50 protein-coding genes and 1 tRNA gene (1 of these 51 cut by a window edge) are annotated in these 57,671 nt (G+C 40.0%); 18 read left to right on the top strand and 33 right to left on the bottom strand.

Annotation, left to right across the window (positions count from 1 at the left end; all coding sequences use genetic code 11):
- From SJ312_RS12380 to glnA, 19 genes are all read right to left on the bottom strand, one after another.
- Nucleotides 1–272: the 5' portion of a fimbrial protein gene (locus tag SJ312_RS12380; protein ID WP_319867839.1), read on the bottom strand. 715 nt of this gene lie to the left of the window's left edge; only the first 272 of its 987 coding nucleotides appear in the window; it begins with the start codon at nucleotides 270–272; its stop codon lies off the left edge, out of view.
- A 9-nt stretch (nucleotides 273–281) separates the two neighbouring features.
- Nucleotides 282–566, bottom strand: a complete 285-nt coding sequence (locus SJ312_RS12385; protein WP_319867841.1) for a helix-turn-helix transcriptional regulator — start codon at nucleotides 564–566, stop codon at nucleotides 282–284.
- A gap of 44 nt (nucleotides 567–610) precedes the next feature.
- A complete protein-coding gene (locus SJ312_RS12390; protein WP_036958601.1) occupies nucleotides 611–1,108 on the bottom strand; it encodes a fimbrial protein in 498 nt (165 codons plus the stop codon).
- Nucleotides 1,109–1,121: 13 nt separating this feature from the next.
- A complete protein-coding gene (locus SJ312_RS12395; protein WP_004262778.1) occupies nucleotides 1,122–1,637 on the bottom strand; it encodes a fimbrial protein in 516 nt (171 codons plus the stop codon).
- Between the two features lie 9 nt (nucleotides 1,638–1,646).
- On the bottom strand, nucleotides 1,647–2,630 hold the full coding sequence (locus SJ312_RS12400) for a fimbrial protein (RefSeq protein WP_110592683.1): 984 nt from the start codon (nucleotides 2,628–2,630) through the stop codon (nucleotides 1,647–1,649).
- 12 nt (nucleotides 2,631–2,642) lie between these two features.
- Nucleotides 2,643–5,153 carry a fimbria/pilus outer membrane usher protein gene (locus SJ312_RS12405; protein ID WP_319867842.1) on the bottom strand — a complete coding sequence of 837 codons (2,511 nt, stop codon included), beginning with the start codon at nucleotides 5,151–5,153 and terminating at the stop codon, nucleotides 2,643–2,645.
- Between the two features lie 26 nt (nucleotides 5,154–5,179).
- Nucleotides 5,180–5,848 (bottom strand): molecular chaperone, encoded by a 669-nt coding sequence (locus SJ312_RS12410; protein WP_110592681.1) that lies wholly within the window; start codon nucleotides 5,846–5,848, stop codon nucleotides 5,180–5,182.
- 59 nt (nucleotides 5,849–5,907) lie between these two features.
- Nucleotides 5,908–6,432, bottom strand: a complete 525-nt coding sequence (locus tag SJ312_RS12415; RefSeq protein WP_094960816.1) for a fimbrial protein — start codon at nucleotides 6,430–6,432, stop codon at nucleotides 5,908–5,910.
- 673 nt (nucleotides 6,433–7,105) lie between these two features.
- Nucleotides 7,106–7,426, bottom strand: coding sequence for a helix-turn-helix domain-containing protein (locus SJ312_RS12420; protein ID WP_181488877.1), 321 nt, complete (start codon nucleotides 7,424–7,426; stop codon nucleotides 7,106–7,108).
- Between the two features lie 30 nt (nucleotides 7,427–7,456).
- Nucleotides 7,457–7,735, bottom strand: a complete 279-nt coding sequence (locus SJ312_RS12425) for a helix-turn-helix domain-containing protein (RefSeq protein ID WP_181488875.1) — start codon at nucleotides 7,733–7,735, stop codon at nucleotides 7,457–7,459.
- Between the two features lie 223 nt (nucleotides 7,736–7,958).
- Nucleotides 7,959–8,456, bottom strand: a complete 498-nt coding sequence (locus SJ312_RS12430; protein WP_004262753.1) for a fimbrial protein — start codon at nucleotides 8,454–8,456, stop codon at nucleotides 7,959–7,961.
- 15 nt (nucleotides 8,457–8,471) lie between these two features.
- Nucleotides 8,472–8,987 carry a fimbrial protein gene (locus SJ312_RS12435; RefSeq protein WP_181488873.1) on the bottom strand — a complete coding sequence of 172 codons (516 nt, stop codon included), beginning with the start codon at nucleotides 8,985–8,987 and terminating at the stop codon, nucleotides 8,472–8,474.
- 8 nt (nucleotides 8,988–8,995) lie between these two features.
- Nucleotides 8,996–9,991, bottom strand: a complete 996-nt coding sequence (locus tag SJ312_RS12440; protein WP_181488871.1) for a fimbrial protein — start codon at nucleotides 9,989–9,991, stop codon at nucleotides 8,996–8,998.
- A 14-nt stretch (nucleotides 9,992–10,005) separates the two neighbouring features.
- The gene (locus tag SJ312_RS12445) at nucleotides 10,006–12,528 is read right to left on the bottom strand and encodes a fimbria/pilus outer membrane usher protein (RefSeq protein WP_181488869.1); all 2,523 of its coding nucleotides are present in this window, start codon (nucleotides 12,526–12,528) and stop codon (nucleotides 10,006–10,008) included.
- Between the two features lie 25 nt (nucleotides 12,529–12,553).
- Entirely contained in the window at nucleotides 12,554–13,222 is a 669-nt protein-coding gene (locus SJ312_RS12450) for a molecular chaperone (RefSeq protein WP_181488867.1), read from the bottom strand.
- A 57-nt stretch (nucleotides 13,223–13,279) separates the two neighbouring features.
- On the bottom strand, nucleotides 13,280–13,810 hold the full coding sequence (locus tag SJ312_RS12455; RefSeq protein WP_272514853.1) for a fimbrial protein: 531 nt from the start codon (nucleotides 13,808–13,810) through the stop codon (nucleotides 13,280–13,282).
- 553 nt (nucleotides 13,811–14,363) lie between these two features.
- On the bottom strand, nucleotides 14,364–15,836 hold the full coding sequence (gene glnG / locus SJ312_RS12460) for a nitrogen regulation protein NR(I) (protein ID WP_272514854.1): 1,473 nt from the start codon (nucleotides 15,834–15,836) through the stop codon (nucleotides 14,364–14,366).
- 9 nt (nucleotides 15,837–15,845) lie between these two features.
- Nucleotides 15,846–16,895 (bottom strand): nitrogen regulation protein NR(II), encoded by a 1,050-nt coding sequence (gene glnL / locus SJ312_RS12465; RefSeq protein ID WP_004262719.1) that lies wholly within the window; start codon nucleotides 16,893–16,895, stop codon nucleotides 15,846–15,848.
- 156 nt (nucleotides 16,896–17,051) lie between these two features.
- Nucleotides 17,052–18,461: a glutamate--ammonia ligase gene (glnA, locus tag SJ312_RS12470; protein WP_004262716.1), complete on the bottom strand. Its 1,410-nt coding sequence runs from the start codon at nucleotides 18,459–18,461 to the stop codon at nucleotides 17,052–17,054.
- Nucleotides 18,462–18,903: 442 nt separating this feature from the next.
- Here glnA and SJ312_RS12475 point away from each other — a divergent pair, with 442 nt between their 5' ends.
- Entirely contained in the window at nucleotides 18,904–19,146 is a 243-nt protein-coding gene (locus SJ312_RS12475) for a colicin Z C-terminal domain-related protein (protein WP_319867897.1), read from the top strand.
- Nucleotides 19,147–19,211: 65 nt separating this feature from the next.
- On the opposite strand, the gene SJ312_RS12480 is transcribed toward SJ312_RS12475, so the two are convergent.
- The gene (locus SJ312_RS12480; protein ID WP_036958599.1) at nucleotides 19,212–19,610 is read right to left on the bottom strand and encodes a hypothetical protein; all 399 of its coding nucleotides are present in this window, start codon (nucleotides 19,608–19,610) and stop codon (nucleotides 19,212–19,214) included.
- 146 nt (nucleotides 19,611–19,756) lie between these two features.
- Nucleotides 19,757–20,566: a PadR family transcriptional regulator gene (locus SJ312_RS12485; RefSeq protein WP_232062758.1), complete on the bottom strand. Its 810-nt coding sequence runs from the start codon at nucleotides 20,564–20,566 to the stop codon at nucleotides 19,757–19,759.
- Nucleotides 20,567–20,999: 433 nt separating this feature from the next.
- On the opposite strand from SJ312_RS12485, the gene typA reads away from it, so the two are divergent.
- Entirely contained in the window at nucleotides 21,000–22,823 is a 1,824-nt protein-coding gene (gene typA, locus SJ312_RS12490) for a ribosome-dependent GTPase TypA (protein ID WP_004262702.1), read from the top strand.
- Between the two features lie 81 nt (nucleotides 22,824–22,904).
- Here the strand turns inward: typA and SJ312_RS12495 are convergent, their stop codons facing one another.
- The gene (locus SJ312_RS12495) at nucleotides 22,905–23,507 is read right to left on the bottom strand and encodes a hypothetical protein (protein ID WP_094960807.1); all 603 of its coding nucleotides are present in this window, start codon (nucleotides 23,505–23,507) and stop codon (nucleotides 22,905–22,907) included.
- A 351-nt stretch (nucleotides 23,508–23,858) separates the two neighbouring features.
- On the opposite strand from SJ312_RS12495, the gene yihX reads away from it, so the two are divergent.
- From yihX to fabY, 3 genes are all read left to right on the top strand, one after another.
- Entirely contained in the window at nucleotides 23,859–24,473 is a 615-nt protein-coding gene (yihX, locus tag SJ312_RS12500; RefSeq protein WP_094960806.1) for a glucose-1-phosphatase, read from the top strand.
- Between the two features lie 61 nt (nucleotides 24,474–24,534).
- A complete protein-coding gene (gene dtd / locus SJ312_RS12505; protein ID WP_004262693.1) occupies nucleotides 24,535–24,972 on the top strand; it encodes a D-aminoacyl-tRNA deacylase in 438 nt (145 codons plus the stop codon).
- Between the two features lie 23 nt (nucleotides 24,973–24,995).
- On the top strand, nucleotides 24,996–25,910 hold the full coding sequence (gene fabY, locus SJ312_RS12510; RefSeq protein WP_036958598.1) for a fatty acid biosynthesis protein FabY: 915 nt from the start codon (nucleotides 24,996–24,998) through the stop codon (nucleotides 25,908–25,910).
- 76 nt (nucleotides 25,911–25,986) lie between these two features.
- Here fabY and SJ312_RS12515 read toward each other — a convergent pair whose 3' ends face one another.
- Nucleotides 25,987–27,744: an AsmA family protein gene (locus tag SJ312_RS12515; protein WP_319867852.1), complete on the bottom strand. Its 1,758-nt coding sequence runs from the start codon at nucleotides 27,742–27,744 to the stop codon at nucleotides 25,987–25,989.
- Nucleotides 27,745–27,870: 126 nt separating this feature from the next.
- Nucleotides 27,871–29,259 carry a uracil-xanthine permease family protein gene (locus SJ312_RS12520; RefSeq protein ID WP_036958597.1) on the bottom strand — a complete coding sequence of 463 codons (1,389 nt, stop codon included), beginning with the start codon at nucleotides 29,257–29,259 and terminating at the stop codon, nucleotides 27,871–27,873.
- Nucleotides 29,260–29,494: 235 nt separating this feature from the next.
- On the opposite strand from SJ312_RS12520, the gene gltS reads away from it, so the two are divergent.
- The gene (gene gltS / locus SJ312_RS12525) at nucleotides 29,495–30,709 is read left to right on the top strand and encodes a sodium/glutamate symporter (RefSeq protein ID WP_004262677.1); all 1,215 of its coding nucleotides are present in this window, start codon (nucleotides 29,495–29,497) and stop codon (nucleotides 30,707–30,709) included.
- 97 nt (nucleotides 30,710–30,806) lie between these two features.
- On the opposite strand, the gene recG is transcribed toward gltS, so the two are convergent.
- The 5 genes from recG to gmk are packed head-to-tail and all read right to left on the bottom strand — an operon-like array spanning nucleotide 30,807 to nucleotide 36,732.
- Nucleotides 30,807–32,888 (bottom strand): ATP-dependent DNA helicase RecG, encoded by a 2,082-nt coding sequence (recG, locus tag SJ312_RS12530; protein WP_319867853.1) that lies wholly within the window; start codon nucleotides 32,886–32,888, stop codon nucleotides 30,807–30,809.
- A 15-nt stretch (nucleotides 32,889–32,903) separates the two neighbouring features.
- Nucleotides 32,904–33,617, bottom strand: a complete 714-nt coding sequence (trmH, locus tag SJ312_RS12535) for a tRNA (guanosine(18)-2'-O)-methyltransferase TrmH (protein WP_096863551.1) — start codon at nucleotides 33,615–33,617, stop codon at nucleotides 32,904–32,906.
- Nucleotides 33,618–33,639: 22 nt separating this feature from the next.
- The gene (gene spoT, locus SJ312_RS12540) at nucleotides 33,640–35,757 is read right to left on the bottom strand and encodes a bifunctional GTP diphosphokinase/guanosine-3',5'-bis pyrophosphate 3'-pyrophosphohydrolase (RefSeq protein WP_004262666.1); all 2,118 of its coding nucleotides are present in this window, start codon (nucleotides 35,755–35,757) and stop codon (nucleotides 33,640–33,642) included.
- Nucleotides 35,758–35,776: 19 nt separating this feature from the next.
- On the bottom strand, nucleotides 35,777–36,052 hold the full coding sequence (gene rpoZ / locus SJ312_RS12545; protein WP_004262665.1) for a DNA-directed RNA polymerase subunit omega: 276 nt from the start codon (nucleotides 36,050–36,052) through the stop codon (nucleotides 35,777–35,779).
- Between the two features lie 56 nt (nucleotides 36,053–36,108).
- Nucleotides 36,109–36,732 (bottom strand): guanylate kinase, encoded by a 624-nt coding sequence (gene gmk, locus SJ312_RS12550; protein ID WP_110592673.1) that lies wholly within the window; start codon nucleotides 36,730–36,732, stop codon nucleotides 36,109–36,111.
- Between the two features lie 320 nt (nucleotides 36,733–37,052).
- On the opposite strand from gmk, the gene ligB reads away from it, so the two are divergent.
- Nucleotides 37,053–38,780 (top strand): NAD-dependent DNA ligase LigB, encoded by a 1,728-nt coding sequence (gene ligB / locus SJ312_RS12555; RefSeq protein ID WP_319867857.1) that lies wholly within the window; start codon nucleotides 37,053–37,055, stop codon nucleotides 38,778–38,780.
- A 37-nt stretch (nucleotides 38,781–38,817) separates the two neighbouring features.
- Here ligB and SJ312_RS12560 read toward each other — a convergent pair whose 3' ends face one another.
- Nucleotides 38,818–39,432: a trimeric intracellular cation channel family protein gene (locus SJ312_RS12560; protein ID WP_004262660.1), complete on the bottom strand. Its 615-nt coding sequence runs from the start codon at nucleotides 39,430–39,432 to the stop codon at nucleotides 38,818–38,820.
- A gap of 122 nt (nucleotides 39,433–39,554) precedes the next feature.
- Between SJ312_RS12560 and SJ312_RS12565 the strand changes: the two genes are divergently transcribed.
- Entirely contained in the window at nucleotides 39,555–40,886 is a 1,332-nt protein-coding gene (locus SJ312_RS12565) for a DUF3748 domain-containing protein (RefSeq protein ID WP_319867859.1), read from the top strand.
- Between the two features lie 307 nt (nucleotides 40,887–41,193).
- Here SJ312_RS12565 and SJ312_RS12570 read toward each other — a convergent pair whose 3' ends face one another.
- Nucleotides 41,194–41,514 carry a YceK/YidQ family lipoprotein gene (locus tag SJ312_RS12570; RefSeq protein ID WP_232058937.1) on the bottom strand — a complete coding sequence of 107 codons (321 nt, stop codon included), beginning with the start codon at nucleotides 41,512–41,514 and terminating at the stop codon, nucleotides 41,194–41,196.
- 385 nt (nucleotides 41,515–41,899) lie between these two features.
- Here SJ312_RS12570 and SJ312_RS12575 point away from each other — a divergent pair, with 385 nt between their 5' ends.
- Complete coding sequence (locus SJ312_RS12575) at nucleotides 41,900–43,558, top strand: putative transporter (RefSeq protein ID WP_004262657.1); 1,659 nt, start codon at nucleotides 41,900–41,902, stop codon at nucleotides 43,556–43,558.
- Nucleotides 43,559–43,889: 331 nt separating this feature from the next.
- Here SJ312_RS12575 and SJ312_RS12580 read toward each other — a convergent pair whose 3' ends face one another.
- Both SJ312_RS12580 and SJ312_RS12585 read right to left on the bottom strand, forming a co-directional pair.
- Nucleotides 43,890–45,146 carry a valine--pyruvate transaminase gene (locus tag SJ312_RS12580; RefSeq protein ID WP_094960801.1) on the bottom strand — a complete coding sequence of 419 codons (1,257 nt, stop codon included), beginning with the start codon at nucleotides 45,144–45,146 and terminating at the stop codon, nucleotides 43,890–43,892.
- A gap of 205 nt (nucleotides 45,147–45,351) precedes the next feature.
- The gene (locus tag SJ312_RS12585; RefSeq protein WP_004262650.1) at nucleotides 45,352–45,915 is read right to left on the bottom strand and encodes a DNA-3-methyladenine glycosylase I; all 564 of its coding nucleotides are present in this window, start codon (nucleotides 45,913–45,915) and stop codon (nucleotides 45,352–45,354) included.
- A 201-nt stretch (nucleotides 45,916–46,116) separates the two neighbouring features.
- On the opposite strand from SJ312_RS12585, the gene glyQ reads away from it, so the two are divergent.
- The 9 genes from glyQ to dppF all read left to right on the top strand — a co-directional run bounded on the left by glyQ (nucleotide 46,117) and on the right by dppF (nucleotide 57,487).
- On the top strand, nucleotides 46,117–47,025 hold the full coding sequence (gene glyQ / locus SJ312_RS12590; RefSeq protein ID WP_004262647.1) for a glycine--tRNA ligase subunit alpha: 909 nt from the start codon (nucleotides 46,117–46,119) through the stop codon (nucleotides 47,023–47,025).
- A 9-nt stretch (nucleotides 47,026–47,034) separates the two neighbouring features.
- Nucleotides 47,035–49,104: a glycine--tRNA ligase subunit beta gene (glyS, locus tag SJ312_RS12595; protein ID WP_004262644.1), complete on the top strand. Its 2,070-nt coding sequence runs from the start codon at nucleotides 47,035–47,037 to the stop codon at nucleotides 49,102–49,104.
- A gap of 220 nt (nucleotides 49,105–49,324) precedes the next feature.
- A tRNA-Pro gene (locus SJ312_RS12600) sits at nucleotides 49,325–49,401 on the top strand.
- Between the two features lie 177 nt (nucleotides 49,402–49,578).
- Nucleotides 49,579–51,165, top strand: coding sequence for a ShlB/FhaC/HecB family hemolysin secretion/activation protein (locus SJ312_RS12605; RefSeq protein WP_319867861.1), 1,587 nt, complete (start codon nucleotides 49,579–49,581; stop codon nucleotides 51,163–51,165).
- 619 nt (nucleotides 51,166–51,784) lie between these two features.
- Nucleotides 51,785–53,392 (top strand): dipeptide ABC transporter periplasmic-binding protein DppA, encoded by a 1,608-nt coding sequence (gene dppA / locus SJ312_RS12610; RefSeq protein ID WP_165879090.1) that lies wholly within the window; start codon nucleotides 51,785–51,787, stop codon nucleotides 53,390–53,392.
- 168 nt (nucleotides 53,393–53,560) lie between these two features.
- The gene (dppB, locus tag SJ312_RS12615) at nucleotides 53,561–54,580 is read left to right on the top strand and encodes a dipeptide ABC transporter permease DppB (protein WP_004262635.1); all 1,020 of its coding nucleotides are present in this window, start codon (nucleotides 53,561–53,563) and stop codon (nucleotides 54,578–54,580) included.
- A gap of 10 nt (nucleotides 54,581–54,590) precedes the next feature.
- Nucleotides 54,591–55,493 (top strand): dipeptide ABC transporter permease DppC, encoded by a 903-nt coding sequence (gene dppC, locus SJ312_RS12620; RefSeq protein ID WP_004262633.1) that lies wholly within the window; start codon nucleotides 54,591–54,593, stop codon nucleotides 55,491–55,493.
- Nucleotides 55,494–55,505: 12 nt separating this feature from the next.
- Nucleotides 55,506–56,486: a dipeptide ABC transporter ATP-binding protein gene (gene dppD, locus SJ312_RS12625; RefSeq protein WP_110592669.1), complete on the top strand. Its 981-nt coding sequence runs from the start codon at nucleotides 55,506–55,508 to the stop codon at nucleotides 56,484–56,486.
- Entirely contained in the window at nucleotides 56,483–57,487 is a 1,005-nt protein-coding gene (gene dppF / locus SJ312_RS12630; protein WP_004262626.1) for a dipeptide ABC transporter ATP-binding subunit DppF, read from the top strand. The genes dppD and dppF overlap by 4 nt, the downstream gene beginning before the upstream one ends.
- The last annotated feature ends 184 nt before the right edge of the window (nucleotides 57,488–57,671 follow it).

Here is a 57,671-nt window from a genome sequence, read left to right on the forward strand (position 1 = left end):
CCATTGACATAGTCAGCGTGTAAGTAGGCATCACCACATTGACCATTACTTTTTGGGCCTGAAAATGTATTGACTTGTGAGCCTTTAAAATTGACCTGAATAGTGGCTAAATCGCGAGCCCCTGTATCATCATATTGCAGCGAATAGGTTCTTGCTGGTACATTCACCACAACATTCCGTAAATTAGGATTTTGAATACAGGCCGCTTGTGTATATGCAGAATAAGCAAAAACCGAGCCTATTATTACCAGTAAAATTTTCTTTTTAGTCATAAAATATCCTTAACATTTACTTTTTTTATTTAAATATTTTTCTTCTGCATGCTCAATCTCATTGATCTCTCTAGAATTGAAAATAAAAAAAGCCATAATATCAATTTCAAATATCTTAGAGTAATGATAAAGCTTATCAATATTAATTCGATTAATACCACGCTCATAGCGTGACTGTTGTTGTTCACTCACACCCACGATATTAGATAAATTTTCTAATGTCATGCCTTTCATTTTTCGGTAATAGGTGATTTTATTGCCAATTATTTTTGATATAAGATAGTAATTAGGCATACCGCTTTCCCCTATTAAAACTGATATAATTAAAACAAACTTACTTACTGATATGTAAATGTAAATTCTAAATGGCTTTTAAATGAACCTGCAACCATACCACTTCCATAACCCGAGACTCTTGCCGATAATGGGATTTCAACATTTCGCGTTTGAGTATTAACATTCGCGGTAATGGTATCGCCATTTTTTATTGTTGTTTTATTGCCGGTATTGGCTAAATTTAATGCCACATTTTTCGCCGTACCATTATTAATAAAATGTTCAGTTATTGTTGAGTCTGGCGTACCTGATATTTTCATTACAGCTTTGGTGGTGCCTACAGGGCAATTTTTTAGCTTCACGGAAAAATCAACCCACGGAGATTTTTGCGTATCTTTGATATTCCAAATATTAATTTTTTTCAAATCGATTAAATAATTATTTTTTTCAACCTCACAAGGAGCAGCAATAACGACGCCATGCACTTTAATATTTGCTGTTAGCCCAAATGCAGTTAAAGAACAGCTCATTAGTGATAGTAATAGGATAAAATGTCTCATATTATTTTCTCTTTTATAAATAGGTAATTGTTGCCGTAATATTGGCGGAAATAGTTCCCGGAGTGGCATTACCTAATGAGCTAAAGGCGCGTGTGCGTAATGGAATATTAATATTCGCTTGCCCATTTGTCGGAACTTGTAATACTTTTTGGTTACCTAAAGCGGTTGTTCCATTACCATTTTGTAGTTGAACGGCTAGGTTTTTAGCCGTACCTTGATTTTTGTATAAGCTTGCTGCATCCGCAGTATCTGCGGTTCCTGTAAACGTCAGTTTTACTTGGTTAATAAAAGATGAACAGTTATTTAGGCTAATATTAAATGTGTTCCAGTTAGAACCTGAACTCGCATTACGAAATACATCAGCAGAAATATTTTTCAGGTCAATATCAATATTATTCCCACCGGTAATATTGCAAGTTGCGGCTCTAATATTTCCGGTAAAGTTCAATGTCACTGTGCTAGCAGCAAATAAATTCCCACTGAATATTAAGCTACTAAGTAAAAGTAAATTTTTAGATATTTTTTTCATTTTTTATTCCTACTCATAGCGAATATTTACAGTAGCAGAGGCATTCGCTGTACCTGGCGTGATATTATCTGCCGTTTTGATATAGCGAGCTTTCCAATCAAACATATAATCACCAGCCGGCACATTATTTTGCAGGCTATTTGTGGTGTTCAATTTGATTGGATTATTATTTTTATCCAACAATTGTATTGCGACACCAGTGGCGCTATCAGGTCCCGTTAGAGCTAATTTTCCTGTAGCGGTATCTTCATATTTAGAACTTGTGACCGTCGCTTTAATATTGGTACCCGCTGCACATGTTAAGGTAATTGGAATATCTACAGGCGCACTGGTTGAGCCTATATTAGGGAATTGTGTATCATACCAATCTTGCATATCAATATTGTAGGTTGACTGGTTGTTCTTTAATGAACAGCTAAGTACATTGATACGAATCGCATTTGCAGGCATGTTTAAGGTTGTTAGATACCAAGTGCTAATGGGCGTCTGATTTTTTTGAGTTAATTGAGCTACTGGGCCAGAGCGCAGGGTATTTGACGAGGTTACCTGCCCTATTTTTTTTATTTTAATATACCAAACGGTATCTGATATTTCCCATGGTTGCTTGCCACTTGAGGAAGGGCCAAACCAACGATTGAAATCTCCACCTATTGATGCAGTTTGAACTGAAATACCGATACCAGGAATATTTGATGTTGCAACACCATTATTGGGAACCCAGTTATTAATAAAATCACCATATAAGTAAGATATACCACAGCTCCCATTTCCTTCAGAATAGGTAGTTGTCATCGAACCAGATAAATAACGGACACTTAGTGCCCCTAATTCTCTGGTAGTTATATCATCATACTGAATGTTATAAGTTGCTGTAGGAATATTCACTTGTATATTATTAAATCTTGGATTCTGGATACAGGCTGCATTTGTATAGCTTGAATATAAAAATAGACTTATAAATATAAAAGTAGACTTATAGAATAAATTTTTCATTTATATCACCGATTATTTACAAATTGCAGCTGTTTTATATAACCCCATATAATTCGATATACCTGCTAAGTTATAATTTACTTGGCATTGTTGTTTATCGTTATATTGAATAATAAAATTGCCATTTTCAGCTAAACCAGATAAATAAATTTCGCCATCATTGCCCACTATATTATTTAGCTGAGGATTATCTTTAAATATCGCCTGAGCACCAAAAGGTACGGGATTACCATCAGCAAAGGTTAATATCATGATGGCTCGGTAGCCGACATTCGCCGCAAAGCTAGCTTTCACCAAAGCGCCACGGCTTGGTGCAACACTTTGGCTGGTTAACTCCATTTCCGTATTTTCAGGTAGTTCAGAAGTGTCAATATCAATCACATTTTTACGATAAGCCGTGACATAAGGCACGAGTGCATAACCTTGGTTATTAGTGACAACCCCTGCTTGGTTTAATACTGGTACATCACCCGCATCTGGGATTTCAACAATAGCCGCGGTTTCGCCTAATTGTTGACCGAGTACAAGACCGCCAGAGTGAGCCACTAAGCTACCATTAACACCGTAATAGAGGTTATAGTTGTCTTTGCTATAGCCTGTTCCACCTGAAATTTCACCATATTGGCCTTTATAAGAAGCGTTCATATTACCGCTAGTACCTTGTTCTTGAGTGGTGAAACCCTGCTGCATGCTCCAATTTAAGCGGTTATTAAGTTGTGAAGCGGAAAGCCCAATACTGCCTGTGCTTGGGCCGTTGCTGCTACTATTACTGTTAAAGTTGTAATAGAAGGTGTTATCAAACACGGTAAATGGCACACTGACAGAGAAGGCAAGCTGATGATCATCTTCACTTTTCGTACGGCTACCGGAAGTATATGAGTAGCTATTAGTATTTTTATTATAGGTATAATTCAAACTATAACTGATGCCTTGCCAACTATTGTTATAACCCACGGTGGCAGACTGAGTTTTACGGTCACTATTCCAGTAGTCTTCATTGATATAGCCTACAGAGATTGAACCAAAGTTATCCCCTAAGTTTTGGCTGAGGGTGATCTCACCACGATTACGGCGGCGTTCAATTTCAGGGATATAGTTTGTATTTCTATAGCCGTCAAAGACTTCCGCTAAACTGTAAAAACCTTTAGTGGAATAACGATAACCAGCCAATGCGATATTAGTACCAATATCGTTGATATTTTTGTTATAGCGGAAACGGTATGATTGGCCTTTTTCCTTAACGTCATTACTTAGCGTTGAATTTGCATGGGTAACGTCAATGGATAACGCACCAAATCGCCCAAGGTTTTGGCCTGCGCCGATGGAGTAAGATTGGTAATGCTCACTCACTTGGCTACCACCATAAGCGGTAATACCATACGGTAGACCATAGATTAAGGTAAATTGGCCAAATTTTGTTTTATCAATGCTACTGTCATAAGCGCGGTATTCCCCGCCCGTTACGCTATAAGAAAAATATCCTTCACGTTGCAATACAGGTAATGAGGCAAAAGGAACGATTTGATATTGCTCGCTACCGTTGGATTCTTTGATGGTGACATGCAAATCACCGCTTCCCCCCGTTGGGTATAAGTCATTGATTTCAAAAGGGCCCGCAGCCACCTCGGTTTGGTAGATAATGTAACCATTTTGGCGGATCGTCACCTGTGCGTTGCTACGAGCAATCCCACGTACAACGGGCGCATAGCCGCGTAAACTCTCAGGGGACATATCATCATCTGTCGCAAGCTGAGCACCACGAAATGGCACGCTATCAAAAACCATCGAAGGTGAGACACTATCTCCCAAGGTCAACTGACTTTTGATGCTATTAATACCGCGTGATGCGTAGGTATAGATGGTATCCCATTTACCGGATTGGTCGGTACTACTTGACCATGTTGTGTAATTGCGTAGCCGCCATGCTCCAATATTTAAGCCAGGTCTTAAATTTACATAATGTGATGTGTTATCCGAACCACTACTTTTACGATCGTAATTTTTAGAGCCGTTATAGCTGTAATTTAATAGCAGTGCGTTGATGCCATTATCGATATTGGCTAAGTCAACGTAACCCCTTGGGTTTCTATCCAATGCGATTTGGGGGATGCTTAAATATAAACGTTGAGAATCAAACTCAAAATTACTTGTGGCATCAGGAATCGCTGCAAGGTTTACACAGTGACTTCCTGCGGTTTGTAATTCAGGGTATTCCGCTGTTTTGATACCAAACTCTTTAATATCAGCAAGTGATAAACATGGAACTAATTGGTTACGGCTATTTTTTTCAAATTTAAGATTTTTAGCACCAATTAAGTTGGTGTTGACATAAATATCAACATAGTAGTCACCGGCTAATTGCTCATTATTCTCGAACTGTGACAAATCAACCGAATCTTTATTCGGTAGCTCTAAAAAGTCAGGATCAAAGTAGACATTATTTTCTGTTTTTTCTTCAGCATATAGCGATGCGGTATAGCCTAAATATAATAGTAGGCCTAGAGATATTTTATTTATTTTCATGATAAAGCCCAACTTATTTTATAGTTTTATATTTTCTTTTCGAGTGCTTCTGGTGCTGCACCATAATCATTAATAACTTCCCATTTAATTATTCCATTAGTATTTGAGTTATTAACCTCGAAAGTCGCACTTGAGAAAGGTGCAGCATAAGAAACATCATTAGCCTTTGTTCCGTTAAAGCTGATGCTCTGGAAATTCATAAAATAAGGTGTTGGGTTTTTAACCGTAATTTTATTTCCAGATTTAGACCACACTAATTTTTTTTGCTCTTCAATAAAATTAACATCTTTTAATGCTTTAGGGCGATAAATTAATTTCATTTGTGTTTTAAAGGCAATTTGTAATGAGTTTTCTGTTCTTTCTGTTGCTGGAATAGTTTTTATATTTAACCAGAACAATGACTCTCTATCATTAGGTAATTTATTTTCTGTTAAAAATATTCTAAGCGCATTAGTTCTATCTGCATTTAGCCTAAATAATGGTGGTGTGATAGAAAAATCAGACTGTTTTTTTTCATCTATATTATCTATCCAAGATTGAATCAAATAAGGGATTTTATCTGGATTTTCTACGCTGATGCTGACATCTTTGTTTCCCTCATTATAAATAACACGGGTTCCACCAATTATAACACCAGCATTCGCAGTATTTATTAGCGTAAGTAAGGAAATGAAAATATAGATAATAGATTTCATAATACCACCATTGATTATTATTAGATAAGGCTTAAGTCCTTTTAAACCTTATTTATTACTTAGTTATAATTGATTGTGAAAGTTGCTGTCGCATTTGCAGGACCAGGAGTCACTGTGTCAGACTTAGCAATATAACGTGCTCTGAAATCTAAATTATTTTCCACATTTTGTTGTAATGGATATGCTTTAGAGGCAGTAAATAATGGAACAATTTTATTCGTATCATCAGTAATTTGAATTCCAACGCCAGTTGCAACGCCAGTTTCTTCTTTTAATTTAATAACTTCATCATCACCAATATAAGAATCAGCATCAAATTTTACTGAAGCCGTTGTTACTGTAGCAGGGCAATTAATTAATTTAATCGTAAATTTAGTTGCTGCCGCTGTACTTCCTGCGTTTGGTAATGCTTTTTTAGATACTTGTCCTAAGTTTACTTTTAGTGCATCAGAGCCAGCTGCTAATTCGCATGCTTGGTCGATGATTTCACCTGTAAAGTCGATAGTACCATCTGCTGCTAATGCATTATTAACAGCAAAGATTGAGGTTGCAGCAATTAATGATGCAAGTAAGTTCTTTTTCATTTGTTTTTCTCCAAAAGATAATTATTTATTTTTATTGAGTAGGTGTAATTACCAATTACTCAATTGGAGAGTATTTTGAAACTATTTATTAAAATAAACAAGTTTTGTAAAATTTGGTAAAATATAATTAAATTTTAAAGTATTTAATTTTTTTAATTAAGTTAACACATTATAAGAGAAGAATTGATACACTATATTGAGCTAAGTTAAATATAATTTTTTTTGATTTTTTCACTAAAGTTAAATAACGATATAAAACTAAGAATAATTATAAGGAGGGATATAAGTTTAATTTATCTCTCATATGGTGATAATTTGGGGTTATAAGGTTTTGACTTATTAGACCACATACAGTGGATGTTGTATTTTTACTATCGAAAAATGAAATAATAGTATAGTTATCGGATTTAGCAGGTCTAAATGTGCTATTTATTTGGTTTTTTATAGAGAAAATGGTGTTGCCATTCAGTAAATGAATAAAAATAGGGGGTAACCTTGGTTTTAAGGAAACATTAAATGACTATCAAAATGTTCTTATTAAATTCAATTAAGTAGCCTTAATTTTAATTCGCTATGTTAAGGCTACGTGAGAGATTTCTTACTTATAGATACCTTTAGCTATAGTTGTCATGACTATAAACTTCCTATAAATAAGCTTAACTTTGTATTAACACTATTTGTATAAATTGAAATTATGTTCTGGCGATAATAGGCTTTCCGCTTGCAATATTTTTTTTCTATTCTGTTTATTACTCATTGTGTTAACTGGTATTGGGGTAGCAAAGTCAACAATTAACTCTTGAATATCAAGGTCGAGTATTTCGGAAATAGAATATAACGTATCAACATGAATTCGGATTTCGCCTAATTCATGGCGAGATTGATGCTGCTGACTAATCCCAAGTAATGTACTGAGTTGCTGAATACTCATGTTTTGGTCTTTTCTTAGTGTGCGGATCCGCGCTCCGACAATTTTAGAGGTGTTTTTTTTCATACGGTAACCAATACTGATTAAGTAAAAATACTATAAAGAAAATGATTTTTTAAATTCATAACCATTTTTAATTTTTGTTTTTTCATCTTCACTAAATGAAAAAAAATAAATTATATTAATATCAAAATAATTAGAATATTGCTTTAGCCTATCTATCGATATTCGATTATTTCCTCGTTCATAACGTAGTTGCTGTTGCTCACTAATTCCAACAGTTTTAGCAAGGGCAGTAAGAGAGAGTCCTTTATTTTTACGCAATGATTTTATTTTATTACCAATAACCGCAGAGACAGGGTAATAATTGCTCATTATTTAACCTCATTGATTTTTTACTCTTAATTGGTATAGGGTTATATCTTTAACATCACGATATATTTATCAGGTATCCTTTATCCTATCTTGATTTAAATCATAAGTGATCAAACTATGTTTTTTATATTGAAAATATTAAATATTATCGTCATCTCAAAATTTGAACCATTCTAATTAAGATGGTTTATTTTAGATTATCAATATAAAGACACTAGATTTATTAATGATAAACAAATGTAAAATCAAGATGACTATTAAATGAACCACTTGTCATGCCTGATCCATAGCCCGCCATTCTCGCTGATAGTGGAATATCAACTTTGCGGGTTTGTTCATTAACCGGCACCGTAATTTTTTCACCATTTTTTATCGTGGTTTTATTTGCATGGTGGGCTAAGTTTAATGCGACGTTTTTAGCGCTCCCCGTATTGACAAAATAATCAGCGGAGGTCGAGTCAGGCGTGCCTTTAATCTCCATAATGGCTTCTTTGGTGCCCATAGGGCAATTTTTCAATTTAATTGAGAAATTAACCCATGGTGAAGTTTGTGTATCCCGAATATTCCAAACATTCACTTTTTTCAAATCAATTAAATAATTTGTGGTTTCTAATTCACAAGGCATGGCGGTGACATAGCCATGTACATTGATATTAATGTGTGGGTCTGCTGCCAATACGGGGCTGGAAGCAAGACAGAATAACAACACTATTTTCTTCATATTATATGCTCCGGTTTATAAGTAGGTGATGGTGGCGGTAATATTGGCTGAAATAGAACCGGGTACGACATTGCCTGCCATGCTAAAGGCCCGTGTGCGCAGTGGAATCGCGACATCAGATTGCCCATTTAAGGGCACTTGTAATATTTTTAGATTACCTAACGGTGTGGCACCATCGCCACTTTGTAGCTGTACAGCGATATTCTGTGCAGTACCTAGATTTTTATATAAGCTAGCCGTATCAGCTGTGTCTGCGGTGCCTGAAAATGTCAGTTTAATTTGATTGATAAATGACGAGCAGTTATTTAATTTAATATCAAAATTTTTCCAGTCGGATCCTGTTTGTGCTCCATTAAATATATCAATCGGTAAACGTTTTAAATCAATATCGATATTGTTGCCGCCAGAGATATTACAGGTAGCAGCTTTGATATTGCCTGTGAAATTTAATGTTACAGTATTTGTAGCATTAGCCAATAAGGGTAGAGAAAAAATATTTATAGTTAATAGTGTAATTATTATTTTTTTCATGAGTGCCTCTATTCGTAGCGAATATTAACTGTGGCCGTTGCATTTGCACTTCCGGGAGTAATTTTGTCTGCAGTTTTAATATAACGGGCTTTCCAATTAAACATATAGTCACCGGAAGGAATGTTATTCTGTAAGCTATTTTTAGTATTAAGTTTTATTGGTGCATTATTTTTATCGAGTAGTTGAATCGCAACCCCAGTAGCGGTATCGGTACCAGATAAAGCTAATTTTCCTGTATTAATATCAACGTAGCCTGCGGAACTTGTGACTGTTGTTTTAATGTTCGTTCCAGCCGCACAGGTTAATGTAATTGGAATATCGGCTGAGGTGCTGGTATCTCCAATATTATTAAACTGAGTATCATACCAGTCACCAAGGTGGATATCATAAGTACTCTTATTGTTTTTTATTGAACATGATACATTAGTAATTTTAAAATTTGATGGAATATAAAGGCTAGTTATTACATATGTTTCTCTTTTATGAGGATCTCTGTTTTGCATTCTAGCAAGAGGGCCAGCAGCCAGTGCCCCTGAATTTATTGAACCTGTTTTTATTATGTCAACATACCATACAATTTCATTAGGAAAAAGAGTAGTAGCTGAGAATTTAAATATACCAGGCGTTGTTGATACATGCGGGAGAGCCATTGTATTTTCTTTTCTAAGTCCATAAATTTTAATACCTATGCCAGGTACATTTGTTTGGGCAACTTTATTCGAATTTACTTTCCATCCATTTAGGTACATATATTCAATGAGTATATTACATACTGATCCTGCTAAAAATGTAGGGTAGCCTATAGGATAAATATGAACATTGTAGCTAGCTAGTACTGTATTTACAGGTATTGAGTTATCTGCTTGTATAATAATATTAGCTGGAGGAAGGTAACCCGTTTTGCCATTCTGGGGATTGGGCATACACTTGTTAGCATTTGCATTTGTGCAATATAAAAGTATCAAATTAATTATTATTATTAATTTATAAATAAAAGTCTTCATTATCTCTTTCCTTATTACCGGCATACCGCAGTAGTTTTATATAACCCCATATAATCCGAAACACCGGCTAAGTTATAATTAACCAGACACTGCTGTTTCTCGTTATATTGAATAATAAAGTTCCCACTCTCTGCTAAGCCGGATAAATAAACTTCGCCATCATTACCCACGAGATTATTGAGCTGCGGGTTATCTTTAAATATGGCCTGCGCACCGAATGGCACTGGCTTTCCATCAACAAAGGTTAAATTCATAATGGCACGATAACCGACATTGGCGCTAAAACTGGATTTCACTAGCGCCCCACGGCTTGGGGAGACTGACTGGCTGGTGAGTTCCATTTCCGTGTTGTCAGGTAACGCCGAAGTATCAATGTTGATGGTATTTTTACGGTAGGCTGTCACGTATGGCACTAACGCATAACCTTGGTTATTGGTCACTACACCCGCTTGGTTTAGTATTGGTACACCTCCTGCATCGGGCACTTCTACCAATGCGGCGGTTTCACCTAATTGTTGCCCTAACACTAACCCGTCCGCGTGGGCGACAAGGCTGCCATTAGTTCCGTAGTACAGGTTATAGTTATCTTTGCTATAGCTCGCACCACCAGAAATTTCACCATACCTGCCTTTATAGGTGGAGTTCGCATTACCAGAACTGCCTTGTCCCTGATCGGCTAAACTTTGTTGCATGCTCCAATTTAAACGGTTGTTCAGGTGAGATGCTGATACACCGATGCTACTCGAACTGGAGTCTCGGCTACTGTGGTTACTGGCAAAGTTAATGTAGGCGGTATCTTCAAACAAACTGAACGGGATATTGACCGAAAAGGTAAATAAATGGTCTTCATCACTGTATTTTTTTGCCCCAGCACTCTGCGAATAGCTGCTGGTATTCTTGTTATAGGTGTAATTCAGCCCATAACTGATCCCTTGCCAGCTATTGTTATAGCCAAGGGTTGCTGACTGTGTTTTGCGGTCACTATTCCAATAGTCTTCATTAACATAACCCATTGAAATAGAACCGTAAGTATCCCCTAGGTTTTGGCTGAGGGTGATTTCACCGCGATTACGGCGGCGTTCGATCTCAGGGCTGTAGGTGGTATCACGGAAGGTGTCAAACACCTCGGATAAACTGTAATACCCTTGGGTTGAATAGCGGTAACCTGCCAAAGCAATATTGGTGCCGATATCATTGAGGTTTTTGTTATATCTAAAGCGGTAAGACTGACCACGTTCTTTGCTGTCATCACGCATTTTGGCGTGAGATTGGGTAATATCAATAGACAGCGCCCCGAAGCGCCCCAAGTTTTGCCCAGCACCTATCGAATAAGATTGGTATTTTTCACTGAACTGACTTCCTCCGAACATAGTGATGCCATAGGGTAAACCGTATACCAAAGTGAACTGACCAAATTTGGTTTTATCTACATGGCTATCATATGAACGGTATTCACCTGCGGTGGTGCTATAAGATAAATAACCCTCACGTTGCAGCACGGGGAGTGAGGCAAAGGGTACAATTTGCACCTGTTCGCTGCCGTTCGACTCTTTTATCGTCACATGTAAGTCACCGCTGCTGCCGGTTGGATAGAGGTCAGTGATTTCAAAGGGGCCTGCTGCCACATCGGTTTGGTAGATGGTGTAACCGTTTTGGCGAATGGTAACCTGTGCGTTGCTGCGAGCTATCCCGCGCACGACTGGCGCATAGCCACGCAGACTTTCAGGGTACATATCATCATCGGTGGCGAGCTGAGCCCCACGAAACGGTACACTGTCAAATACGTCTGACGGAGATACGCTGTCTCCCAAGGTTAGTTGGCTTTTTATGCGGTTGATCCCACGGGAGGCGTAAGTATAAATCGTATCCCATTTATTGGGCTGCCCTGTGCTGTTGGACCACGTGGTATAGTTGCGCAGACGCCATGCCCCAATATTTAAGCCGGGGCGTAAATTGACGTAGTTTGAGGTGGTGTCTTCTCCACCTTTACGATCGGTATTTTTAGAACCGCTATAGCTGTAATTCAGTAATAGGGCGGTAATACCGTTATCGATATCTGCAAGGTCAACATAACCCCTCGGGTTTTTCGCCAGCGCGATTTGCGGAATACTGAGGTATAACCGTTGTGAATCAAATTCAAACTGGCTTGTTGCGTCAGGAATGATTGCTAAATTGACGCAGCCTGTTTGGCTATTTTGTAGCTCAGGATAATCTGCAATTTTAATATCAAAGCTTTTTAAATCATCCAAAGTTAAGCAAGGAACCAGTTTGTTCTCAGTATTTTTATCAAATTTTAAACTTTTTGCCCCGATTAAGTTGGTATTGACATAAATATCAACGTAATAATTACCAGCCAATTGTTGGTTATTTTCAAATTGGCTTAAATCGACAGCATTTTTATTAGGCAACTCTAAGAAATCAGGGTCAAAATAGATATTTCCCTCTGTTGTATTATTGCCGATGGCATTTTCAGCGTATAAAGGTACCGTATAGCCTAAATAAATAAGTAGGCTAAAGCATATTTTATTTATTCTCATTTTAACAACCTAAATCAATTTTGGGCTATATTTTCGCTTCAGCCAGTTCAGATGCGGAGCCGTAGTCATTAATGACTTCCCATTTCACCGTGCCATGATTCGCAGCATCGTTAATCTCAAAAGAAGTGCTAGAAAACGGTGCAGCATAAGAGACGTCATTCGCCTTTTTACCGTTAAAGGTTATGCTTTGGAAATTCATAAAATACGGTGTTGGGTTTTTTACTGTAATCATATTGCCTGTTTTTGACCAAGTTAATTTTTTTTGTTCTTCAACAAAATCAACATTTTTAATTGCAGAAGGACGATAAATTAATTTCATTTGCGTTTTAAAGGCAATCTGCAATGAATTTTCTGTTCGCTCCGTTGCTGGGATTGTTTTTATATTTAGCCAAAATAATGATTCTTTATCTTTCGGTAAGGTATTCTCTGTTAAAAATATTCTTAGCGCATTGGTTTTATCTGAGTTTAATCTAAATAATGGAGGTGTAATAGTAAATGCGGATTGCTTATTTTCATCAATGCTATCAATCCATGATTGAATTAAATAAGGGATTTTATCAGGGTTTTCGACACTAATACTGACATCCTTATTTCCCTCATGATAAATAACACGAGTGCCGCCAATAATAACGCCTGCATGGGCTAAATTAATCAATAAAAATGAAGAAATAAAAAAATAAACTAAGCGTTTCATATTAGTACCATTGAATAGAGGAATAAGGTTTAAATCCATTTAAACCCTAAAAGCCTATTAGTTATAATTGATAGTGAAGGTTGCGGTTGAGTTTGCTTGACCAACGCCAACGCTATTAGACATTGCAATATAACGAGCGGTAAAATCTAAATTATTTACTGTCTTTTCTTTTAATGCATACGCGCTAGATTCAGTAAATAGTGGAACGATTGTTCCTGTGGCGTCCTGAATTTGAATACCAACATTTTGTGCCGTTGTCGCTGCAGCAGGGTCGGTTAACTGGAGTACACTATTATCACCTGCATAACTGGTGGCATCAAATTTAACCGTTGCGCTAGTCACGGTTTGCGGGCAGTTTTCTAATTTGATGGTAAATTTAGTTGCTGCTGCGGTGCTACCTGTACTAGGTAATGCCGTTTTAGAGATTTTCCCTAAGTTTACGGTAAATGCATCAGAACCGGTTGCAAACTGACAAGCCTGATCGGTAATTTCACCTGTAAAATCTATCGTTCCATCAGCAGCTAATGCATTATTAATGGCAAAAATAGACGATGCCGCAATTAAATAGGCAAAGACATTCTTTTTCATTTATTACTCTCCAAGAGGATATTTATATGATGAGGTTGAGTTAGTGAATATATTCAGTTACTCAACTGGTAGGTATTTTGGCTTTTATTTTAAAAATAAACAATATGAGAGTAATTTAGGTTTAATGTCCTTATTTGATGCTGTTTTTATATCTTGTATTTGGTATTCACATTATAAGTTGGGAGTTTTTCATGGATATTTTAAGAAATGTTGTTTTTTTTATTACGGGGTTTTTATTGCAGATGAAAATAAAGATTAAATAGTTAAATTAGTTTTGGATTGGCGATTTTTATTATTATTTCACGCATAATGTGTTTTGATGGTCTTTAATGCTCTTACTGCATTTTAAATATTTAATTTTAAAACAAAAAACAGTCTAAAATGTATTATAGTAAAGGTATCATCTGAAAGCAATCATCATTAATGGTGATTTATTTAACGTTTTAATATCTTTTTTTGATGTGAATGGGTATGGCGTTATTGAATGTTAAGATAAGTATGAAGTAATAAATTACTTCGTACATTATCTTAATATGATGGTGAATATCTGAAGCTATTCAATTCCTAATTCTTTTAATTTGCGAGTTAACGTATTTCTTCCCCAACCTAATAAACGGGCAGCTTCTTGCTTATGGCCATTGGTATATTTTAACGCGCAATTTAGCATTGTACGCTCAAGTAAGGGGATGGTTTGAGAAAAAAGGTCTTCTTTACCGTCCATTAATGCGTTATCAGTCCACTCTTCAAGTAATTCAAACCACTGAGCTGCAGAAATAGGATTTTGTGATGACAATGATTGTGTTGGCATGGAATCAGCTTGCGATGATTTTATCACTGAATTTTGTTGTGGGTGCTCTTCAAGTAAATCATCGGGCAAATCTTGCGGTAAAATTTCTTGGCTTGCTGCCATCACGGTTAACCAACGGCAGACATTCTCCAATTGGCGAACGTTACCCGACCAATAATAGCGCTGAAGAATTTTTTCGCTGTCAGGGTGGAGAACTTTAGCCTCGACACCGAGTTCTTTTGCCGTATTTTGTAGAAAATAATCGGCGAGACGTGGGATATCTTCAGTGCGCTCACGTAGCGGTGGTAATTGTACTCGAATGACATTTAACCGGTGAAATAAGTCTTCGCGAAATAAGCCTTCTTTAACACGTTTTTCAAGGTCTTGGTGGGTGGCGGCAATAATCCGCACATCCACATTAACTGGGGTATAACCGCCAATACGATAGAATTGGCCTTCAGCCAGAACACGTAACAAGCGAGTTTGTACATCAAGGGGCATATCGCCGATTTCATCTAAAAACAGTGACCCATGGTTAGCTTGTTCAAATCGCCCTTGACGTACTTGGGTCGCCCCAGTAAATGCGCCTTTTTCGTGGCCAAATAGCTCAGATTCAATTAAGTCTTTGGGAATAGCCGCCATATTTAATGCAATAAAAGGGGCGTCGGCACGAGGGCTGTGTTGATGTAACGCGTGGGCAACCAGCTCTTTTCCTGTTCCAGATTCACCATTAATAAGCACACTAATTGATGAGCGTGATAAACGGCCAATAATGCGATAAACCTCTTGCATAGCCGGTGCCTCCCCGATCATGGTCGAAGAGACCGCAGGGGCTGGCTGCTTAGCTTCACGGCTAGTATGGTTTTGTTCACGGCTATGATTCAGAGCACGTTCGACTAATGCGACGGTTTCATCAATATCGAAAGGTTTTGGTAAGTAATCAAAGGCACCTGACTGGTAGGCATTTACGGCAGCATCAAGGTCAGAGTGTGCTGTCATAATAATAATCGGCAGAAGCGGGTGTGATTGCTTGATGGTATTCAGAAGCTCAATACCATTTGTGCCTGGCATACGGATATCAGATAACAACACATCAGGGAGTGAATTTTCTAATGCGGCGAGTACAGCATCCGCACTGTCAAAGCAGGTGCAAGCGAATTTTGCATTATCTAATGCACGCTCAAGTACCCAACGGATGGAACTATCATCATCAACCACCCAAATTTTTCCCTGCGTCATGGTTATCTCCTATTTCTTAATTGGTAGATAAATGGAAAACTCAGTGTGACCTGGCCAACTGGTAAATTCGATTTTTCCTGCGTGTTGGTCAACTAAACTGCGAGCAATCGATAGGCCAAGGCCTGTGCCATCAGGCCGTCCGCTCACCATGGGATAAAACAATGTATCCTGAATTGCCAATGGAATACCGGGACCGTTATCTTCAATATCAATACGTGCAGCTAATCGATAACGTTCACCTTGTAGTGTGACTTGAAAAGCCGTTCGTGTACGCAAAGTGATATAGCCTCCCGTTTCGGCGAGGGCTTGTAAGGCGTTTCGGGTGATATTTAGCAGCACTTGCTCGATTTGGTCTGGGTAATACTCTAATTCGGGCAGGCTTGGGTCATAGTCACGAATCAGTGTCACATTATCAGGTTTTTCTAATGACACCAACCGCGTTACATTTTCCATAATATGATGAATACTTTGCTGTGTTTTCGGTCCCGGATATTGTGGGCCAAGAAGCCGATCAACCAGTGCCCGTAAGCGGTCGGCCTGTTCGATAATCACTTGAGTATATTCATTTAATTGTGGATCAGGCAGCGCTTTAGATAGCAATTGCGCAGCGCCTCGCAAACCTCCGAGAGGGTTTTTGATTTCGTGAGCAAGCCCACGGATCAGTTCGCGGGCAGCCAATTGCTGGGCATTCTGTGCGAGTTCTTGGCTCAAACGCCGTTGGCTATCTAATTGTGAAAGCTCAACTAAAATGAATTGCTCTGAAAAAGGCTGTGCACTGAACGACATCACATGGGAATGGTTATTAAACACTAAGGTGACTTCGTTCTCGGTAAAACTATGGCCATCTTTTAAGCTATTGAGCATGAGTTCATCATTGAGCGAACAATAACTGAATAATAGTGGCAGTGGCGTACCGTATAGCTTGCGCTGGCTTTGGGTTAAGATCTGGAGTGCAGCATGGTTGGCGTAATGGATAACCAAGTCGTAATCCAAAATTAGCACGCTATTAATGAGTGAGTCGAGAATATGTTCCGGTGCTGGCAAATGTTCGGTTTTCATGTAATGTTGCTCCTGCACTATTTTGGTGCATTATACCTGATAGACCAAACAACCGATATTTGATTTTTGTTGCGTAAATACGTTAGAGATAAAAGGCCCCATCAAAAGATGGGGCAAGTGCTTCACGGCAACAAAGACTAACAGTGGAACGGCGTGTTACACACTGTAGTACATTTCAAATTCGAGAGGGTGTGGCGCCATACGAACACGTTGGATGTCGGCACGGGTTAATTCGATATATGCATCGATAGCATCATTAGTGAATACGCCACCACGGGTTAAGAATTCACGGTCTTTATCTAATTCCGCTAATGCTTCGTCTAAAGAGCCAGAAACTGTTGGAATTTCTTTGGCTTCTTCTGGTGGTAAATCATATAAATTTTTGTCCATCGCATCACCAGGGTGGATCTTGTTAATGATGCCATCAAGGCCTGCCATTAACTGAGCCGCAAACGCTAAATATGGGTTAGCTGCTGGGTCTGGGAAGCGAACTTCAATACGGCGTGCTTTAGTGCTCGCAACGACTGGAATACGAATCGAAGCAGAGCGGTTACGTGCAGAATATGCCAACATTACAGGTGCTTCAAAGCCCGGAACTAAGCGTTTGTATGAGTTAGTGGTTGGGTTAGTAAATGCGTTCAGTGCACGTGCATGTTTAATAATACCGCCGATGTAGTACAGCGCCATTTCGGATAAACCGCCATATTTGTCACCTGCAAACAGGTTAACGCCGCCTTTAGATAAAGACATATGGCAGTGCATACCAGAGCCGTTATCGCCCACTAAAGGTTTAGGCATAAAGGTGGCTGTTTTGCCGTATGCATGGGCAACATTGTGCACAACATATTTATAAATCTGAGTTTCATCCGCTTTTTTGGTCATCGTATTAAAGCGGGTGGCGACTTCGTTTTGGCCTGCAGTTGCCACTTCATGGTGGTGAGCTTCAACAACTAAGCCCATCTCTTCCATTGTGGTACACATGGCTGAACGTAGGTCTTGTGATGAATCAACCGGTGGAACTGGGAAATAACCGCCTTTTACTGCAGGGCGGTGACCTTTATTACCACCTTCGTATTTGGTTCCTGTATTCCATGCCGCTTCGATATCATCGATATGGTAGTAACTACCATGCATGTTGTTGCCAAAACGAATGTCATCAAAAACGAAAAATTCAGGTTCTGGCCCAAAGAGAACGATATCGGCAATTCCACTTGAGCGCAGGAAATCTTCTGCACGTTTTGAAATTGAACGTGGGTCTCTGTCATAACCTTGCATGGTGCCCGGCTCTAAAATATCGCAGCGTATGATTAACGTGATATCTGCAAAGAACGGGTCTAACATTGCAGTTGATGGGTCTGGCATTAATACCATGTCTGACTCATTGATGCCTTTCCAGCCACCAATAGATGAACCATCAAACATCTGGCCTTCTTCAAAGAAGTCTTCGTCAACTTGATGAGCAGGGATAGTGATGTGTTGCTCTTTACCTTTAGTGTCGGTAAAACGCAGATCAATAAATCTAACATTGTGCTCTTTAATTAACGATAAAACATGTTCAGCGGACATCTCGGCTCTCCTGGTCGGGTCTAATCAACAAATCACAAGCTATCATTTGACAGTATGTCTGTTGTTTGTCTGGCGTGTTAGTCATATATAAATAGGTAGCACGCACTCTATAAATAGATAAGCGAAAAGCGTGCCAACTTTTTAATTATAGTAAATACTGATTGTTACGAAGGAATGTCAATCGATTGAGTTAAAAATAGGCATGAGTTGCACTGTTTTGGTGCTTCTTGTTGGGTGCTTGCACTATTTTGGTGCTAATTTAAACGCGGATCATTTATGTCATCCATTCATAATAAATGTAATATTTTATGTTCTTTGCTTATGTCAGTATTAATAAAGATATATTTGAGCAACATTTAGAGTTGAATCTAAATATATTTTTTGCACTTTACATAATACTCATGTGAAAAAGTGACGACATAGTTAATGGGGGAATAAATATATAGCAAGATCTCAAAGTTGGGCACCACCACTAGTATGGGGACCGTGGGTTAATCTCCATACGCACGTAGGGAATAGCGCTTATACTGTTTCATTTAATGCAGTATCAAGTCTGCAATCAACATTTGATGCTGAAATACAATATGTAACCAATTCAGGTGATAGAACCATTCACACTATGGGGCCTGGCTCATATAGAATTAATGGAAATAATGGGGCAGGACAAGACCGAATTAGGTTTTAAGAGCAATTCAGTCGGGCTGACGATAGAGGTCAGGTACTAAATATAAAAGTTGCTTCATGCTAACTTTAATTATTCATCAAAGATTTAAATAAATCTAAATTAGATTGATTATTTAGATTTTGATAAAAACCATCATCTAATGAATGGATGTTTCCTAAATGAATGTCTTTTTGAATAAGAACGTTGTTAAAATAAACATTCATTTTTTCATTTTTATTTTTTGTTAGAAACTCATATAATTTAGGTCGGCAATTATTTGTATTGCTAAGCGTTATAAAAACAGTATGTTCATTATTTTTTGATTCATCCTGATATGATTCGATACACTCTTTATCTAATTGAAAAGATGAATTATTTGTAGAGTAAGATAAAATGTTATCGCTTTTAATTTTGCAACTAATGAGCGATAGTCCCGTTATAATTGCGATAGATGAAACAAAAAAAATTTTTTTTGAATTGTTCATAAATGTTATTATTATTCCAAAGGCTAAATTTTTTATAATATATACCATAAACAGAAAATTTCATGTTATTTATTCTGATGTGCGAGAGGAGTAGAACTCGTATATATAAAGAAAGCCCATATAACAAAGAATATGGGCCTCTTGCATTATTCATCATCGCTATTGGTTAATAACGTATTCACTTCTTCAATCTGTTTTACTGCATCATTGATGATTGAGGCAATTTGGCGAGTTTGCTCTTCATTTAGTTGTTTTAAAACCATTTTGTGACGTAATAAAGCTTTAAAGCGACTGACTGCCACCTCAATGTCTTCTGCTAAATTACTGCCTTGTTGCATATCACGTGCTTTTGCCAGCTTGCGAGCAATAACCGCTTCAATTTCTTTATTTTGAGCTAGATGGGCAGAGCCTTCAGGTGTAATCGTAAAACTTTTGCGATTGCGTTCAACAATCTGAGACTCCAAGAAGCCTTGTTCTTCAAGCAGTGTTAGCGTTGGGTAAATAACCCCCGGGCTAGGAACATATAAGCCATTTGAGGCTTCTTGAATATCTTTGATAATTTCGTAGCCATAGCTTGGTTTTTTAGCGACTAACGAGAGTACCATAATATGAAGATCGCCATGGTCGAATAAACGACGAAGGCCTTTACCTCTTCCACGGCCTCTTTGGTTGTCATCACCATGGCCTCGACCATGACGGCCTTCGCCGTGGCAGCGTTCACCGTGCCCATGACCATGACGGCCTTCGCCGTGGCAGCGTTCACCGTGCCCATGACCATGACGGCCTTCACCGTGGCAGCGTTCACCGTACCCATGACCATGACGGCCTTCGCCGTGGCAGTGCTCGTCGTGTCCATGACTATGACGGTCTTCATTGTGACAACATCCACCGCGGTGGCCATGTTGATTTTCATCATGGCGTGCATAATATACATGACGACAAGATTTAATTAGCATATAGTTACTCCTTAGTTTGTAACTTTAGATATATCGAATTTATTTTATGGTTTTACTATATTTAGATATATCTAATTAGTCAATTTAGATATATCTAAATAATGCAAAAAGATATTTAAACTGGCAGTTAAGAAAGAAAGTCTATTTTTTGTTCTTTTTTTGGGCTGCGAATATTAAGTTTTTAGCGTATTATTCTGTCACTTCGTGGTTTCGCAGAGATGATGCTCATTATTTTGTGAGGGAATCTGGCACTGTTACGCAACTGAATGTTTTTTCGCTAAAAACTTTTTATACAGTGATGGGTTTCACATTTATTCCACTTGTGCGGAAAAACGTGTAAAATAACAGCAAATTAACGTAGAAAGTATGCTTTGGGTGTGAATAACGGCTCAGTAAGCATATTCCTTTCCTGTCAATTAAACGGTAAAAATCCTTGTCAATTCAAAATTTAAGAAACATCGCCATCATCGCTCACGTTGACCATGGCAAGACCACACTGGTTGGTAAATTATTGCAGCAATCAGGCACGTTCGGTGAACGTGAAACTGTTGATGAGCGTGTTATGGACTCCAATGACTTGGAGAAAGAGCGTGGTATTACTATCCTTGCTAAAAATACCGCTATCCAATGGAATGGTTATCATATCAATATCGTAGACACCCCAGGTCACGCCGATTTCGGTGGTGAGGTTGAGCGCGTTATGTCTATGGTTGACTGCGTACTGCTGGTTGTTGATGCGATGGATGGCCCAATGCCACAAACTCGTTTCGTAACGCAAAAAGCGTTCGACCACGGTTTACGTCCTATTGTTGTTATCAATAAAGTTGACCGCCCAGGCGCACGCCCTGATTGGGTTGTTGACCAAGTATTCGACTTATTCGTGAACTTAGGTGCAACGGATGAGCAACTCGATTTCCCTATTGTTTATGCATCTGCATTAAACGGTATCGCAGGCCTTGACCACGAAAACATGGCTGAAGACATGACTCCACTGTATGAAGCGATTGTGGAACATGTTGCACCACCAGCAGTGGATATCGACGGTCCATTCCAAATGCAAGTTTCGCAATTGGATTACAACAGCTATTTAGGTGTTATCGGTATCGGCCGTATCAAACGTGGTGTTGTTAAGCCTAACCAACAAGTAACAGTTATCGATAGCGAAGGTAAAACTCGTAACGGTAAAATTGGTAAAGTTCTGACTCACTTAGGTTTAGAGCGTATTGATTCACAACAAGCTGAAGCGGGTGATATCGTCGCTCTGACAGGTTTAGGTGAACTGAACATTTCTGACACCATTTGCCAAGTCGGTAGCGTTGAAGCATTGCCTGCGTTAGCGGTTGATGAGCCAACAGTTAGCATGTTCTATTGTGTTAATACCTCACCATTCTGCGGTAAAGAAGGTAAATTCGTGACTTCACGTCAGATCCTTGACCGCTTGAATAAAGAATTGGTTCACAACGTTGCACTGCGTGTTGAAGAAACTCAAGATCCAGACGCATTCCGCGTTTCTGGTCGTGGTGAGCTTCACTTATCTGTTCTGATTGAAAACATGCGTCGTGAAGGTTTCGAATTAGCAGTATCGCGTCCAAAAGTTATCATTCGTGAAATCGATGGCCGTAAACAAGAGCCATTCGAACAAGTGACTTTAGACGTTGAAGAACAGCACCAAGGCGACATCATGAAAGCTTTAGGTGAACGTAAAGGTGACCTGCGCGACATGATGCCAGACGGTAAAGGCCGCGTACGTCTTGACTACGTGATCCCAAGCCGTGGTCTGATTGGCTTCCGTACTGAATTCATGACAATGACATCAGGTACGGGCTTACTGTATTCAACATTCAGTCATTACGATGATGTTCGCCCAGGCGAAATCGGGGGCCGCCAAAACGGTGTTCTGATCTCCAATGGTCAAGGTAAAGCAGTTGCTTATGCGCTATACAGCCTGCAAGACCGCGGTAAGCTGTTCTTAGGTCACGGTGCTGAAGTGTATGAAGGTCAAATCATCGGTATTCACTCACGTTCTAACGACTTAACCGTTAACTGCTTAACGGGTAAAAAACTGACTAACATGCGTGCGTCAGGTACTGATGAAGCAACAACACTGTCACCACCAATTAAAATGACTCTGGAACAAGCACTTGAGTTCATTGATGATGACGAGTTAGTTGAAGTGACTCCGCAGTCTATCCGTCTGCGTAAACGCCACTTGACTGAGAACGATCGCCGTCGTGCAAACCGTTCTAAAGAAGACTAATTATCGTTACGTGATGTTGTTCATTACGTCATTGTAGTTATGCAGTAAGGCGCCGAAAGGCGCCTTACTTATTTATAAGGTTTATAATGACTTGTCTTTTTTCATAAAATACAGCGACGAAATAAACAGTCCGATAATTAAAGGGATTTCGTATAATTCTTCGATAAGGCTTTGTAGTTCAGAATGATATAGAAAAACTGAACTAAGAAATCTATGGTGTTCAACACTATCTGAAATCACAAAAGCGCACAGGGTCAGCAGTAGGCTCCAAAGTGGAATAGTTGTGTTTTTTAGGTGAAAAATAATACTTTTTCTTAATGAAGAAGCAAATAGCATCAAAACTAAACTGCCAATCAAGATGATAGAAATTAGCCTGAAGTAAGAGTGATCCAGATTAGGAAAAAATTCACGCCCCCAATTTATTCCTCTGCCAAATAATGTTACCCACCAGATAGTTGCCCACACCCAAAATAATTTCATTCCCTGATTTTTTTGCTGTAATGGTTTCATATAAAACCAAGTGAAAATGGCACTGATAATTAGAATAATAGATTGAAAATGTTCAATAATTTTTGTTGTAAGGTCGATATTAAAATCCAGAGGGATAGTATTAAATAATGGAATTAAAAATAAGCTTCCCCACAGAATAGCAATCGGCCAAGAGATTGTTTTATCTATTTTCATAGTATGACTTTTATATTTTAAGATTTATTTATTACTGATATCGGATAGATATCAGCTCACATTGCTTGTGGCATGGCTTGCTACGTAAAAACTATTATGCAAAAAGCGTATGGAGGGACTTAACATTTAGTATCAAAAACCGATAGTGCTGTGTGAAATAGCACCTTTGGGATAAAAAGTGTTTTCTCATTAATGGAACAAACCGTCCGGTTTGTTGTTCATTAATTGTGCTAAGTGTGGATTGCTTAATCGATAAATTGACAAAATAACGTGAATTATCACTAATTAGGGCTGTTCAGTTGCGTGAATAATGATTAAAGTAAATTTAGTGAATAACAATGAGGAAAATTTATGCTGTATATCTTCGATATGGGTAATGTGATTATTGATATCGACTTTAATCGTGTATTTGATAAATGGTCTGAACTCAGTGGTACACCAAGTGAAGAGATCAAATCACGGTTTACTTTTGGTAATATCTTTCAATTACATGAGTGTGGAAAAATTTCAGACATCGAGTTTGCTGAGCTGCTTTGTGAAGAAATGGACATCACTCTAAGCTTTGAAGACTTTGCTGAAGGCTGGCACGCTATTTTTATTTCGTTAAGACCTGAAGTCATTGATATTATGGAACGCCTGCGTGAGCAAGGGCACCGAGTGGTGGTTTTATCGAATACCAACCGTCTACATCTAGACTACTGGCCAGCACACTACCCAGAAATTGCAGCCTCCTCCGATTTCCTATATCTGTCCCAAGATTTAGGCATGCGTAAGCCTGATCCTGAAATCTACAAATATGTACTGCAATCAGAAGAGTTTGATGCTGCAGATGCTATTTTCTTTGATGATGTCGAAGAAAATGTAAAAGCCGCAGAAGCCCTTGGTATTCGTAGTATTCATGTTGTGGATAAAGACACCATTCCTGAATATTTCCGCACTTACGATTTTAGTGCAGAAGTTGAATAACATCCTGATTTTATAGTGGGGCAACGGCTAACGTTGCTCCATCTTTTTGTAAAGAGTCATCATGATTGCATTAATCCAGAGAGTCACTCATGCGAGTGTGGCTGTTGATCAGAAAATAGTAGGGCAAATAAATGCTGGGTTGTTGGTTTTGCTTGGCGTTGAAAAAGATGATGATGAGCAGAAAGCCAAACGTTTGTGTGAAAAAGTATTGGGCTACCGTATTTTTAGTGATGAACAAGGGAAAATGAATCTCAATGTTCAACAGGCGGGAGGCAGCCTTTTGGTTGTTTCTCAATTTACTTTAGCAGCTGACACTAAAAAAGGTATGCGGCCTAGCTTTTCAGGGGGAGCAGAGCCTGAAAGAGCGGATGCTTTGTACCAATACTTCGTTGAACAGAGCCGCCAACAAGGGGTTGAAACACAAACCGGTGAGTTTGCCGCTGACATGCAAGTGAATTTAACCAATGATGGCCCTGTTACCTTCTGGCTACAAGTGTGAGTTCATTTTTAAAGGGGGAAGCGATGTACCATTTACGTACACCGAAAGATGATATTGAATTTGCAACTTACTACCATTTTCGCTGGGAAATGTTGCGAAAACCGTTTAATCAACCCCTAGGTTCAGAAAAAGATGGTTATGATTTAACCGCACACCATCAAATGGTCGTGGATGATAAAAACCGTATTCTTGCCATTGGTCGCTTATATATCAATGCTGACAACGAGGGAGCAATCCGTTTTTTAGCCGTTAACCCTGCCATGCAAGGTAAAGGACTCGGTAAATTGATTATCATGGCCCTAGAGTCCGTTGCACGCCAAGAAGGCGTCAAACGCATCGTATCCAGTGTTCGTGAAGAAGCAGTACCCTTTTTCGATAAAATGGGCTTTGAGAACCGTGGGCAAGTTGCTGGGCAGTTAAAAACACCTGTGCGCCATTACTTGATGATCAAACCCATTGAGACATTAGACCAAATTCTACATCGTCCAGACTGGTGTGGTGAGTTACAACAAGCTTGGTATAAGTATATTCCATTAAGCGAAAAAATGGGGGTTCGAATCGACCAATACACGGGGACTCGTTTTATTACTACCATGCCGGAGGCGGGCAATCAAAACCCCCATGAAACGATTTTTGCAGGGAGCCAATTTTCATTAGCCACACTGACAGGATGGGGGCTGATTTGGCTGTTAATGCAAGAACACCAGCTTGGTGGCGATATTGTATTGGTCGATGCCAGTATTCGTTATGGTAAACCTGTAAGTGGCAGGCCTACAGCAACTGCGGACTTAGCTAATATGAGCGGTGACCTTGACCGTTTAGCTCGGGGTAGCAAAGCGCGAGTAAAACTGAAAGTCGAAGTCAGTAACCCCGATGGTAAAGTGGGCGCTGTATTCAGTGGTGTCTATATGGTGTTACCTGTAGAGCCCGCAAAGTAACGTTGTTTATTGAAAATTAAAAGATAAAGGCAGGTATGATTGACCTGCCTTTTGTATTTCTATGGATTGATAGTTTCTATGGATTGCTAAGAGCGGGGAGCGGCTCTACCAAAGAAGGCTCGGTAGGCTGTAAATCGGCTTCGGACTCTACTGAAGAAGTGACAACCCCGTTAACAACGGTACGGAATAGGCGTTTACCTTGCAATGGTATGGCCATCAATTCCCCATTCAAACTTTTTGCCACTGATGGGGCGAGTAAGTCCCCTTGTAATGTCGCATCAAAGTCACCGATAACTTGAGCTGGGAAGCCTGCCCAACCCCATTGGTTTAAATCGACGAGGTCAATATTAGAACCTGATGCCCTGAGTAAGAAGGGGACTTTTTTGGGCTCTTGTTTTACCAGCAAGCCAATTTTACTGATACCTTTATCAGTACTGACCGTTAAGCTCGCTGCCGCCGAGGATTTACCACTTTGGCGTATTTCGACAAATGGACGGCGCACTATAACTTGGTTGATTGTGCCGCTATCTGCATTGAATGTCGCTTTACCACTCCAAATTCCCCATTGTTTCTGTTTGATTAAATCAACATTTTCAATATTACCGCTTAATGCCGTCAACTCGAAAGGAAATTGCGGCTGGATATTCATCAAAAGTGATTGGGAAAGGGTGAATTTCTTAATATTTAAACCGGACAACCACGCTGGCGTTGGTTGCGCGAAGAAGGACAACCAATTTTCAGGTAAGGTATATAAGATACCCGCGAGTTTACCTTCATCGATAGTGAGTACTTGATTATTGCGTTGCCAAGACCCACTGAGGTTAAAAATGCCTTTATTATAGTAACCTGATAACTTGCTGATATTGAGGTTATCACCGTTAATATTCAGCTCTCCAATTAAGGTACTCAGCTGCTGGTCTTTCACGACGAATTGGTCGACATTAAAGCTAATGCTGCTTTTAGGGCTAGTCCAGCTGCCTCTAACGAAGCTGAGTTGGTCAATTTCGGTGCTTAAGCCAGAAAGTGCCCAATCTTTACCTTGAATATCAACATTGGTTAGTTCTACTTTTTTGACTTGCAGTGATTTATCACTCGTTATTGCATCAAATAGTGAATCGAAATCAACATTATTTTCCCAGCCAACTTTATTCATGGTGAGGGAGTCAACCATGATAGAGCCATCATTAAGTACCTTCCCAGTGCCCGCAATATAGCCATTATTTAAGTAGGCACTTGCTTGGCTTATTTCTGTTCCTTGCTGCTGTAATTTACCGGTAATGGCAATATTCTTGAATGCAAGGTCATTGAATTTTAATTGGTTAGAGGTAAATCGAAAATCACCGTAACCAAAAGGAGTGTTTTCGGTGGGTTTCCAAGGGGTCATTCCTCCCGTAAAGCCGGCGACTTGTACCGTATCATTGCCTTTTTTAAGCGTAATCTGGCTATTTTCAAATTGCAAAATAGTCGCGGAAATAGGGAACAACACCGTATTTGGTGAGACTGTTGTAGATAATGTCCCTTGAGTGATAACCAAACGTTTTATTGCGGTGCCACTAAATAGGTTTAGCCAATTAACATCAACCACGACTTGCCGTGAATCTAAAGATAGGTCACTGTTTTTAGCCGTTAACTTAACATCTTGGAAGATGAACTCACCGGGGTTAGAAAACTCATGCCCCATAATTCCCACATCAATATCGTAACCGGTAAATTTACTTAAAAATTGACTGGAGTAGGATGCGCCCCAACGGGTTTGTAGCCCGATATAAGTAAAAATAAACAATAGCAGCAGTAACAAAAGTGCATAGGTAGTAAATTTGATTAACCATTTCACAGTTTACTGCTCCTTTGGTTTGTGAACGAATAGGCACAGGAAGAAACCGTCTAATATAATGACAATTTAAGGATAGCATACAGAAAAACCGCCAGAGTGTTCAACACTGGCGGCTAGAATGAAAGGTTATTTTTCGAGAGGGAAGACTAAATTCAGAACAATTGCAGTTAAACCCCCCGCAGCAATACCTGAAGAAAATAATGTTTTTAACCAGTCAGGCGCGAATTGCAAAATCAAGGGTTGCTGTGACACACCCATACCCACGGCGAGAGAAAGGGCTATAATCATGATGGCGCGGCGATTGAGTGGCTCACGAGACACGATACGCACTCCTGAAGCGGCAATGGTACCAAACATCACAATGGTTGCTCCGCCTAATACGGGCTCAGGGATTTGTTGTACAAAGCCTGCAACCGCAGGGAATAGCCCTAATAACACTAACATTAAAGCAACAATGTAACCGACATAGCGACTTGCCACCCCTGTTAATTGGATAACACCGTTGTTCTGCCCAAAACAAGAGTTAGGGAAAGTATTAAATACCGCAGAGACCATCGAGTTCAAACCATTGGCAAGTACGCCACCTTTGATTCGTTTCATATATAAAGGGCCACGAACGGGTTGTTCTGATACATCAGAAGTGGCGGTAATGTCACCTATCGTTTCTAAGGAAGTCACCATGAAAATGAGAATTAATGGGATCAACAGGTTCCAGTCGAAGGATAAGCCATAATAGAAAGGCTCAGGAACAGTAATAATTGGCTGATTGGCTTCCATTGGCTGAGCATTTGGCAACATGTCCATCCACCAAGCTGCAATATAACCAACGGCCATGGCAATAACTAAAGATGCGACACGTAAGTAAGGGTTTTTCTGCCGATTAAGTAAAATAATAACCGCTAAAACAACCCCAGCCAAAATCAGGTAATCTGGTGAACCGAAGGTATTATCGCTAATCGCACCATAACCACCACCAATGGAGGTTAAGCCGACTTGAATTAAAGATAAGCCGATGATCATGACAACGACACCAGAAACCAGTGGTGTAATGACACGGCGGGCTAGATGTAAAAAACGTGAAAGAATCACTTCGGTTAATGCGGCGACGAGTAACGTGCCAAACAAAGCTGCCATCATGGATGGGATATCAGCTCCACCTTGCTTGAGTGCAACACCTCCCATGATTAACGGTGCAACAAAGTTAAAACTGGTTCCTTGAATCGAAAGTAGGCCTGAGCCAATAGGGCCCCATGCACGAATTTGAATTAAAGAAGCAATACCGGAGGCAAATAAAGACATACTAATGATGCGCTGAGTATCGTGAGCTGGCAGCCCCAGAGCCTGACAAATCAGCATCGCTGGGGTAATAACAGCGACAAACATCGCTAGAAGATGTTGCCCGGCAGCAAACAAAGCTTGCGGCAGCGGTGGACGGTCTTCTAATTTGTAAATAAGTTCGCTTTGCGTGTGTATGGTCGCTTCAGTAGTTTGCTTTTCAGACGTCGCAGTATTCATTGCCTTCATTTCTCGCCAACAAAAAACGCATTGTAATGTGTCGAAATTAAAAAGCAATCGTTTGCTTTTAAAAAATATATTCATTAGTTAAATAGTGTCGTCACATTTATATATATTTTAACTTGTATTTATAACAGTTTTTTTTTCTAATCCTACAACCTGCTTTTGGCGTTTTAAGGAAGAAATTAACGTCTAACTAGTTTTTGATAATTTTAACAACAGACGAGGTACGTGAATGTATCATCTCGATGTCTACGGTACACTGGTAGCTGCTACCTTAGTATTATTGCTTGGGCGTAAACTGGTAAAATCAGTCCCTTTTCTTGAAAAATATACCATCCCTGAACCTGTTGCGGGTGGGTTGTTAGTTGCTTTTAGTCTTTTATTGCTTAAACAATTATTTGACTGGAGCCTTTCTTTTGACTTATCACTGCAAGAACCTATGATGCTGGCATTCTTTGCCACTATTGGTCTTAATGCCAACCTTGCTAGCTTGAAAGCTGGTGGTAAGGCATTGTTTATATTTATTTTTGTGGTTGTAGGCTTATTGCTAGTCCAAAACACAGTGGGGATTGCCCTTGCTGAATTATTGGGACTAGACCCTTTAATGGGGCTGTTAGCTGGCTCAATTACCTTATCTGGCGGCCATGGTACTGGTGCGGCATGGGGTAAAATTTTCACTGAAAATTATGGTTTCCAAAGTGCAACAGAAGTTGCAATGGCGTGTGCTACATTTGGACTCGTTCTTGGTGGTTTAATTGGCGGACCTGTTGCACGTTTTCTAACACGTAATATTCCAACGCCAGGAACGGCAGAAGATGATAAAGATGTGCCAACTGCATTTGAGAAGCCTCAATCAGGGCGCATGATCACGTCAATGGTTTTAATTGAAACTATTGCATTGATTGCTATCTGTTTGCTGATAGGAAGTTATATTGCAGGTGAATTAGCCGATACTCCTTTTGCACTGCCTAAATTTGTATGTGTACTGTTTGTTGGTGTTATTTTAAGCAATAGCCTATCACTGCTTGGTTTTTACCGAGTGTTTGACCGCGCCGTTTCTGTTATGGGTAACGTGAGCCTATCATTATTCTTAGCGATGGCTTTAATGAGCTTGAAGCTCTGGGAATTAGCATCACTGGCCATTCCAATGATCATCATTCTTGCTGTACAAGCTTGTGTAATGGCAGGGTATGCAATTTTTGTTACCTTCCGTGTGATGGGGAAAAACTATGATGCCGCTATTTTAGCTGCGGGGCATTGTGGTTTCGGTCTTGGGGCTACGCCAACAGCGATTGCGAATATGCAAGCGGTAACGGATAGGTTGGGTCCATCTCACCTTGCGTTCCTTGTGGTCCCAATGGTTGGGGCATTCTTCATTGATATTGTTAATGCGATAGTCATTAAATTGTATTTAATGTTGCCACTATTCCCAACTATTGCGGGATAGTTTTTATTTAATAATAAATCAAGTTAAGCAGGTATTGCCGTGAAAATATTCACGGCAATTTTCATTTTAAGGAACGGATAAAAAGAAGATATAAAACTTAAGCGTGGCTGTATTGCTCTCGTTCAGGTAACCAGCGCTCAATAAGTTGTTGTGCATTTTCTGGGTAGTTTTGTTGAATATGGCGTGCGAGGCGTTGCACTTCTGGCAACATATATTGGTCACGTAACAAATCAGCGACCTTAAATTCTGCATTTCCTGTTTGTCTAGTGCCTAATAATTCCCCAGGTCCGCGAATTTCAAGATCTTTTTGTGCGATAACAAAGCCATCATTGCTGTCCCGCAACACTTGTAGCCTTTGTTTAGCGGTGTGGGTTAATGGTGTCTTATATAATAGTACGCAGTGAGATGCGATAGCTCCACGGCCAACTCGCCCTCTCAATTGGTGCAATTGAGCTAAACCAAGGCGCTCAGGGTTATCAATGATCATCAAACTGGCATTAGGCACATCAACACCGACTTCAATGACCGTTGTAGCCACAAGCAGTTGAATTTCATTCCTTTTAAAAGCCGCCATAATGCTTTGTTTGTCAGCAGGTTTCATTCGCCCGTGGACTAAGCCTACTTTTAATTCAGGTAGTGCCAGTGCGAGTTCTTCGCTGGTCACTTGAGCCGCTTGTGCTTCTAATAATTCAGAGTCTTCAATGAGTGTACAGACCCAATAGGCTTGGCGACCTTCTTCAATACAGGCTTGGCGAACGCGTTCAATAATATCGTTACGGCGAGTGTCCGGTATAGCGACAGTAGTGACAGGCGTTCGGCCTGGAGGAAGTTCATCGATGACAGAGGTATCTAAGTCTGCATATGCTGTCATCGCCAGTGTCCGTGGGATTGGCGTAGCGGTCATGATCAATTGATGAGGGTGGTACCCTTGCTGCTCACCTTTTTCACGCAGAGCGAGCCGCTGATGAACGCCAAAGCGATGTTGTTCATCAATGATAACAAGCCCCAGCGCTTTAAAGCTCACTTGCTCTTGGAAAATAGCGTGTGTTCCAACAACCATCGCAACTTCTCCACTTGCGATGGCATCTTGCTGAGCCTGACGTGCCTTACCCTTCTGTTTGCCCGCTAGCCAACCCACTTTAATGCCTAAAGGCTCTAACCATTGTTTGAATGTATTGGCATGTTGCTCTGCAAGAATTTCGGTGGGAGCCATCAAAGCTACTTGTTTGCCATTCTCGATGGCACAAACGGCCGCTAAGGCCGCAACAAGCGTTTTTCCTGACCCTACATCCCCTTGAATCAAACGCATCATAGGGGCATCTTTGGCGAGGTCTGCTTCAATTTCGCTAACAACACGGTTTTGTGCATTTGTTGGCGAGAAAGGTAATTGTGCGAGTAACTGTGATTTTAATTGACCACTTGTTGCTAAAGGCTCGGCATATAGGCGTTCGTTGCCTGCACGGATGGCTAGCATACTGAGGTGATGTGCTAAAAGCTCTTCGAGTATAAGCCGTTTCTGGGCAGGATGGTGCCCTTTCTCCAGTTCAATCAAAGCGACACTCGGTGGTGGATTGTGTAATAAGCGAATGGCATCTGGTAGGCTTATCATTCCACGGCTAAGCTCTTCTGGAAGCAATTCTTTTATTTTTCCGCTATCAAGTAACCTTAGCGCTTGTTCCATTACCTTGCGTAAAGTGGCCTGACGAACACCTTCCGTGGTTGGGTAAACAGGTGTTAAGTTCTCTTGTAAGCTGATGTTGCTGGTGTTTTGGGAGACTTTATATTCGGGGTGAATGATTTCTGGCCCTGTATTTCCTCTGCGAACTTCCCCATAGGCGGTGACCTGTTTTCCTTCTGCTAAGTTATTCTTCATTGCAGCTGAAAAATTAAAAAAACGTAAGGTGAGGTTACCTGTGCCATCGGAAATCAAGCAGGTCATCATTCTTTTGCGGCCGAATACCACTTTAGTTTGCAGTATTTCACCGGTAATTGTTGCGGTCGTACCGGGGAGGAGATCTTTTATTTGATATAGACGGGTGTGGTCTTCATAGCGTAAAGGGAAATGAAGAAGAAGGTCTTGAACGGTGTTCAAACCGATTTTACGCATTTTTTCTGACTGGCTTGCTCCAATTCCGTGCAATGAAGTCAGTGAAATGGTATCAAGTAGCCCATTATTCATGTTATTTCCTTTTATTTAACCAAACTGCCGTCTTTTCATTTTTTCGGTTAATTGCATTTGTGCCCACCACGAGTCATCAGCTTCAATTTGCCCTTGGTTATTGATAAATGGGCGAGGAAGTCCCTTACGTTTAGCAACTTCAGCCAGTACAGGGTAACCTCCTTCAAATAACCAAGTTTGTTGTTCATCTGGTGAGAGTAAGCAATGGTCACGTTCGTACATACCCGCCTGCTGCCGTTGCCGTTGGGCTTCATATAAAATCAGTGCAGAAGCAACGGAAACGTTCAAAGATTGCACCATGCCAGCCATTGGAATGATAATGTGTTTATCAGCCAGTGCGAGGGCTTGTTGTGAAATCCCTGTTTTTTCTTGCCCCATCATAATACAAGTTGGCAAAGTATAATCAATTTCACGAAAATCAACGGCATGTTCTGACAAGTTAGTCGCCAAAACCTGCATATTTTGTGATTTTATGTGGGCAATTGCTTCTTCGGTGGATGTGTGTGAAATAATTTTAACCCAGCTATTACTCCCCGCAGCAGAAGAAACGGACAGTTTGACTTGTTGGTCCGGCCAAATAGCATGAATTTGATGGATCCCTACGGCATCCGCACTGCGTACAATCGCAGAAACATTGTGCGGTTTATGAATTTCTTCGAGGCAGAGAGTTAGGTCAGGCTGCCGCATCGCCATCATTTGGCAAATGCGGCGATAGCGGCGTTCATTCATAGTTATTAATTACGTATGGTCGTTAATTACGGTTTCGGCTAACACGTAGAACGTCAGGCATAATACGGATTTTCCGCATCACATTTGCCAATTGAACTCGGTTTTTAGTTGTAAGGCGAATAAAAGCGCAATATACACGGCCATCTTTTTCTTCTGTATTCATACTTTGAATACTTGAATTGGCGTCATTAATGGCGGCAGTTAAATTCGCTAAAGCACCTTGGTGATTAATCATATCCACTTTAATTTCAGCGATAAAGTCGGTATCAGTGTCGTTGTCCCATTCAACAGCCATAAATTTATCAGGTTCTTTTTGATAACCACGAATGTTGCGGCAGGATTCATGATGAATAACGAGACCTTTACCAGGACTAATATGTGCAACAATTGGGTCACCAGGAATAGGACGACAACATTTTGCAAAGGTGATTAAAACACCATCAGCACCTTTGATAGAGAGTTTATTCCGGCTTTCAACTAACACTTGTTCTTCAGGTGTATTTTGTGGATTGTTCTGTAGGTTACGTGCGACAACCACACTCATTGCATTACCCAACCCAATTTCAGCAAGCAAATCATCGATAGAGTGCAGCTTCATGCGTGCCAATTCTGCATCAATATTAGCTTGAGGGATATCAGTAAGTTTATTTCCTGCCCCTAGCGCATGGTTGAGTAAACGGCGACCTAAATTAATAGAATCTTCACGTTTTAAGTTTTTCAATAACTGGCGAATTTTGGCCCGCGCTTTTGAGCTGACAACAAAATTGAGCCATGCTGCATTTGGCCGTGCGCCTGGCGCGGTAATAATTTCGACAGTTTGGCCACTCGTAAGGGATTGCGAAAGTGGGTAAGGCTGGCGATCAACGCGCGCGCCCACGCAAGCATGACCAATATCCGTGTGTACTGCGTAGGCAAAGTCAACAGGTGTTGCACCGGTAGGTAATTCAACAATACGGCCTTCTGGGGTGAAAACGTAGATTTCATCCGGAAATAGATCCGATTTAACGCTTTCAATAAATTCAAACGAGCTACCTGCACTTTGTTGTAACTCAAGTAGACTTTGCATCCAACGTTGAGCTCTAACTTGTGCTGTTGTACCTTGTTCGCCTTGCTCTTTATAGGCCCAATGCGCAGCAACCCCCATCTCAGCCATTTGGTCCATGTCTTCTGTGCGAATTTGCACTTCGACAGGAACACCATGTGGGCCAATCAATGAGGTATGTAGCGATTGATAGCCGTTGGCTTTAGGGATAGCAATATAGTCTTTAATACGTCCCGGACGCGGTTTGTATAAACTATGCATTTGGCCTAAAACGCGGTAGCAAGTATCCACATCTTTTACAATTACCCTAAAAGCATAGATATCCATAATGGAATGGAAACGTTGCTCTTTTTGGTGCATTTTGCGATAGATGGAATAAAGGTGTTTTTCTCTGCCACTTACGCGACAAGGAACACCTGCCTCGGTTAGCCTACCGTCAATTTCCGAGAGAATTTTTTGGATCATCTCTTTTCGGTTACCGCGAGCAGCCTTGACGACTTCCTTAATAACACGATAACGGTTGGGATATAACGCTTCAAAACCCAGCTCTTCAAGCTCTGTTTTGATGTGGTGTATACCTAGCCTGTGGGCTAACGGGCTATATATTTCAAGGGTTTCACGTGCAATGCGCCGACGTTTATCGGGCCTAAGTGAACCCAACGTGCGCATGTTGTGAGTGCGGTCTGCCAGTTTTATCAAAATGACACGGATATCTTTTACCATCGCCATGATCATTTTGCGGAAGTTTTCTGCTTGGGCTTCTTTTTTGTCGCGAAAGTTGAGCTTGTCTAGTTTGGATACACCTTCGACGAGACCGGCGACGGTGGTACCAAACAATTCTTCTATATCTTGAAATGTCGCTGGAGTATCTTCAATCACATCATGAAGTAGCGCTGCCATTAGTGTTTCATGGTCCAAACGCATCTCAGCAAGAATACAAGCAACAGCAACTGGGTGAGTAATATAAGGCTCACCACTTGAACGGGTCTGTCCTTCATGGGCATCCCGAGCAACAACATAGGCTTTTCTTAGTAATTCAATTTGTTCTTTAGGAAGATACTTTTGAATGACTAAATTAAGGCTTTCAAACAGATACAAGGCAGACCCACCTTAGTGATTAGCGACGACCTTCAGCGATTGCAGAAACTGCTTGCATTTCAGCCGCTTCTTGCTCTTGCTGTTCTTGGCGCTCACGCACATCTAAAATGTGACCGTTGATTAAGCCTTCTTCTACTTCACGTAATGCGATAACAGTGTATTTATCATTTTCTTCAGGAACTAAAGGGTCTTTTCCACCCGTTTGTAACTGACGAGCTCTACGTGCCGCAACCAATACGAGGTCAAAGCGGTTACCAATTTTTTCTACTGCGTCTTGAACAGTTACGCGTGCCATAAATGTGCTACTCCAAAGAAATAAAAAAATGACCTGATATGATACTGAAACTATTCTCAGTCTGCTAGTAATTTGCTGATTAAAGCATCATGTCGTTGAACTTGACGCCCTAATTTTAAACGCTCAGTACGGATGATAGATTGTAAATCGCTCAGTGCGGTATTGAAATCATCATTAACAATAAGGTAATCATACTCGTTGAAATGTTCAATTTCACCTACTGCTTGTGACATGCGTTTTTCAATAACTTCATCGCTGTCTTGCCCACGACCACGCAGTCTGCGATAAAGTTCATCTTTTGATGGTGGGAGAATGAAAATACTACGCGCCTCAGGCATTTTGGCTCTTATCTGCTGCGCTCCCTGCCAATCGATATCAAGAAAAACATCAACACCACTATTTAATACATCTTCAATGATAGGTTTGGACGTCCCATAATAATTCCCAAAAACGTATGCATGCTCTAGGAATTCACCTTTGTCGACCATTTGTAAAAAATCAGTTTCAGATACAAAGAAATAGTGCTCGCCATGGACTTCTCCTGGACGTGCAGTTCGAGTTGTATGAGAAACGGAAACCTGTGTGTCATACAATGGTTGTGTTTTTAATAAAGCCTGAATCAGACTTGATTTCCCTGCTCCACTAGGGGCAGAAACAATATATAACGTGCCTTGTATCATGATGATTTCTTGAATAGTCGAGGATTAAACATAAAAGATGGTGATAAACCCGACATAGTATACACGGACTTGCATCAACATGCAGCGATATCAATAAATCATGAATTTTAATTAAATGAATTTGATTAGTAACTAAATTGTGAACGGGCTCGAGAAATTAACTTATTACTCATGAAAGCATCATTAGTTTTGCGAAGCCTTTTGCAAACAACTTCTTTTGAGGATGAAGACTTTGAGAGGTTGTTTGATGCTTAGCAACTGAGGAGAAAATGCTTTAAAAGAGTAACATCTTAATGGATTGGTAATAACAAGGAATAGTTATGATTTATATTTTGTATGGTTATTGGTTCGCGTCAGTTTATAGACTAAGTGGGTTAATTGTTGGGGTAATGGTGTGTATTAATGTTGCTCAAGCAACGCAGCAAATTGCCGTTAATAAACCGAGTGAAAAACAAAATAGTAAAATAATAAGTCAGGAAAGTCATCGGTTAGGAAAACAATTACAACTGTGGAACCAAGCTTACCGTTTGGCGGGTAGCAGTTCCATTAGTGATGAAGCTTATGACCAGCTATTTAATTTATGGCGTTCTTTACAACGATGCCAGCAACTTCCCGAAGAATTGCCAGAAGTACTATTACCTGAAAAATCACAGCTAACTATGCATCCCATTCCTCATACAGGGTTAAAGAAACTCAATGAATTAGAAGTTTATAGCTGGATAGAAACACGTAAAAATATCTGGCTACAACCTAAAGTTGATGGTGTAGCAGTAACGTTGGTTTATAAAAATGGCAAGCTTATTTCCATGATTAGCCGAGGAAATAGTGTTGAAGGAATCGAGTGGCGTGCAAAAGCAGATTTTATTCCCGCGATACCCAAACAAATCAAATATTCAGGCATGTTAGTCCTTCAAGGCGAATTGTTTTGGCGTATGAATGGACATATTCAAGCTAAAAGTGGGGGAGTGAACGCTCGTAATAAGATTGCGGGGTGGTTAATGCGAAAAAATGAGCCAACCGCCCTTGAAGAAAATATTGGTATTTTTATTTGGGCATGGCCTGCGGGGGATGCTAATCCAAAAACACAGTTAACATTACTTTCTGAGATAGGTTTTCCGCTTGCTGAACAATATAGCCATAAAATTGAAAATAAGATTCAAGCTAAGCAACTAAGGGAATACTATTATCAAGGGCAATTACCATTTGCTACAGATGGCATAGTGCTTAAAAATTTTCCAGCGCCAGCAGCATCAGCTTGGCAATCAAAACAAAATAGTTGGGCGATTGCCTGGAAATATCCATTACGCAGTGTGCTATCAGAGGTAACTAAGCTTCAGTTCAATATAGGAAGGACCGGGAGAATTAGTGTTGTAGCTAGCATAACCCCCATCAATATTGACTCGAAAACTATTTCAAAGGTAAATGCTGGATCATTATCATCATGGGAAAAACGAGATTTACTTGTTGGAGATAAAATACTTGTCTCTCTTTCAGGGCTAGGAAGTCCAAAGATTGAAGATGTTATTTGGCGACGAGAGGAACGCGAATATCCAGAGACATCAACCTTAAAACAGTTTCACTCACTAAGTTGTCTTACTTATACTGAAGTTTGCTCACAGCAGTTTGTCGCAAGGTTAACGTGGTTAGGTAAACAACTACGTATGCGAGGAATAAGTGAGGCTACATGGCGCCAGTGGGTAGAAAACCATAACCTAACTCGATTAACAACTTGGTTGTCAGAACAATGGCAAAGCGATTTATCGAAAGGTAAAAAACACCAAATGTTAGTAAAGCAACTGAAAATGGCAAAGGATCAACCTATTTCGCTTTGGTTAAAAGGTCTCGCAATTCCACTAACTAAATTACAAGTAGGGAAAGTGACTGACATAGGTATGTTGTATGACCCATCATGGGTTAACAGTCTAAATTTGACGAAGCTGCAAAAGAAAAAATTAGCTAATTGGCTAGCGGAACCAGAAATTGAATCTATTTTACGTATATTGTCTGACATGAAAGCGATTCAGCCACCAATAGAAAGCCATCAATAGTAAATCATTAATGGCTGAAACTCTTTTATTGATTAGATTAATCTTGGTTTTCGTAATTAAAAATAGGCAAACCGAGACGATAACGAATGGCTATTAGCCTTGCACTCAAGCCAACAACGAGTGTGATAATAACCACGATATCTTTAGGTAAAGGCGTTTGTAATAGGCCAATATAGATCCAAGCGGCAGCGAAAGAAACGCCAGCATAGACTTCTTTTTGGAAAACTAAAGGGATTGTGTTACACAGCATGTCTCTTAACACACCACCAAAAACGCCAGTAATCACTGCTGCAATAGCTGCAATGATTGGGCTGTAGTGCATATCGAGTGCTATTTGGGCGCCAAGTATAGAAAATACAATTAGTCCGATAGCATCTAATATGAGGAATAATCGGCGTAAATGTTTCATCATAGGGGCTATCCAGATTGTCACAATCGCAGCGCCTGCAACAGTCAGGATATACTCAGGATGTTCCACCCAACCTAGGGGGTAATGGCCAAGTAAGATATCACGGACGGAACCACCACCAATTGCCGTCGCGGACGCAATAATAATGACGCCAAAGACATCCATTTTTCGTCTGCCAGCCGCAAGTGCTCCAGTCATGGCTTCTGCGGTGATACCAATAATATAAAGTACACTTAATAACATGGTAGTTTTGTTCGAGATTAAGGTTATTGCTAAAGGGTAATATTACTTATGAAACTTCTCGACTGAGATTTTCTAGTATTGATTAAACTAGATTAGTTAAAGTAATCCGATAGCGATATTAAATGATGTCAAAGGATAACAGATTGAATAATAAATTGCCCTATAAAGAAACATGTTTAACGCATGATGAACGAAGCCACCAACTAACGAATATTAATATCTGGACTCCAGACAGCCAGTGGTTAGCGTATGATATACGGCCGAGCGGTAGTTCTTTTACAGGTTTATCTATAGAAAAAATTCATGTAAAAACATTACAAGTCGTTGAGGTTTATCGTGCAAGTCATGGGGCTCATGTTGGAGTGGTAACGGTAAGTCCTCAACTGCCAACTCAATATGCTTTTATCCATGGCCCTGAGTACCCTGATGAACAGTGGCAATATGACTTTCACCATCGAAGAGGGGTGTATGTTAAAGAAGATCAATTAAATGTAGCTCACCCAATTGATGCAATGTGTATTACCCCTCCGTATTTAGTGGGGGCGTTGCGTGGGGGGACTCATGTCCATGTTTTTAGTCCAGACGGAAAGTGGTTGAGTTTTACCTATAATGACCATGTAATGCATGAATTAGATGTGCAATTAGACCAACGAAATGTGGCAATTGCAGTACCTATTGGGCCTGTTAATGTGAGTCCTAAAATACATTTTCGAGAATATAGTGGCGATTACTTTTGTTGTGTTGTGACGCGAACAACGCAACAGTCTAAGCCTAGCAGCGATGAGATTAGCCGTGCATATGAAGAGGGTTGGGTAGGTCAAAAAGGTTATCAAAAAGAGAATGGAGAGTGGCAAGAAAGAGCGCTGGTGTTTATTGGTGACACTCATTCTACAAATGGAGAAATTATTCCTGAGATCTATATTGTTGACCTACCTTCACAGCTTGAGGATTACATGATTGCGGGGGAATCTCCTATCCAAGGAACAGAATCAAGCATGCCTTCCCCACCAAAAGGTATACAGCAAAGGCGTTTAACTTATACACACGATAAAAAATTTCCTGGTTTAGCGAAGCAGCCACGACATTGGCTAAGAACTTCGCCAGATGGTAAATCAATCGCTTGTTTGATGAATGATGATGACGGTAATGCTCAATTGTGGTTAGTTGATACGCTAACTGGAGTGCAAAGGCAGATAACTCAGGGTTCTTCACCGGTTCAGTCTGCCTTTAGCTGGGATAGTAAAGGTGAGCACATTTGCTTTATTTGTGACAATAGTGTCGTGTATTGTCACGTCGTGAGCGGAACCATACAAAAATTAACGCAGCGTACTGAACTTGCTCCTGTTGCTGATTCCGTTGTATTTTCACCTAATGATGAATTGATTGCGTTTATGCGAGATATTGATGGATTTAGGCAAATTTATACCGTAGAAACGGGTTTAAACAGCAAATAAAATAATTATGTTACTACAGTCACGAATAAAAAAAGTATTGATAAGCTTTTTTTTATCTGTGACTGTTTTTATTTTTCTCTGATTAGCATTTAAAAAATTTAATTGTTAATTATTCATGTAATGAGTGCAAAAATACTTATAAACAGAATAGAATATTTAAGTTAAGGAGATGGTTATCATAATAAGATAATAATTAAACAGATATTATATAAATGATTGGTCAGATCTTAGATTAAAAAATAATGTATTCATAAATACAGTTAATACACAATGAAATTTTAATTACAAACGTTTGATTGAGCCTGAATTACTTTTTGGTTTTATCTTTATTTTCAAGTTCTTCTATGCGTTTTTTGGGTGAGTCTGCTTTATCATCATTACCCGATTTCGCGTAATCTAAAGGAATTAAAAGAGTATCCATAACAACAGAAAAGGGTAAATCAATAGCAAGTAAAGGTTTAACAACCCAGCCGGTCTCATCATCTTTAATCATTTTAATACTGTTTTTCGATCCAGGGTAATAACCTTCTGATGGGCCTGCATGAGTCATAATACTGGAGCAACCACTCAAAATAAGAGGTGCGATAAGAAAATATAATCGTATTGAAATTAAACTCGGCATAGACATTGTTAACCTGTATTTAGTTTGTCGTCCCCAATATTTACTTATAATAACTAAAAACAAGAAATTCACAATAATGGTGTCGTATTATTATTTTATTTAACCGTATGTATTTTTTTAGTTAATAGTTTACTTGTAGCTATTAACTAAAAATGTTTGTCTTAAGTAGCTATTTCTATGAATGATAAATAACGTTAAGAAATAAAGACATACTATTTTATATTTGTTATCAGGTTGAAAATTCTAAAAAAATAGATCATTTATTCCTTCTGAACTGTGCTCTATGGCACATATTACCCTCATGCTATTTGGCATAATCGATTCAGTAGTATGTTTTATCACCTATTTGGGTGTGTTTAACGGGTAACTTGTCGTCAAAAGGATGCGGTCTATGAGTGAATTAGCTCTTACTGTAAGTTTGTTGGCGTTAGCTGCTGCTTTAGGGCTATGGATTGGAAATTGGAAGATCCGGAGTGTTGGGCTAGGGATTGGTGGTGTTCTATTTGGGGGGATCATTGTTGGACACTTCGCCCAAAGTTATGGCTTGCAACTTAATAAAGACATGCTGCATTTTATTCAAGAATTTGGCTTGATACTGTTTGTATACACAATAGGTATTCAGGTTGGGCCTGGTTTTTTCTCTTCTCTACGCGTTTCAGGGCTGAAACTAAATGGCTTTGCGTTGATGGTCGTTGTCTTAGGCGCAGTGGTAACAGCAATCATATATAAAGTCGCGAATATTCCATTACCGATTATCTTAGGTATTTTCTCAGGGGCGGTAACGAATACGCCATCTTTAGGTGCTGGTCAGCAAATTTTAACTGACTTAGGATCTGACCCTAATCTTGTTGGCCAGATGGGGATGGGCTATGCCATGGCTTACCCTATGGGGATTTGTGGCATCTTATTGGTGATGTGGTTAGTACGCATTATCTTTAGAATTTCAGTAGAGAAAGAAGCTTCTGCATTTAATAGTTCCACTTTTCAACAGCGCGACTCTCTGCAGACTATGAACATTGCCATTCGTAACGCCAATCTTGATGGCTTAATGATGCAAGACATCCCACTGCTTGGTAGTGAAGCTATTGTTTGCTCAAGATTAAAACGTGGGGACATGCTGGTTGTTCCTCAGCCTACCACAGAAATTCATTTAGGTGACTTATTGCACGTTGTTGGTTTAAAAGATGATTTAAATAAAGTTCGTTTAATATTAGGTGAGGAAGTTGACGTATCCCTGTCGACATCAAGCTCTATTTTGCATTCCGTTCGTGTGGTGGTGACGAATGATGCCGTACTAAGTAAAAGGCTGAAAGACTTAAACTTAAAACAAAAATATGATGTTGTTGTGACACGATTAAACCGTACTGGTATTGATTTAGTTGCTAATAACAATTCGGTTTTACAATTTGGTGATATTTTAAATATTGTTGGACGTCCTGAGTCAATCGAAGCCGTCACCGCTTTGTTAGGTAATGCGAAACAGAAACTACAGCAAGTTCAAATGTTACCTGTATTCCTCGGGATAGGGCTTGGAGTTGTGCTGGGGTCAATACCTGTTTTTGTTCCTGGTTTTCCTGCCGCACTGAAACTAGGATTAGCGGGAGGGCCACTGGTTGTTGCTCTAATTCTCGGTCGTATAGGGACTATAGGGCGTTTATATTGGTTTATGCCTCCGAGTGCAAACTTAGCGCTGAGAGAACTGGGAATCGTCATGTTCCTCGCTGTTGTTGGGCTCAATTCTGGTGGTGGCTTCATTGATACTTTAATTAAAGGTGATGGGCTAACGTGGATTGGTTATGGGCTATTGATTACGTTTGTACCACTATTTATTACAGGTGTTGTAGCTCGAATCTTTGGCAAAATGAACTATTTGAGCCTTTGTGGGGTGCTAGCGGGCTCTATGACAGACCCTCCTGCACTGGCTTTTGCAAATAATATTCATGCGGCCAGCGGTGCTCCGGCATTGTCTTATGCAACGGTTTATCCATTAGCGATGTTTTTAAGAATTATTTCTCCACAATTGCTGGCTATTTTATTTTGGGCGGTTTAGCTAGATGTGATTGTTAAACCGATGAATAGCAGAAATTCTATTGAAATTTCTAAAATTATAGCTTTTTCAATATGATATTTGGATTTTGATGTTTGATGTATAAGGCAGTAATGAAAGGTATCACGATATATAGGGGCAAAAAGTGCTTTTGTTTAAGCAATAACCAAATAGAAAAGATGTTCTAATAGTTTTGAATGATATTCGTATTGAAAAGTTAATTTGATTTCAATTACGGAGTTCTCGCTAATTTTTAGCCCCTTCTATATGAAAGGGCTTTTTTTTTACCTAAATATTGCAATAACAGGGCTAAAAGTACCTTGTCGTTTCACAACTAGCAGGTCACTTCTTGATAAGCTTTTTCAAGCTCTTCAGCTAATATCTTGATCCCTTGTTCAATTTTTTCTGGCTCAGGGACATAGTTCATACGCATACATTGATGCGCATGTGGCCAATCTTGTTCAATACCAGGAAAAAAGTAGTGACCCGGTACCATCAATACACCGCGTTTTTTTAAGCGTTGATATAGTTCTAAACAATTAATTGGTAAGTCTTTGAACCATAACCAAAGGAAAATAGCACCTTCAGGCTTATGAATTAGACACTTATCTTCTGGAATATAACGACGAATAATTTCGATGGCTTCTTCTACACGTTGCTTATAAAAAGGGCCAATTACATTTTTAGATAATGAAATAAGGTCATCTTTTTTAAGCATTTCTAAAGCAAGTGCAGGGCCTATACCACCAGGAGCAAGGCTGATGATGCCATTCATATTACTAACAGCTTCAATGATTTCTTCGTTAGCGATGATAATGCCGCATCGAGTTCCTGGTAAACCAAGTTTAGATAAACTCATACAAAGAATGACATTTTCGTTCCAAAATGGCGTAGCTTCGCTGAAAATAATGCCAGGGAAAGGAACACCATAAGCATTATCTATTAGTAGTGGAATATTATGTTGTTTAGCTAGTTGGTCTAAATGCTCAACTTCTTCATCAGTAATGACATTACCAGTCGGATTTGTTGGGCGAGACACACAAATCACACCAATATCATCAGTAACCTCTAATGTGTTGAAGTCGACTCGGTATTTAAATTGACCATTAGGTAAAAATTCAATTTGTGGCTTATTAGCAACGAATAAGCCATCATCAAGACCTGAGTCTGCATAACCGACATATTCAGGGGCAAGAGGAAATAGCACTTTACGGGTGATACCATCTTCAAAGCGACCGGCTAGCAAGTTAAATAGATAGAAAAAAGCACTCTGGCTGCCGTTAGATAGGGCAATATTTTTCGCGCTAATATTCCAACCTAGTTTTGCTTTTAGCGTTGCTGCAAGCGCTTTCAACATGGCATCTTTACCTTGAGGACCATCATAATTACATAAAGTGTCCGTCAATTGGCCATTAGCACACATCTCAGCTAACAGATCTTGGAAATACTTATCCATTTCAGGGATATGAGCAGGATTTCCTCCCCCTAACATAATGGAGCCAGGGGTTCTTATGCCTTCATTCAAGTCTTTCATTAATAATGAAATACCTGAATTTTTAGCAAATTTATTGCCAAATTTAGAAAATATCATCGCATTTATTCACATATATTTATTAGATTGTTAATGGAATTTAAAACATACTCCGCTGCACCTCAGAGTTCAACCACCAATTTCTATCTTTTATTAAGATAAAATATTGAGATGGATATATTTAACAGTCTAAAATGTTGCAATGTTAATGCTTTGGTGGTTTATTTTTCTTTTTACTCGATGAGTTACACCGATAAAAACTAATTTATTTAAATTGGCAACAATTCACTAAATGGTCATTTATCATGCCAGTTGCTTGCATAAAGGCGTAGCAAGTAATTGAGCCGACAAATTTAAACCCACGTTTTTTGAGCGCTTTGGAGAGAAGCTTAGAAAGTTCTGTTTCCGCAGGAACTTGTGATGAGAGCTCCCAACCGTTGATAATGGGTTGGCCATTAACAAATTGCCAAATAAAAGTGGAGAAGTCTTCACCATTTTCTTTCATGGCTAAATAAGCTTTTGCATTTGCAATAATTGCATTAATTTTTAATCGATTACGGATGATCCGAGTATCTTGCATGAGTCGCTCAATATCGTCTTCATTCATTGATGCAATTTTTTCAGGGTCGAAATGATGAAATAGATCACGATATCCTTGGCGTTTTTTTAAAATGGTGTACCAAGAGAGCCCGGCTTGTTGGCCTTCAAGGCAGATCATTTCAAATAATGTTAAGTTATCATAAGTGGGTTTACCCCATTCATGGTCGTGATAAGCGATATATTCAGGATCCTGATTGACCCAATGGCAACGTGTTAGTGCGGTATCCATTTTCATCCTTTTTACAATGGTAATTGGTTTGCTTCAAAAAACAAACTATTTATACTGTATAAATAACCAGCTTAAAAGGGGTGAAAGTATTTTTTTTTATTTTTAGAATAAATACAGACATATTCAATGCTGTATATCTTGCGGTCAAAGGGTATACTGGCGTACTTTCATTAAATTTTACGTATCGCGTGCGGATCTAACATGCAAAAGTTTGATACCAAAACCTTTCAAGGTCTTATCCTGACATTACAGGACTACTGGGCGCGTCAAGGCTGTACCATTGTTCAACCATTGGACATGGAAGTCGGCGCTGGAACTTCTCACCCAATGACGTGTTTGCGTGCATTAGGCCCTGAGCCTATTGCAGCGGCTTATGTTCAACCATCTCGCCGACCAACTGATGGTCGCTATGGTGAAAACCCAAACCGTCTACAACACTATTACCAGTTTCAGGTGATCATCAAGCCATCACCAGACAATATCCAAGAGTTATACCTTGGTTCTTTAAAAGAATTAGGTGTTGACCCAACAGTTCACGACATTCGTTTTGTTGAAGATAACTGGGAAAACCCAACATTAGGTGCCTGGGGATTAGGCTGGGAAGTGTGGCTTAATGGTATGGAAGTTACTCAGTTCACTTACTTCCAGCAGGTCGGTGGTCTTGAGTGTAAACCAGTAACAGGTGAAATTACATACGGTTTAGAGCGCTTAGCGATGTATATCCAAGGCGTGGACAGCGTGTATGACCTTGTTTGGTGTGATGGCCCATTGGGTAAAACCACTTATGGTGATATCTATCATCAAAACGAAGTTGAGCAATCAACCTATAACTTTGAATACGCAAATGTTGATTTTCTTTTCAAATGCTTTGAAGAGTACGAAAAAGAAGCTCAACACTTGCTGGCTTTGGAAACGCCACTTCCACTACCTGCATACGAACGTATCTTGAAAGCGGCCCATACTTTCAACTTACTCGATGCACGTAAAGCCATTTCTGTTACTGAACGCCAGCGCTATATCTTACGTATTCGTACCCTAACCAAAGGGGTTGCAGAAGCGTATTATGCTTCTCGTGAAGCGCTTGGATTCCCTATGTGTCATAAGAACTAAGAGGCTGTCATGACTCAACAGACTTTCCTTGTGGAAATCGGCACCGAAGAGTTACCGCCGAAGGCTCTTCGTTCATTAGCTGAATCATTTGCTGCAAATTTTACGGCTGAACTTGATGGGGCAGATATTGCTCATGGTGCAGTAACGTGGTTTGCTGCTCCTCGCCGGTTAGCACTTAAAGTCGCTGATTTAGCGGCTTCACAGCCAGACCGTGAAATTGAAAAACGCGGCCCTGCTATCTCTCAAGCATTCGGTCCAGATGGCCAACCAACTAAAGCCGCTGAAGGCTGGGCTCGCGGGTGTGGTATTACCGTTGATCAAGCTGAGCGTTTGACCACGGATAAAGGCGAGTGGCTACTCTATCGTGCCCAAATGAAAGGGCAGGCAGTCAGTGAATTACTGGCTGATATGGTTAGCCGTGCATTGGCCAAATTACCTATACCTAAATTAATGCGTTGGGCAGATAAGGACACACAATTTGTTCGCCCTGTGCACACGGTAACATTGTTACTGGGTAGTGATGTTATTGATGGCGAAATTTTAGGGATTAAGAGCGGGCGCACAATTCGTGGTCACCGTTTCATGGGTGAATCTGAATTTACTATTGATAATGCGGAACAATATCCAGCCATTTTACGTGAACGCGGTAAAGTCATGGCAGATTACGCAGAACGTAAAGCGGTTATTAAAGCCGATGCGGAAAAAGCGGCTCAGGCTCTTGGTGGCCAAGCTGACTTAACAGATAGTTTGCTTGAAGAAGTGACTTCATTGGTTGAATGGCCGGTCGTTTTAACAGCTAAATTTGAAGAGAAATTCTTAGATGTTCCTTCAGAAGCGCTAGTTTATACCATGAAAGGGGACCAAAAATATTTCCCAGTTTATGATAAGACGGGCAAGTTAATGCCTAATTTTATCTTTGTGGCAAATATTGAGTCTTCTGACCCTCAGCAAATTATTTCAGGTAACGAAAAAGTTGTACGTCCGCGTTTAGCCGATGCCGAATTTTTCTTTAAAACTGACCGTAAACAACGTTTGGAAGATAACTTACCACGCTTAGAAACTGTATTGTTCCAAAAACAATTAGGTACACTGCGTGATAAAACTGACCGTTTAGAAGCATTAGCTGGCTGGATTGCAAACAAAATTGGTGCAGATGTAAACCATGCGACACGAGCTGGTTTATTAGCAAAATGTGACTTAATGACTAATATGGTGTTTGAATTCACAGACACTCAAGGCGTTATGGGAATGCATTATGCACGCCATGATGGTGAGTCAGAAGACGTTGCATTAGCTTTAAAAGAGCAGTACCAACCGCGTTTTTCTGGAGATGCACTTCCATCGACTGATGTTTCAGCCGCATTAGCATTGGCTGAAAAAATGGATACGCTTGCTGGTATTTTTGGTATTGGCCAACATCCTAAAGGCGATAAAGACCCATTCGCTTTGCGCCGTGCTGCATTAGGTGTCTTACGCATCATCGTAGAAAAAGGCTACCAGCTTGATCTTGTTGAAATGACAGAAGAAGCAGCTCGTTTATACGGTGATAAATTAACCAATAAAAATGTGGTTAATGACGTTGTCGAGTTCATGCTTGGTCGTTTCCGTTCTTGGTATCAAGAATTAGGCTATAGTATTGATACCATCCAAGCGGTATTAGCTCGTCATCCAACACAACCTGCTGACTTTGATGCACGAGTGAAAGCTGTTACTCACTTCCGTTCATTAGAAGAGGCGCAGGCACTTGCAGCGGCAAATAAACGTGTTTCCAATATTCTGAGCAAATCAGAAGAAAAATTGGCTGATAACGTTTTAGCTTCTGTTCTAAAAACACCTGAAGAAGTCAAACTTGCGACCCATGTTGTGGTATTGCAAGATAAACTTGCGCCAATGTTTGCAGAAAGGAATTATCAAGAGGCTTTAGTTGAATTAGCTTCTTTACGCGATATCGTAGATGAATTCTTTGCAAATGTTATGGTAATGGATGAAGACCAAGCGGTTCGTATTAATCGTTTGACGCTATTAAGCCAATTACGTGAGTTGTTCTTAAAAGTAGCGGATATTTCTTTGCTTCAATAGCCTTAAAAATAGGTTATTAGCTTGTAGTTAACGTTATTTTTATAAACGCTAACCTGTTTGATAAATAAGCACTAAAATATTCTAGTGCTTATTTTTTACTTAAAATAAGGTAATTTGCATATAAGCCTTACTGTTTTGGTGGTTTTATCAGCAAACGAACAGAATTGGCGAAAAATGGGTTGACGATCTCCGTTCTTGGCAGTATTATTCACACCGTTTTCGGCGAGTAGCGCAGCTTGGTAGCGCAACTGGTTTGGGACCAGTGGGTCGGAGGTTCGAATCCTCTCTCGCCGACCAAATTTTAGAACCCACCTCATTGAGGTGGGTTTTTTCGTTTATATCCCTTCCTATTTTTCACCCCAACTATTTCAGACTAACTTGGCTTGCACTCAATAACCTATCTCTGTTGATATATAAGCTGATTCACTCATGTTGTTTTAGGTAAAAACGCTTTTTCATTACAAGGACTCGTTAATGAAAGTTAATAACGTTTTATCGATACCTCTTTGTTTCTTCTTATTAAGTCTTTATACCGTTATTGGCTTTAAAGCTTATAGCGCGCCTATAGCGCCTCCAAATGGTATTGTTGAGATGCCATCTACTTGTATTATGATAAACCAAGTACATTTCATTGGGCTTGAGCAGATTAAGGAAATAGCTGTTAGCCAAGTCAATAAATGGCGGCAAAAGATAGAGGGCCAATGTATTGATGAACAAGGCTTACTCAATTATGCAGATGATATTACGGCGAAGTTAATTCATGCAGGCTATCTGACCTCTTACTTGTATTACCCTGAGCAAACTTTTCTGTTTGGTATTTTGCAAGCAAAAATAATAGCAGGAACGGTTTCTTCTGTGGTTTATCAAAATGAGCAGTCAGAAGATAAATTACTACCACACATATTTCCTTTCCAGTTAGGTGATACGCTTAATTTACGGCAAATTGAACAAGGCTTGTACAATTTGCAAAATACATCTTTACTTCCTTTCCATATAAAACTAATTCCTGATGATAGCTATGGGAATGCCACGCAAATTGTCGTGGTAGGCCAGCACCGACGCGAATTCCAAGGTGCGCTTTCTTTTGAATCACACTCAATTTCTCGGCAAGTCGGTAGCACTGTTGGCCATACTTTTATGGTCGCCAATCCTTTTTTACGAAGTGATTTTTTATATTCAGAAATCAGCCGTCAATTTAGTAACACAGAAGAAACTGAAATTAAATCAGCAATATTGTTTTACTCTCTCCCTTATCAATATTGGTTGTTTTCAATATTTAGTGGGTATCAGGAAAATAAAACAGTTATTACCAGTAATGATGCCGCTTTACCACTACAGCAGTATAACGGCTTCTTATTACTACAAGCCGAATATTTATTAAAACGAACAGAAAAAACGGTAACTTCATTAAGTCTAGGGTCTGAAAGCCAAAAAAGTGACACGTTTTTGGCTGACCTACACTTACGAACACAACAACGCTTGGCTCATTACATCATTGGTGGGTTAACTCATCAGGTCAATTTTTTACGGGGAAGTGCTTTAGTTACATTAACGTATAAACAAGGAACTAACTGGTTTGGTACCAATGTACAGCAAATTACGGGTTTAAATAAGCCACAGGTTTTACAGATTTCGGCTTCAGCAATGAAGGAAGCCTCCCCTTTTCAATATCAAAGCCAATTTGATATGCAATTAAGTCGTGACAAGCTAGATGTTTTATTAGACCAAGGATCACTTACTGGTTTTGGAGGTGTTAGTGGTTTTATCGGTGGAGCTGAGCACCTTGAAATGGGGGATAATAGCTTAAAGCTACAAAACGAGGTGCTCTGGCAGAGCCCATGGCCGCATATGGCTTTATATACCTCGTTAGGTTTAGGAACAACATCAAATGATAGAGCCACATTTTGGAAAGAAAACCTATTGCTGGGAGGGAGAGTCGGAGCTAAAGGTCAAATTGGGAGTTTGTCATATCATTTATTTGTAGAAGCGCCAGTTTGGCAAACTGATCGACTATTGGTAAATTCAATGAGTTCGAGCCTTCAAATGAAATTTCATTATTAGTTAAATCATAGGGTTAAAGCAGGTGATTGCATCTATTTAAAATGACCTAGGTAATATTAGGCAATTGTAGTTTTTATCATCGGTATTAAAGCATATTCTGTACTTTGGAAAATAAGAATACAAACTACAGCCAGTATTATTTTATTCTTTAAGTTATCAATTGGTTAAAATTATGTTTAGTGAAAGCAGTTGAATGTTTTTTATTTGCATAAAAAACAAACTAAATAATTACATACTAAAATAATTTCCACATCGATTCTCTCTAGTGTTTTATTTCGTATCATGCCAACAAAAGCACTATATTCGTTCAGTAATTCAGCACTTAATCACAAATATAAAAATAAATAACCTCGATATAAAACCCTATTCACTACTAATTATATGGTTATAACACCTGCATCTTGCACTTCATTATGAAATTTTAAGCTAAATTGCAATGCTAATTGTTTCTAATATGTTACATGAATTGTGGGCGGAGCGTAAATGTGGCTATTGACGAAGTGAGTGACAGTTGATTAATTGCACAATGAATAACAAAAAATACAGATACTACATCTGTCGCTTTTATGACGGATCTAGACATCAAGCAAAACAACATGAACACCATAGGAGCATACAGATGCGCTCTATTAAAAAGACAGGTCTACTGACTGTAGGACTTACATTGGCAGCATTAGCAGTATCAGCAACAGTACAGGCAAAAACGTTAGTTTACTGTTCTGAAGGTTCTCCAGAAGGCTTTAACCCACAGTTGTTCACATCAGGAACAACCTATGATGCAAGCTCTATCCCGCTGTATAACCGTTTAGTTGAATTCAAATTAGGAACAACGGAAATTGAACCGGGTTTAGCGGAAAGCTGGGAAGTGAGTGATGATGGTAAAGAGTACACTTTCCATCTACGTAAGGGTGTCAAATGGCACTCTAACAAAGAATTTAAACCGACCCGTGATCTTAACGCAGATGATGTGATTTATACATTTATGCGCCAAAAAGATGCAAATCACCCATATCATAAAGTTTCAGGCGGTAGCTACGAATACTTTATGGGAATGGATATGGATAAAATTATCGATAAAGTTGAAAAAGTCGATGATAACACAGTAAAAATCACATTAACTCGCCCAGAATCACCATTCTTAGCTGATATGGCAATGGACTTTGCATCGATTCTTTCTGCTGAATATGCAGACCAGATGTTGAAAGCGGGTACGCCAGAGAAAGTGGACTTAAACCCAATTGGAACGGGCCCATTTGTTCTGCAACAATACCAAAAAGACTCTCGTATTCTTTATAAAGCCAATGACCAATATTGGGGTACAAAACCTAAACTTGACCGTTTAGTCTTCTCTATCACGCCAGATGCTTCCGTTCGTTATGCAAAACTGCAAAAAAATGAATGCCAAGTCATGCCATATCCAAATCCGGCTGATTTAGAGCGCATGAAGCAAGATAAAGACATTACATTAATGGAGCAACCAGGCCTAAACGTCGGCTATCTCTCTTATAATGTTGAGAAAAAACCATTAGATAATCAAAAGGTTCGCCAAGCACTGTCTATGGCGGTGAACAAAGATGCAATTATCGAAGCGGTTTATCAAGGTGCAGGTCAAAAAGCGAAAAACCTTATCCCACCGACAATGTGGGGCTATAACGATGCGGTAAACGATTACGAATATAATCCTGAAAAAGCCAAAGCCTTATTAGCAGAAGCGGGTTTCCCGAATGGTTTTGAAATTGACCTGTGGGCAATGCCTGTTCAACGACCATATAACCCAAATGCACGCCGTATGGCGGAAATGATCCAAGCAGACTGGGCAAAAATTGGCGTTAAATCAAAAGTTGTTAGCTACGAATGGGGAGAGTACCTCAAACGTGCGAAAGATGGTGAGCCACAAACAGTAATGATGGGTTGGACGGGTGACAATGGGGACCCTGATAACTTCTTTGCAACCTTGTTTAGCTGTGCAGCAAAAGAGCAAGGTTCTAATTACTCAAAATGGTGTAATGAAAGCTTTGAGAACTTGATCCAACCAGCGCGCCAAACAGCAGATCACGACAAGCGAGTCGAACTGTACAAACAAGCGCAAGTTGTGATGAATGAGCAGGCGCCAGCCCTCATTATCGCGCACTCTACAGTGTTTGAACCCGTACGTAAAGAAGTCAAAGGCTATGTGGTTGACCCATTAGGCAAGCACCACTTCGAAAACGTCGATATTGAGAAGTAATCGTATCTAATCTGTCTATGCCCTTCGTTGCTGGTTTAGAGCGGAGGGCGTTTTCTTCTCTAGAAGAAGCAGAGAAGTTAAGTTGTTTGTGAGCACCCGGAAAAGCAATTTTCTGAGTAGCCAAACGGACTAAGAGCCGTCAACGGCATTATTAAAGAGATTCAGGATATGTTGCAATTTATCCTCCGACGATTGGGGCTTGTGATCCCCACGTTTATCGGTATTACATTATTGACTTTTGCCTTTGTCCACATGATCCCAGGCGACCCGGTGATGATCATGGCCGGTGAAAGGGGACTATCCCCTGAAAGGCATGCTTATTTAATGGCAGAGTTAGGGCTTGATCAGCCACTTTGGAAACAATATCTTCATTATATCAATGGGATATTTCATGGTGATTTAGGGATTTCCTTAAAAAGTCGCATCGGTGTATGGGAAGAGTTTTTGCCCCGTTTTTTAGCGACAGTGGAATTGGCAACTTGTGCCATGATTTTTGCAATTTCTGTAGGGATCCCAGTTGGGGTTTTAGCCGCAGTAAAACGTGGTTCAATCTTTGACCATACTGCGATTGGCCTTTCTTTAACAGGCTACTCAATGCCTATCTTCTGGTGGGGGATCATGCTCATCATGTTAGTGTCGGTGCAATTAGACCTCACCCCTGTTGCAGGACGAGTGAGTGACACTGTTTTTCTTGATGATTCCCAGCCTCTGACCGGTTTTATGCTAATTGATACCCTAATTTGGGGTGAAGATGGCGATTTTATTGATGCGGTAGAGCACTTGATATTGCCTTCCATTGTTTTGGGTACGATCCCATTAGCCGTTATTGTGCGTATGACTCGCTCGTCAATGTTGGAAGTATTGGGAGAGGATTATATTCGTACTGCACGTGCTAAAGGTCTTGGCCGCGCTCGCGTAATTTTAATTCACGCACTACGTAATGCATTATTACCCGTTGTTACGGTAATTGGCTTGCAGGTTGGGGTGATGTTAGCAGGGGCTATCTTGACAGAAACTATTTTCTCATGGCCTGGGTTAGGGCGTTGGTTAATCGAAGGGCTACAGCGTCGTGATTACCCTGTGGTACAAGGGGGCGTTCTGCTGGTTGCTACACTGATTATCTTCGTAAACTTAGTGGTCGACGTGCTGTATGGCATTGTAAACCCACGTATTCGTCATAAGAAATAAGGAGCGCTAAATGTCTCAATCTACTGAGCCAACCGTTGTCAGCGCCCCACAGCCGATGACACCATTACAAGAATTTTGGCATTATTTTAAACGTAACAAAGGAGCAGTTGTCGGGATGTTCTACATTATCCTGATGGTACTGATTGCAATTTTTGCAGGTATATTAGCTCCACATGCTCCAGATGAACAATTTCGTGATTTCTTACTTGCTCCGCCAGTTTGGGAAGATGGGGGAAGTTGGCAGTTTATTTTAGGCACTGATGATGTTGGGCGTGATTTACTCTCTCGTTTAATGTATGGCGCCCGCCTGTCACTGCTAGTTGGTTGTTTAGTGGTTGTGCTGTCGTTAATCATGGGGGTCACTATTGGTGTGATCGCTGGCTATTTTGGTGGTGTCGTTGACGCATTAATTATGCGAGTTGTCGATATCATGTTGGCATTGCCAAGTTTGTTATTAGCTTTGGTACTGGTCGCCATTTTTGGACCTTCGATTGTTAATGCCTCGATTGCTTTGACGTTTGTTGCATTACCTCACTATATTCGATTAACACGAGCGGCTGTTTTAGTGGAAGTCAACCGTGACTATGTGACGGCTTCTCGTGTTGCGGGTGCAGGGGCAGTACGCCAAATGTTCGTGAATATTTTGCCTAACTGTTTGGCACCATTGATTGTACAGGCCTCTTTAGGTTTTTCGAATGCCATTTTAGATATGGCTGCTTTGGGTTTCCTCGGAATGGGCGCGCAGCCACCAACTCCTGAGTGGGGAACGATGCTGTCTGATGTGCTGCAATTTGCACAAAGCGCATGGTGGGTTGTGACTTTCCCTGGACTGGCAATTTTATTGACGGTGCTTGCGTTTAACCTAATGGGTGATGGGTTACGTGATGCATTTGATCCAAAACTCAAGCAGTGATGAGGTAACCAAATGGCATTGTTAAATGTAGAACAACTTTCGGTTCATTTCGGAGACGAAAAGGCACCGTTTCGCGCCGTTGACCGCATCAGCTATAGCGTTGATAAAGGCCAAGTCGTTGGTATTGTAGGGGAATCTGGTTCAGGTAAATCAGTGAGTTCACTGGCTATTATGGGGTTAATTGATTACCCCGGAAAAGTGATGGCGAATTCATTGCAATTTGATGGACGAGATTTATTGTCAATCCCTGAAAAAGAGCGCCGGCAAATCGTTGGAGCCGATGTGGCGATGATTTTCCAAGACCCGATGACTAGTTTAAACCCATGTTTTACGGTGGGTTATCAGATTATGGAAGCATTGAAAGTCCACCAAGGCGGCAGCAAAAGTACGCGTAAGCAACGGGCAGTTGACCTGCTAGACATGGTGGGTATCCCTGACCCACAATCACGTTTAGATGTGTATCCTCACCAATTGTCAGGGGGAATGAGCCAGCGTGTGATGATTGCTATGGCAATAGCATGCCGGCCTAAATTATTGATTGCGGATGAGCCGACAACGGCATTAGATGTCACTATTCAAGCCCAAATTATTGAATTATTGTTGGAATTGCAGCAGCAAGAAAATATGGCATTAGTGCTTATCACGCATGACCTCGCTTTAGTGGCAGAAGCTGCGCATCATATTATTGTGATGTATGCGGGGCAGGTGGTGGAGTCCGCCAAAGCAAGTGATATTTTTAAACATCCTCGCCATCCTTATACACAAGCGCTATTACGTGCCTTGCCGGAATTTGCGACGAATAAATCCCGTTTAGCCTCACTTCCTGGTGTGGTCCCCGGAAAATACGATAGGCCTGTAGGGTGTTTATTGAACCCACGTTGTCCGTATGCAACGGAGAAATGCCGTCAAGAAGAGCCAATGTTACAAACCGTTGGTGATCGCCAAGTCAAATGCCATATGCCGCTGGATGATATGGGGAGGCCAACATTATGAGTGATAAACAACACACTCCATTGCTCAAAGCGGTGGATTTGAAAAAATATTATTCCGTCAAAAGAGGGGTTTTTGCTGCTGAAAAAACCTTAAAAGCATTGGATGGAGTCTCTTTTGAGCTAGAACGAGGTAAAACACTGGCCGTGGTTGGGGAGTCGGGGTGTGGTAAATCGACATTAGGTCGTTTATTAACCATGATTGAGCAACCTTCTGAGGGCGAGTTGTATTACCAAGACCAAAACTTGTTAGTAAAAGATAAGTCTGCAGAGAAACTGCGTCGCCAAAAAATCCAAATTGTGTTTCAAAACCCTTATGGCTCTTTGAATCCACGTAAAAAGGTGGGGCAAATTTTGGAAGAGCCGTTATTGATTAATACTTCACTGTCGAAAGAGCAGCGCAAGGAAAAAGTATTATCGATGATGGCTAAAGTGGGTTTAAAAACAGAGCACTATAGCCGATATCCTCACATGTTTTCTGGTGGTCAACGCCAGCGTATCGCGATAGCACGTGGTTTAATGCTTGACCCTGACATTGTGGTTGCAGATGAACCCGTTTCCGCACTGGATGTTTCTGTTCGTGCTCAAGTATTAAATCTGATGATGGATTTACAGCAAGATTTAGGTTTGTCTTATGTCTTTATTTCACATGATTTATCGGTGGTAGAGCATATTGCTGATGAAGTCATGGTGATGTATTTAGGCCGCTGTGTGGAGAAAGGAACAAAAGAGCAGATTTTTAATAACCCTCTTCACCCTTATACTCAAGCGTTATTATCAGCGACACCAAGGTTGAACCCAGACGCTCGGCGCGAACGTATTAAGTTAACGGGAGAGTTACCAAGTCCTTTAAACCCACCACCGGGGTGCGCATTTGCAGCGCGTTGCCGTAGAGCATTTGGTCAGTGTACTCAATTTCAACCAACATTGAAGGAATATAACCAACAGTTAGTTGCGTGTTTTGCGGTTGATGAAGATGAAAAACAAACGGTTGTCGTGAGTTAAGGAGTGAAACGGTGGAAAGGCTAACTTTCTGCCGTCTTTTATTCTAGTGCCACTTTAAGCCGCTTTAACATGCTGTTTGTCCTAAATACCCAATCTTTCTTTTTAAGCTACTCTTTTACGGATAAAATCAAGTATACTGACTGATGTTTCCGTTTTCTTTAAAAAGCTGCTTGATTAGAAAGGT

Origin of the sequence: Providencia sp. CIM-Carb-044 (genome assembly GCF_033901115.1) — a bacterium.
Classification (GTDB): domain Bacteria; phylum Pseudomonadota; class Gammaproteobacteria; order Enterobacterales; family Enterobacteriaceae; genus Providencia; species Providencia hangzhouensis.

What these genes read in the sequence shown, in the direction of transcription:
- glyQ (WP_004262647.1), top strand. Translation starts at nt 46,117, where the DNA reads ATGCAAAAGTTTGATACCAAAACCTTTCAAGGTCTTATCCTGACATTA.
- SJ312_RS12410 (WP_110592681.1), bottom strand. Translation starts at nt 5,848, where the DNA reads ATGAAATCTATTATCTATATTTTCATTTCCTTACTTACGCTAATAAAT.
- SJ312_RS12400 (WP_110592683.1), bottom strand. Translation starts at nt 2,630, where the DNA reads ATGAAAAATTTATTCTATAAGTCTACTTTTATATTTATAAGTCTATTT.
- rpoZ (WP_004262665.1), bottom strand. Translation starts at nt 36,052, where the DNA reads ATGGCACGCGTAACTGTTCAAGACGCAGTAGAAAAAATTGGTAACCGC.
- SJ312_RS12480 (WP_036958599.1), bottom strand. Translation starts at nt 19,610, where the DNA reads ATGAACAATTCAAAAAAAATTTTTTTTGTTTCATCTATCGCAATTATA.
- SJ312_RS12605 (WP_319867861.1), top strand. Translation starts at nt 49,579, where the DNA reads ATGAAAGTTAATAACGTTTTATCGATACCTCTTTGTTTCTTCTTATTA.
- SJ312_RS12445 (WP_181488869.1), bottom strand. Translation starts at nt 12,528, where the DNA reads ATGAGAATAAATAAAATATGCTTTAGCCTACTTATTTATTTAGGCTAT.
- glnG (WP_272514854.1), bottom strand. Translation starts at nt 15,836, where the DNA reads ATGACGCAGGGAAAAATTTGGGTGGTTGATGATGATAGTTCCATCCGT.
- dtd (WP_004262693.1), top strand. Translation starts at nt 24,535, where the DNA reads ATGATTGCATTAATCCAGAGAGTCACTCATGCGAGTGTGGCTGTTGAT.
- SJ312_RS12390 (WP_036958601.1), bottom strand. Translation starts at nt 1,108, where the DNA reads ATGAGACATTTTATCCTATTACTATCACTAATGAGCTGTTCTTTAACT.
- SJ312_RS12575 (WP_004262657.1), top strand. Translation starts at nt 41,900, where the DNA reads ATGAGTGAATTAGCTCTTACTGTAAGTTTGTTGGCGTTAGCTGCTGCT.
- glyS (WP_004262644.1), top strand. Translation starts at nt 47,035, where the DNA reads ATGACTCAACAGACTTTCCTTGTGGAAATCGGCACCGAAGAGTTACCG.
- SJ312_RS12455 (WP_272514853.1), bottom strand. Translation starts at nt 13,810, where the DNA reads ATGAAAAAGAATGTCTTTGCCTATTTAATTGCGGCATCGTCTATTTTT.
- SJ312_RS12560 (WP_004262660.1), bottom strand. Translation starts at nt 39,432, where the DNA reads ATGTTATTAAGTGTACTTTATATTATTGGTATCACCGCAGAAGCCATG.
- fabY (WP_036958598.1), top strand. Translation starts at nt 24,996, where the DNA reads ATGTACCATTTACGTACACCGAAAGATGATATTGAATTTGCAACTTAC.
- SJ312_RS12580 (WP_094960801.1), bottom strand. Translation starts at nt 45,146, where the DNA reads ATGATATTTTCTAAATTTGGCAATAAATTTGCTAAAAATTCAGGTATT.
- SJ312_RS12485 (WP_232062758.1), bottom strand. Translation starts at nt 20,566, where the DNA reads ATGCTAATTAAATCTTGTCGTCATGTATATTATGCACGCCATGATGAA.
- recG (WP_319867853.1), bottom strand. Translation starts at nt 32,888, where the DNA reads ATGAATAATGGGCTACTTGATACCATTTCACTGACTTCATTGCACGGA.
- SJ312_RS12520 (WP_036958597.1), bottom strand. Translation starts at nt 29,259, where the DNA reads ATGAATACTGCGACGTCTGAAAAGCAAACTACTGAAGCGACCATACAC.
- SJ312_RS12420 (WP_181488877.1), bottom strand. Translation starts at nt 7,426, where the DNA reads ATGAAAAAAAACACCTCTAAAATTGTCGGAGCGCGGATCCGCACACTA.
- SJ312_RS12385 (WP_319867841.1), bottom strand. Translation starts at nt 566, where the DNA reads ATGCCTAATTACTATCTTATATCAAAAATAATTGGCAATAAAATCACC.
- glnA (WP_004262716.1), bottom strand. Translation starts at nt 18,461, where the DNA reads ATGTCCGCTGAACATGTTTTATCGTTAATTAAAGAGCACAATGTTAGA.
- SJ312_RS12395 (WP_004262778.1), bottom strand. Translation starts at nt 1,637, where the DNA reads ATGAAAAAAATATCTAAAAATTTACTTTTACTTAGTAGCTTAATATTC.
- ligB (WP_319867857.1), top strand. Translation starts at nt 37,053, where the DNA reads ATGATTTATATTTTGTATGGTTATTGGTTCGCGTCAGTTTATAGACTA.
- SJ312_RS12495 (WP_094960807.1), bottom strand. Translation starts at nt 23,507, where the DNA reads ATGAAAATAGATAAAACAATCTCTTGGCCGATTGCTATTCTGTGGGGA.
- glnL (WP_004262719.1), bottom strand. Translation starts at nt 16,895, where the DNA reads ATGAAAACCGAACATTTGCCAGCACCGGAACATATTCTCGACTCACTC.
- SJ312_RS12565 (WP_319867859.1), top strand. Translation starts at nt 39,555, where the DNA reads ATGATGTCAAAGGATAACAGATTGAATAATAAATTGCCCTATAAAGAA.
- SJ312_RS12435 (WP_181488873.1), bottom strand. Translation starts at nt 8,987, where the DNA reads ATGAAAAAAATAATAATTACACTATTAACTATAAATATTTTTTCTCTA.
- SJ312_RS12415 (WP_094960816.1), bottom strand. Translation starts at nt 6,432, where the DNA reads ATGAAAAAGAACTTACTTGCATCATTAATTGCTGCAACCTCAATCTTT.
- SJ312_RS12570 (WP_232058937.1), bottom strand. Translation starts at nt 41,514, where the DNA reads ATGTCTATGCCGAGTTTAATTTCAATACGATTATATTTTCTTATCGCA.
- SJ312_RS12440 (WP_181488871.1), bottom strand. Translation starts at nt 9,991, where the DNA reads ATGAAGACTTTTATTTATAAATTAATAATAATAATTAATTTGATACTT.
- SJ312_RS12430 (WP_004262753.1), bottom strand. Translation starts at nt 8,456, where the DNA reads ATGAAGAAAATAGTGTTGTTATTCTGTCTTGCTTCCAGCCCCGTATTG.
- gltS (WP_004262677.1), top strand. Translation starts at nt 29,495, where the DNA reads ATGTATCATCTCGATGTCTACGGTACACTGGTAGCTGCTACCTTAGTA.
- dppF (WP_004262626.1), top strand. Translation starts at nt 56,483, where the DNA reads ATGAGTGATAAACAACACACTCCATTGCTCAAAGCGGTGGATTTGAAA.
- dppB (WP_004262635.1), top strand. Translation starts at nt 53,561, where the DNA reads ATGTTGCAATTTATCCTCCGACGATTGGGGCTTGTGATCCCCACGTTT.
- dppD (WP_110592669.1), top strand. Translation starts at nt 55,506, where the DNA reads ATGGCATTGTTAAATGTAGAACAACTTTCGGTTCATTTCGGAGACGAA.
- SJ312_RS12450 (WP_181488867.1), bottom strand. Translation starts at nt 13,222, where the DNA reads ATGAAACGCTTAGTTTATTTTTTTATTTCTTCATTTTTATTGATTAAT.
- SJ312_RS12425 (WP_181488875.1), bottom strand. Translation starts at nt 7,735, where the DNA reads ATGAGCAATTATTACCCTGTCTCTGCGGTTATTGGTAATAAAATAAAA.
- SJ312_RS12405 (WP_319867842.1), bottom strand. Translation starts at nt 5,153, where the DNA reads ATGAAAATAAATAAAATATCTCTAGGCCTACTATTATATTTAGGCTAT.
- yihX (WP_094960806.1), top strand. Translation starts at nt 23,859, where the DNA reads ATGCTGTATATCTTCGATATGGGTAATGTGATTATTGATATCGACTTT.
- trmH (WP_096863551.1), bottom strand. Translation starts at nt 33,617, where the DNA reads ATGAATGAACGCCGCTATCGCCGCATTTGCCAAATGATGGCGATGCGG.
- dppA (WP_165879090.1), top strand. Translation starts at nt 51,785, where the DNA reads ATGCGCTCTATTAAAAAGACAGGTCTACTGACTGTAGGACTTACATTG.
- dppC (WP_004262633.1), top strand. Translation starts at nt 54,591, where the DNA reads ATGTCTCAATCTACTGAGCCAACCGTTGTCAGCGCCCCACAGCCGATG.
- SJ312_RS12585 (WP_004262650.1), bottom strand. Translation starts at nt 45,915, where the DNA reads ATGGATACCGCACTAACACGTTGCCATTGGGTCAATCAGGATCCTGAA.
- gmk (WP_110592673.1), bottom strand. Translation starts at nt 36,732, where the DNA reads ATGATACAAGGCACGTTATATATTGTTTCTGCCCCTAGTGGAGCAGGG.